Source organism: Wolbachia endosymbiont of Nasonia oneida (assembly GCF_009012935.1).
Classification (GTDB): Bacteria; Pseudomonadota; Alphaproteobacteria; order Rickettsiales; family Anaplasmataceae; genus Wolbachia; species Wolbachia pipientis.
Genome location: NZ_QESS01000004.1, coordinates 1 through 40418 on the forward strand (window position 1 = coordinate 1; position 40418 = coordinate 40418).

Below are 40418 nucleotides of genomic sequence, written 5' to 3' on the forward strand. Positions count from 1 at the left end.
CTTCTGGTTCGTTTTTTACCATTCCTTCCTTAACTTAATGGCAGTGGGTAAGTGATAGCCCACATGAACACTACGGTGGAAATACCGCTTTAGATTGTGTTACTGAATTATATGATGCAGAGAAGTCAATTGAATGCAAAGATTGCTGTAAGATTCTAATTAAGCATACATTGGAAAAAAAACCTCATGAAAAAATGCCAGATTCTGTAAAAAATAATAAGGAATTGGCTCAATATTGGAATGCTTGTGAAGCAAAGAATGAAGGATGGGAATTGATAACACCAAGCACTGAGACACAAGTAGTCGGTGCGCAAAAAGCAAATAAGAACTCCTGCTCAATTCAATAGATCTGTTGCATAATCATTATTTGAATAACAATGCACTCCTTCTATAGCTAACACGTCATACCGCCGCGGAGATCCCGCTAACAAGTAGCGGGATGACGAGGTTTACCTTATCGGATTACGTCATACCGCCGCGGTATCTCAAAGCATAGATCCCGCTAACGGGTAGCGGAATGACAGTTTTTCAAATTGTCGGTAAATCTAAGTCAGTTTAGCTATAGCTCACGCTGCTTGGGTGACAATAGGAAAAAGTTTATTACTTAAGCTTAAAAAACGTGTATGATAGTGTTATTTCGCTCAAATCTTTTGTATTACTATCAAGCATTATCTCAGGATCTATATAGAAAGATACGGGCATAGCTGCTTTTTGTTTTGGTAGCAACATTTGCTCTTCAAAACAAAAGCATGCAATTTTATTGAAATACTTACCTGCTTTGAAAGGCGTAACATTATACACCGCCATTCCAAATGAAGGCTGATCAGATAGATTTTTTGCGTAATAAAAAGCTAAACTTTGTTCTCCTATGTTTACATCAACATAGTTAGTTTCTGATTTAAATTCCCAAGGTAGATCGGACATTATATCAGCATTGAAATGGATCCTGATCTTTTGGTTAGTTATATTTGTTGTTGTGTTAGTTACTTTTCTTATTGTGCCACCATACCCAGTAGCTTTACAAAAAATGCTATATAGAGGCACCGATGCATATGCAAGACATAACATCAATACAACTAGAGATATTAGAAAGAAAACTATAGAATTCTTACTGCCTTTCCTTAAAAAGGAAAACATCTAATCCCTATTGTTGAACAAGTTAAGTAACCTGAGTAGATTGAGAAATATATTAATAAAGTCAAAATAAAGATTAGTTGCACCGAGTATTGCCAATTTAGTAGTAGCAACTTCTGATCCGTCATTATGTTTATAATAAACGTCCTTGATTCTTTGAGCATCATACGCAGTCATTAAGGTAAATACTATTACTGATATAAACGATATTGCAAAGTAGAGAGGACTACTTCCAAGGAATAAATTTACTATAGACGCAATGATTAACCCCCAGATTCCCATAATCAAGAAAGAGCCCATACTTGTAAGATCTCTTTTTGTAGTATTACCATATAAAGCCATAGAGCCAAACATGATTGATGTAATGAAAAACGCCCTTGCTATATTTTCTGCAGTATAAACTATAAAAATATAAGATAAGGAAAGCCCCATTAACACTGAGAACGAGAAAAATATAGTAACGGCAGACTGAGCACTTAGGTGTTGAATTCTATAAGACATGTAGAACACCAATGCAACTGGAGATAACATTACCACAAGCGATAGGACGGGATTAGAATAAATCACCTGAAAAAGACCAGAAAACACCGTTAAAAATGCAACAAGTCCTGTGACGCCCAAAGCTAAAGCCATGTAATTGTATACTTTAGTTAAGTAACTTCTAAGCCCAGCACTATAATAAACGCCTTGAGAGCGAATATCCTGTTCATTTCTCATATAAGACATAATATAACTCCTTTTGTCCATTACTTAACACATTATAATATAAAACCACATTTTTATCAAGTGTTTTTATTATAAACAGCTATGCGCTGGCATTTGTTTTAATATAAATAGAATATAGGCCTATTGCCGCTGCATTTGAAACATTTAAACTGTTAATTGCATTTGACATTGGTATTTTTAAAAGATAATCACAGTTTTCTTTAACTAGTCTTCGTACCCCTTTCTCTTCAGAACCAAAAATAATTACTCTTTTTTTCTCAAAACTCTTTATTTCATCTATATTTTCTTTAGTATTGCAATCAAACCCATAACACCAGTAACCGACCTTTTTTAAATACTGCATAGTTTTTACTATATTTGTAACGTATATTAGCGGGACAATATCTAAAGCTCCACTTGCTGCTTTTGCAATAGATGCATTTTCACTCGGTGAATGGTTATGTGGTAAAACCAATGCGTTGACATTAAAACAAGCTGAAGTTCTTAAAATCGACCCAATATTGTGCGTGTCAGTGACTTGATCTAAAATGACTATAGTAGAGCTATCGTTCGAGCTTTCAGCTATTTCTTCGATGCTTAAGTTATAAAGAATAGGGGCAACATTTAAAGCAATTCCCTGATGGTTAGCACCTTTGGGTAAAACGTCATTAAGTATTTTGCTTTCTACTAATCGAACTTTAATGCCCTTACTGTCTACACATTGCCTAATTTCTTTTTTGTGCTCTCTATAGAAATTTTCTGTTGCTAACAGTTCTATACACCGCCTATTTTTATTCTTCAGTGCTGACATGCAGGTGTGCTTTCCATACAGCCAAAAATTCTCATTAGTTTTTGACGATTTCATCGTATTATCGAAAATCTGGTTTTTATAGAATAAGCAACATTTTACTATGTTTGAATATTGTTGTAAAATTATACAATTCGATTAATGCGTTTATGTCGGACGATGAGTTGGATTGGCAAAAAAATGTTAAGCCAATAAAATGTGGAAAAGTTACTTTGAAAGTTGATCATAAAGTAAATATAAAGTCTATGGTTGATAAAGGTACCTCCGACTTACAAGGGAATTTTCTTAATACCAATAATGGTAACTCATCATTTTGTCTTGACTACAACACAAAATCAAAGATTGATAGGGGTAAATATTTTATAAGCGACAAGCTTGATTTGCATGGCTATAATATAGAGGATGCTTACTGTAAATTGATAGATTTTATTATCAAAAATTATCGAGCAGGGAATAGATGTTTATTGGTAATTACGGGATACGGCAGTGCAACAAATAAAACAGACACTATAAAGAATAACTTAAATAAGTGGTTAAATGATACTAAAATCCAGTATATGGTTCTATACTACCAGCAAGCTACGAAAAAACATGGTGGTAAAGGAGCTTTTTATGTTTTATTAAGAAGGCTTAGGCCCTATTAGCTGCTTAAGTTTCCTTTTAAGCCTTAATTTTTCTTGTATAACCATACAGTGTTCGGCAGCGCGTGACGCGCAACTGTGCGAACATTGTGATTTGGGTCTACCAGGAAGGATGTCTCCCAGTACCTCTTTTCCCGTCATCCCGCTACGTGTTAGCGGGATCTCATTTCACTTTATGAGGGTGCCATCCGAGTAGCCCCTTTCTCGTCATCCCGCTACGTGTTAGCGGGATCTCATTTCACTTTATGAGGGTGTCATCCGAATAGCTTGACTACTTGGATCCAGATTGGATACTGAGTTGGTGAGTATAAAAGTATAGCTTCTACGTCATACCGCCGCGGTATCTCAGCCGCTAACAAGTAGCGGGGTGACGAGTTACTATACCGCTGCGAACCGTCATACCGCGATTTATTCCATAGCTGTACGAACATTCATTTTTGAAGGTAAACTGCACAGCAAATGGTGTCATTCCAGTGCTTGACACTGGAATCCAGCCGGCTTTGTTGCATCGCTAGCTATGATGGATTAAAGATAAAAAAGGTGGAGAATATCAGTAGCTTATTATTCTGGTATTTATAACAAGAACGGTCAGTGAATACCTAAATTTGAGTAAAAGAAATTTCACTACCACTCACTAATCCGGCTAAAATTCAAGAATTTCAATGCTTTAGCTATTTTCAATAGAATTAAATTTATTAATATAAATAACAAGTTATAGCTCTTTTTACAATAATCCGAACAGACCGTAATATGCTACTGGCCTGCTATAGCCATAAACACATATCTTATCGCATTCGGACTATTATAAGAAAGGCTATACTATTCTTAAATTTGATCAGATTGATTGCAAAAAAAACAAGATTTTCAATAAGTTGCTTATAATCCTAATTATAGTTAGCCTTTCATAAGTAGCGATGCAACAAAGCCATTCCAGCGTCACGCGCTGCCATGTGATATACAATTTCCTTCGAATTACAACGTACGTGCGCTCTATATGCACTTGATTGACAAATGCTCTCTTATCAAAATCTCAAGAATCTGCACTATATTTAATGCTGCGCCTTTGCGCAGGTTGTCAGCCACTATCCACATATTTAATCCGTGCTCAACAGTATTGTCTCTTCTAATACGCGATACATATACAGCATTCTCCTGTACAACATCAATTTGAGTTATGTATTCACTATCTTCACGCCTGTTGTACACTAAAACTCCACTATCTTCGGCTTCACTTAGCACTTCACGAGCTTGTTCTTCAGTGATATGTTGATCAAATTCCACATTTACTGCCATAGCGTGACCGATAAAGACGGGTACCCTTACACAAGTTGCAGTAACTTTTATATCTTCCTCTAAAATTTTTTTTGTCTCCTCTTGCATTTTCCATTCCTCTTCTGTAGAGCCATTTTCCATGAATTCTCCTACATGGGGAATGCAATTGAATGCTATTTGCTTAGAGAATATCTTGGGTTTTTTAGCTTCGTTCATAAAGATTTTTTTTGTCTGGTCATAGAGCTCATCCATTGCTGCTTTGCCTGCACCAGAAGTTGATTGATAAGTTGAAGCAACGATTCTCTTTATTTTTGCTTTTTGGTGTAATAGATGTAGTACTAGCAGCATCTGTATTGTAGTACAGTTTGGATTGGATATTATGTTGTGGTTTTTATATTCCATAATTTTTTCTTTATTAATCTCTGGAATAATGAGTGGCACACCCTCTTTCATTCTAAAATGGGAACTGTTATCTATCACGATGCATCCAGCCTGTGTTGCAATTGGTACATACTCTTCAGAAACATGAGATCCAGCACAGAAAATGGCTACATTAGTTCCAACGAAGTCATAATCCTCAAGGCATAAAACTGTTAACTCTTTGTCACCAAAGCTCACCTTCTTCCCTTCTGATTTTTTCGATGCAAGTGCAATAACGCAATCTATCGCCTCATCTTGAAATTCAGCAAGCGTGCTTAATACCTCACGCCCTACTCTTCCGGTTGCTCCAATAACAGCAATTTTGTATCTCATATAGATGAACCTCTAATTTTAAAGTTCTATTATATTTTTACTGACAAAATTTACAATTGTTTTAATATTTTTACCTTGCAATTAATTGTAATTTAGCTATTATTATGCAATATTAGTAATATTACATAATGAAATGAAAGATGAGTAAGGAATACGATGAAACTAAGGTTAAACCTGCAATGTCTACACCTCAAGGGCCTGAAGGAACCAATGGATCAAAGGCCCAAAGTGTTCTTTCGAATAAAAGAAAGCCTACAATAAATTTTGATGATAAAAAGTATGGTGTAAAAACCTCTAAAATAGACCAACAGTCTCTAAACAAAAGACAAGAATCTTCAAAGCTAAGAGATCTCTTAAGGTCAATACCAATAATAAGGAGATTTTTAGCAAGGATTTTCACACCTGAAAAAATAGAAATCATCAGTAACCCTATATATGACAACATGGAAGCATATAAAAAATCGCAGGAAGATTACCCTAGTAAGATAAAAGATGAAACTAGTATAGATGATGAACACACAAAAGAAGTAGATAGTAAACTTGAGAAGGGTAATGTTGAACAAGTGGACAACAAGAAAAGTCGTAGTTCATAAATATCAATCATTTAAAAATTATCTCTAGTTATAACATTGTATCTGTTCAGATGCATGGCTCATGTACAAATATTGAAACAAAAATTCCAGTGCTCCTTTCTCGTCATCCCAGTGCGTGACACTTGTATCTTTATGATGTGAGGCATTAGAGCTAAAATACCTCACAGGGAGGGTGAAGCTGATGCGACACTAATGCCATTAAGCCAGATTTTGCTTCCCTCCCATAGAGTTAAAGACTGAACAGTATCTTTTGGAATTATATCCCGTATTACAAGGTTAGTCTAAACTCTCAGTTTATTTATAGTCTTGGAGGCAATTTTATGCAAGTAAATGCTATTTTGGGTGTGGATATTTCAAAAAAGAAATTTGATGTTTGTTTGTTAGTGGACAGTAAAAAACGACACAAAGTCTTTCAAAATAATCAAGATGGTTTTGCAAAACTTGTAGTTTGGTGCAATGGCCATGGAGCAAATCTTACTCATTTATGTCTTGAAGCAACTAGTTGGTATGGAGAAGATTTAGCTACTTTTATGCACGATTTAGGACATAATGTCAGTATAGTAAACCCAGCCCAAATCAAAGCTTTTGGCAAAAGTGAGCTGCTCAGAAATAAGACAGATAAATCAGATGCAGCTATGATAGCTAGATTTTGTATCGCCAACAAACCTGCTCTTTGGAAGCCCATTGCACCTGAAATGAGGCATTTGAGGGAGCTTTACCGTTGCATGCAATCGCTAAAAGATGATAAGGTGCAACAGACAAATCGCTTGGAAAACAAAAATATGCATTCCAGTTGCAAAGAAGCTATATCTAAAGTAATTTTGGCAATAGAGGAGCAAATTATTGTTCTCGAAAAAGAAATTAATGAGCATATAAATAACTATCCACATCTAAAAAATATGGTGGAAAACCTTAAGACTATAAAAGGTATAGGATATCTTACTGCTGTTGCTGTTGTCGCAGAAATGCCATCAGTTGATAACTTTGACAATGCTAAACAATTTACAGCTTTTGCTGCCAGGACATTATCAATCGGGATCGTCAGTAAGTAAGAGAAGTTGCATATGCAAAATAGGATCTGAGCGTATTCGAAAAGCTCTTTATATGCCAGCTATAGTAGTCAAAAACCATAATAATCATTTTCAAAAGTTTTGTCAGCGTCTAGCAAGTAAAGGCAAATGTCCAAAAGTCATAGTTCTTGCGTTAATGCGAAAATTAATGCATGTCTTTTTTGGTATTCTTAAAAATAATCAACCATTTAATTGTAATTTTGTTGGATAATTTGTTTGACAGCAGAGACAGTATCTGGGATCCAGATTGGGCACTAAGTTGGTAAACACGAAAGCGATTAATCCTTTACAACGTTTTTGATGGAACTGCGCGAAAGAACTGGATGCCAGTGTCACGCACTGGCATGACACCCATTTCTTCCTATAGTTGTCTTTTCTCGTCTACCTTATTTTGCCACTCTGCTGAACAGATACATAACATTTGCTATACAGAAACTCTGCGATACCAAAATAAATAAAGAGGTACGCCACTTGCAGTGAATAAGCTTGCGATCAGCAAGGTATTCACAGAAGTTTCAAATATTACCCAGCAGCAAAAGGTTGTTGCTATACTGCCAATTAAAAATTTGTAACAACTCTTTTCTTGCACAATAACTTTGAGAAAAGCAAGACTGCATGCAAGGTAAACAAATAAAAATGAAACTACAGAAAAGTCGATAATTGATGTGATCTGCTTAGCAAAATTGTTGCTTGAAGTGAGGATTAGTAAAGTTGCAGTTCCAACTGAGCTAGTTGTTATGCCCCAGAAAGGAGAACCGTGCTTGTTTCTTTGAGCAAAAAACTGTGGCATCAGTTTATCTTTTGCAAGGCCAAGGGCCACTTGTCCACTAGCTAGTACCCAAGCGTTTAAAGTACCAACACAAAAAATGAACGCAGTTATAGAAATAATCAAGTGCCAATTGCCAGAGGCCATAATTTTTATTGCGTCAACATATGGTGCTCTTGAACTTGCTAAATCATTGCCATTTATTAATCCCATAATTGCAAGATTGTTGATAAAATACACAACAGCAACAGAGATTGTTCCAAGTACCACAGCTCTTGGTATTGTTCTAGCTGGATTATCAACTGACCCTGCAGGTGCTGTTGCCAATTCAACTCCAATAAAACCCCATAGAGTAATAAGTGTAGAACGGGCAAGAATCTGCGATGTTGTAAGATTTGATATTTCTTCACTTATGATGAAGTTATTTCTATCAAAAAAAAACAATGCTGCTATAGGTATTACAAGCAATACAGAAATTTTTATCACCGTCAATAAAAACTCAACACGTCCAGCAGTAGCTACTCCTCTAAAATTTATTAGTGTAATAATTGTAAGTAATAACATCTCTAAAAACAGATGTACGTTTTGAATATCTTCATGGAAAAATGGTGTAAGATAACCAACACCCACAACTATTACGGCTGTTGTGCTAACCCATGAGATCACCCAATACGTCCAACCAACAAAAAAAGCTGCAGCAGGGCCAAAAGCATGCTTTACATAGACGTGAGGGCCACCCGTTTCCGGAAATTTTGCGCAGAGTGAGGCAAAAACTAAAGCAAGAGATATAGCACCAAGCCCTGATATTATCCAGCTTATAAGGCTATACATGCCATATGGAGCAAGGCTAATTGGAAGCATAAAAATTCCAGAGCCAATTTGGCTGCTAATCACTAAGGCAAAAATAGCCCAAAAACCTATTTTATTTGACACAATAATTCTTATCTAAATAGATTAACAATATACCCTAAACTCAGAAATTTCAATTGATCTTTTAACATAAAAACTTGCATTTTTTTCAATTTATTCCTAAAATAGATTATATTAACAGATTATTAAGAGGGGGTTATGAATCCGAGATTAAAAGCATTTTTGGTTGTTTGTAGTATTATTGCATTTTTGATTGCACTTTTGTTTCTCGTGTATTATTTAAATCTTCTTGTTAACTATATCCTTGACCCGATTCTAGTTCGTCCCTTTGAAAGATTATACAAAAACTTAATTGTTGATGGTCTTTATGCCTATTTATCTACAAGCACTTCTAGCCCTGCACTAGCATTTTTGGCTACAGGTTTTATTGTTATTGCTGCGTTTATTTGCCTGAATAAAATGCTTCTTCCCTTGCAAGAGAAGATCATAAACAACTATACCTCCTTTAAAAACAACAATATTGATAGCAATAGCATGTTGTTTGAGGTTTATAAAGATCCAACAATAAAATTAAAGGACAAAATCTTATTCTTCAGTATACACTTGATATATTACCTACAGCTTCCATTTTTGTATATTGCATCAAAGGTATCAGCTCTACGTGGGTTTCTTATATTTAATTTTGGTTTATTATTGTTAAATTATGCACTGCTAATTCCAGTAGCACTTCTTGAGTTAATAAAATATCCATCAGTAAAACTCTTTTCACCTTTGGGTTTGAATGTAAAGCAGCTAAGCTTTTTGTTTAATGTAAGTGATGTGGGCACTAGTAGTCAGAACGTTCACACGAGTAGTTTTCAGCAAAGCGTTATTGAATGTGCCAAAAAATTAAAGGAAGAACATGGTACGCCGTTAAATGAGTTGGATGAAGAGTTTAAAAGTTATATAAGCGGTTTAACAAGTCAGCAAAAACGAATGATAGAACCTTATCTAAGATTGGATGGTTATGAAACTGGGGAGTGGGTAAATTGGGTAGATTCACAAACCGGATTGACATTGACACAGGCTATAAATTTAGTTTTAATTGCGGCAAGAGAGCAAAATGCAGACGTAGAACTATTGAAATCTATATTACTGGTTCGCTTTGAAGAAAGTAACCGCCAATGTGGTCCTGGAATGCTTCTCCGTATTATTTATGCATTAAGTGGCCTTGAAGCAGAAAACAACTTTGCAGCTCAACTGGAGCCTCAGCTAATGGGGAAGTTGGCTGGTAATGCTACTAAAAGATTTCTTGAGAAATATGTGGATAAGCACTACCATAAAATAAAAGTTTTGAAAGAAAATTTTGATAATTTGTATTCACCAAGTTCTGGGGTGGATTTGAGCAACATGAGTGATGAAGTAAAGGATGGCATTTCCTATACAAGAGATGCTATAAAAGAATTTGTGTTTAAGGAATTATATGTAAAGTTTTATAACGACTATGGAGAACATATTCGGAGAGGGCAGATAAAACAAAGGTTAAGGGAGTTAATAACGGATGAAGTCGTAGACGCGGCAATATATTCTAAAATAGATGAAATAGAAATCCCTGCAGAACCACCTACTTATCTTGAAAGAGTAAAAGCATTTTTTGGAGGTCATGCAAGGTCTTCTGCTGCTTAGTGGTTTAGTTCGTGCTATATAGCTAAACTAACTTAGATTTACTGACAATTTTAAAACAACACATTCGTCATTCCGCTACTAGTTAGCGCCGCGGCGGTATGACGTGTTCTATAGCTTTGTCTTCCCTTTTCTGAATGGCTTGCAAGCTGCTATCTCTACAAAAACTATATTTTTCTTCAGAAGAGAGTTATATTGTAACTATGGACAAAATAATCATAAAAAAATTTGGTGGGACTTCGCTAACTGATTTAAACCGAGTTGCAAATTTGATAAAAAACGATATTGAGAAAGGTTGTAATGTAATCGTTGTTGTATCTGCTGTTGCAGGATTTACTGACCAAATGGTTTTTCAGGCTAGGCAAATCTCAAATTTAAGTTATAGACAAGAGTTATCAGAGTATGACGTTATGCTTTCAGCAGGAGAACAAATCTCTTGCGGTCTATTAGCTATCACTCTCCAATCGATCGGAGTTAATGCTAAATCGTGGCTTGCCTGGCAGTTACCAATTGTAACTGATGATTTTTATTCTGAGTCTAAAATAAAAACAATAAAGATTGAACGTGTGAAAAGATCTTTTGCTGAGGGTTATACTGCTGCGATCATTGCTGGTTTTCAGGGTATAAATGATGATAGAATCACTACTTTTGGAAGAGGAGGCTCTGATATATCAGCAGTTGCCTTCGCGGTAGCCTTTGGTGTTAGAACTTGCGAAATTTTTACTGATATTGATGGAATATATACAGCAGACCCGAGAATTGTTCCAAAGGCACGCAAGCTCAAATTTATCTCTTACGATGAAATGTTGGAAATGTCGTCATCTGGTGCTAAAATATTGCATAATCGTTCAGTACAACTTGCAATGAAACATGACATTAAAGTGCAAGTGCTATCCACTTTTAAGGAAGTAGAAGGCACCACAGTGCTACACAAAAGGGATGTACTAGAGAGATACTTAATTACTGGAATAACTTATAGCACTAATGAAGCTCTTGTAACTTTCACTAACCTTGCAAATAACTTGCGTACTTTAAGAGATATAGCAGGAGCAAACGTTAAAATTGATATGATACATGGGTCAAGTTTTGTTATCTCCAAATTTGATATTGATTTAATGGAAAAGTTACTGAATAAGAATGAAAATTATGCTATAAACGATAATGTAGCTAAAATTTCAATAATTGGTATTGGTGTTATGTCTAACACTGAAGTGATGCACCGCACACTCAAGGTTTTAAGCGAAAAAAAGATAGAAATACTTGCTATCACAACATCTGAAATCAAAATCAGTATAATTGTTCAAAAAGAATGCGCTGTAGCTTTAGTCAAAGATCTACATACTGAGTATGAGCTTGATATGCAGCACTAGGATAGGCTTGACGTCCAGTTGTCTAAGAGTATGTCTTGAAAAGGAATGAGGAAAAAAATATGATAGTGTAAGTAAAAAATAGGAGGGAAAATTGTATCCAAGTGATATAAGTGATAAGGAATGGGAAATTTTGGAGCCACATGTTGCACAAGGAAAGATAGGGAGGCCAAGAAAGCACAATATCAGAACAATTATTAATGCAATAAGGTATATAATGAGAGGTGGTTGTCAATGGAGAATGCTGCCGAAAGATTTTCCTCCATGGAAGACAGTGTATGACTATTTTCTCAGGTGACGTAGTAATGGCAAATTGGAAAAAATACATAATATGCTAGTAAAAGAGGTAAGAAAAATGTTTGGTAAAAATGAAACACCTTCAGTAGGAATAATTGACAGTCAATCAGTAAAAACCACTCAAAAAGGGGATCCAGAGGATATGATGCTGAAAAAAAATAAAGGGTAGAAAACGTCATATTGTTGTAGATACAGTGGGCTTAATTATTGCGGCTGATGTTCATAGTGCAAGTGTTCAAGATCGTGATGGTGCTCTAAATCTTTTCACTCAAGCTAAATACAAGGCTCCAACTTTACGTAAGTTTTTTGCTGATCAAGGATACATAGCAAAACCGCTGTTTATTGGAGACAGGATACGATTACCAAGAAAGCTGTTGATGTTACAGGATTTTTCGACAATCTGGACCACAATTTAGCACTGCAGGCTATCAAGAAGCACACAGACTGCAAATGGGTCATACTGTATGTTGAAAGGTGGATGAAATCCCCTATTCAGCAAGCAGATGGCAGTAAGGTAGTTAGGGAAAAAAGGAGTTCCGCAAGGAGGTTCAATAAGCCCAATCATTTCAAACATATTTATACACCATGCATTTGATATATGGATGAAACAAAATCACCCAACAGTACCATTTGAAAGATATGTGGATGATGCGATAGTGCACTGCAGAACTAAAAGACAGGCAGAATTTATGCGAGCAGCAATCGAAGAAAGATTGGCACAATGTAAGCTAAAATTGCAACCTGATACCAATGCCATTCCAAAACTCCATCATTATACTGCCTTAGTATAACCTTCTCACTTCTATTGTCTATTTGTTTGTTATGTAATAGAAATTGGTATGAGATTGAAGAATTAAGTGTGAACGGTTACAGAATTTTTGCCAGGAGAAACATATAGTTGAAGTAATTCAGATTTGTAAGATATGTTTATCTGCAATTATAGCTTCAACAGTAGGCAATGTTGCTTTTAATTACCTCAACATTTTCTCTTGGCAATTCTTTAATGAACCGAGAAGTGCGCATCGGTTGCCACTGGTTGTTAATTTCCCTCCTATCTGCACATGAAATGATTAACCTTTCCTTTGCCCTGGTTATGCCAACATATGCAAGTCTTCTTTCTTCTTCTAAAGCTTTACCACTTTTGTCATCAAAAGATCTTTGATGAGGAAATAATCCCTCTTCCCAACCAGGTAGAAACACGCACGGGAATTCAAGTCCTTTGGCTGCATGAAGAGTCATAACATATACGGTGTCATCGTTATTCATATTATCCACTTCCATCACCAGACTTATATGCTCCAAGAAAGTTGTGGCATTATCGAAATTTTTTAAAGATGAGATGAGCTCTTTAACATTTTCTATTCGTGCTAAGCCTGTTACCTCCTCATTTTCAAGCATTTCAATATATCCTGATTGGTTTGCTACGATTTTAACGAATTCATGCAGTGGTTTTACGCTTACTATTTCTTCCCAAGCTTTAATTTTATTTAAAAAATCGTTGAGTGAGAGTTTAATTCTTTCGGTTACCTGATTACTATTAACTAATATTTTTGCTGCCTCAAAAAAAGAAATTTTGTTATCCTGAGCAGTCGTGTATATTTTCTTTAGAGTTGTAGCTCCTATGCTTCTTTTTGGCCGATTTACTATCCTTTCGAAAGCTAAGTCATCGTTATTGTTTGTAACAAGTCTTAAATATGCAATTATATCCCTGACTTCCTGACGTTCGTAGAATTTTACGCCACTTATAATCTTGTAGGGAATTGAATATTTTATAAAATACTCTTCGAGAACTCTAGTTTGAAAAGTGGCCCTTACCAGCACTGCAATGTCACTAAATCTGTATTTATTGAGTTTCAATATCTGTTCGCTTATGAACCTTGCTTCAGCTTTCCCATCCCATAATTTTATTAGATTTACCTTTTCCCCTTCAATGTTTGTTGTCCACAATTTTTTTTCTAAGCGAGTCTTATTGTGATTGATAACATATGACGCAGTTGCAAGTATGTGGGATGTTGACCTGTAGTTACACTCTAGTTTAACGGTTTTTGCATTTTTAAAATCATCAGAAAACTTCAAAATATTTTCAACTTCTGCACCACGCCAACTATATATCGACTGGTCATCATCTCCTACACAGCAAATATTTGAGTGCTCTTTTGCAAGGTATTTTAGCCAAAGATATTGTATCGCATTTGTATCTTGATATTCATCTACCATGACATATTTAAACTTGTTTTGGTAGTAGGACAGAACTTCGGTCTTTTGATTAAAGAGCTGTATGTTATATAGCAATAAGTCACCAAAATCGACAGAATTAAGGAATTTCAACCTTTCCTGATACTGGTGATAGACCTTGAGTGCAGTTACATATACTGGCCTAAATGATTGAATATCTTCCACTTCAGATGGCAATAAGCACTTCTCTTTCCATTGCTGAATAATATTCATAATGGTCTTACATTTTTCTGATAGGTAATCAGGGCTTATTTCATTGATAATATTTTTTATTACCTGTAATTGGTCATCCACACCAATGATTGTAAAATTGGGGTTTAAGCCCACAATTTCTGCGTGCAGGCGCAAAATTTTTGCTGCAATTGCATGGAAAGTGCCAAGCCATGGTATGTTTGTGCCCGTTAGCTCAAGTACCCTTGATACCATCTCATTTGCTGCTTTATTTGTGAATGTAACAGCTAATATTTCATCAGAATAAGCGTGACCATTTCTAATTATGTGTGCTATTCTTGAAGTAATCGTTCTTGTTTTTCCGGTTCCGGCTCCTGCCAATATTAAAACCGGTCCATCTATGTTAGTTACAGCTGATTGTTGTTCTGGATTTAGCAGTGAGAGATAATCGTTCATCGTAGCCCTATAGATTATAACTTCGTAAAGTTAAACCTATGATTGAAATATTGTAAAGGTTTTATTGAATAGAACAGTTAAAGAATGCTTCACTCAAGTACTATATATTTAAACGTAGGTTTTACATCTATTTTGTTTTAGTAGTTTCAGGTGTATGTCGAGTAACAACAACTTGATTTGAGGTATTGGCACCAGTTGTTGGGTGAATAGGTGGAGTTTGGAATGGCTTATATGTACGGTTTAGTTCCTTCATTTCTATTTCTTCAACTTCAACAAGGGGTTTTTCTTTTGGGGTATAGCGATTATGCGTTGCAGGTCGTTCAGTGAGATTTTCATATGTTTCTTTCAACCAAGTTCCGATATCATACATAAATCCATACGCTTTTTCTTTAAATTCTCTCAATGATCTACTGAAACTTGCTAGTGTGTTATTAAAGTAAATTGTCATATAGTCTCTTGTGGTGTATTGATAACTTTCTCCATCTAGTCTGCTACTTTGTGCGTTAGAACTATTGTTGCTTTTAAAATAACCAAATATGTTGTACATTTTGAGCCGCCATTAATTACTAACATACACATATTATATATTGATAAATTAAGGATTTAGTGTATTGATTAAGCACTTAGAAAGCGCTCTGTATAATAATTTAAAATGGAGCTGGAGCTTTGTAGTACAATGTTTTCAAACGTTTAATATAATATTGACTTTACAACGATAGTCACTTTAAATTAGTAACTATTGTTGCAGTTAAAGTATCAATGCCTTTTTTCTTTTATTTTTTTGCAATTCTTAGCATTTTATCTGCTGTATGCGTAATTAGTGTAAGAAATCCTGTGCATGCAGTATTATTTTTAATTTTCACCTTCGTTAACTCTGCAGTGCTTTTCATTCTCCTTGGAGCTGAATTCATCGCTATGATGGTACTGATAGTATACATCGGTGCAGTTGCAGTGTTGTTCCTCTTTGTAGTTATGATGCTCGATATTGACTACATAAGATTGCGCCAGGGTTTTGCGAAGCATTTCACTCTTGGTGCTATATTGTGTGGTGTGTTTTTTTTGATTATCAGTTTTGTAATCCGCAGCTCAACGCTGAATATAAGTAATGTTATAAACTATAATGCCAATAACGTGAAAGCTATCGGTAATTTGCTCTACACTGACTACATGTACGCTTTTCATCTTTCTGGAATTTTGCTACTTGTTGCAATTGTCGGTGCAATTGCTCTTACTTTGCAGGACAAGAAAAAAGGAGTTAAAAAACAGAATGTATTAAAGCAATTGACGCAATCTTCATCTGTAAAATTGGTTAAGGCTAAATTTGGAAAAGGAGTGGAATGGAAATAGGATTAAATCATTTTTTGATAGTTGCTGCTATTTTGTTCACTGTTGGGGTGTGCGGTATTTTCATCAACCGTAAGAGCATAATCAATATATTGTTATCAATAGAAATATTATTGTTGGCGATTAACATCAATCTAGTTGCTTTTTCTGCCTTTATGAATGATATAGTTGGGCAAATTTTTGTGATGTTTGTGTTGACTGTTGCGGCAGCAGAGTCAGGAGTTGGGCTTGCAATATTGGTTGTATATTATAGAAGCCGTGGCAATATAGATGTTGAACAAGCAAATTTAATGAAAGAATGAAAGTATGATGGATATACTGAAATTAATAGTATTTTTGCCACTTTTTGGTTCGCTATTTGCAGCACTTTTTAGAAAAAGTCAGTTAGTTACAACGGCAGGGATTGGAATATCTGCAGTTTTATCTTGGTATGTTTTTCTCACCTTCTCTGAAAATTATCACTTGAGTTTATTTCCTTTGTTTTCATTGAGCATCTTAAAAGTAAATTGGGCAATTAGTGTGGATGCTCTCTCATCCTTAATGCTTATTGTTATTACCACCGTTTCACTGGTAGTACATCTCTACTCTATCGGTTATATGGAGCATGATAAGGGGAAGTCGAGGTTTTTTTCTTACCTATCGCTATTTACGTTTTGCATGATTGTGCTGGTTGTAAGCGATAATTTCGTGCAGCTTTTTTTTGGCTGGGAAGGGGTTGGCCTATGTTCTTATTTACTCATAGGATTTTGGTTCCAAAAATATTCTGCAAATAATGCAGCAATTAAAGCATTTGTTGTGAATAGGGTAGGAGACTTTGCACTATTGATTGGAATCTTTCTTATTTATTATACATTTCACTCTTTGAATTTTACTGAAGTTTTTGACACAACTGATCTTCTTGGCACGCAGAACATTAGGGCATTCTGCTGTGAATTCAAAGTAACTCATATAATATGCATATTACTTTTTATTGGCTGTATGGGTAAATCTGCACAGCTTGGTTTACATGTTTGGTTGCCAGATGCAATGGAAGGGCCAACTCCTGTTTCTGCACTTATTCACGCAGCAACGATGGTAACAGCAGGTATATTTTTAGTAGCAAAGTGTTCTCCATTGTTTGAGTTATCAAATGTGACACGAGAATTAATAATTATTGTTGGTGCACTTACTGCTTTTTTTGCAGCCACCGTTGCGATTACTCAGAATGATATAAAAAAAATAATTGCTTATTCAACCTGCAGTCAACTTGGTTATATGTTCATGGCATGTGGGCTTTCTGCTTACAATGTTGCTATTTTTCATTTAATGACACACGCTTTTTTTAAAGCTCTACTATTTCTTGGTGCTGGCAATGTAATTCATGCAATGCATCATGAGCAAAACATTCAGAAAATGGGAAATTGCTGGAAGAAAATCCCTTGCACTTACACTCTCATGTGGATTGGATCTCTTGCACTTTCTGGAATATTTCCATTTGCAGGTTGTTACTCAAAGGATTTGATAATTGAACATGCTTATAGCACGGATAGCTTTGCTTTTGTAATAAGCTTAGTTGTTGCATTCTTCACAGCGTTTTACTCTTGGAGGTTATTGCTTCTTGTGTTCCACAGCCAAAAACAAAGTAAAATTAATATACATGAGGCACCAAAGATTATGCTTATACCATTACTGATACTTGCTTTTGGTTCGGTATTTTCTGGAGTGTGGGGAGCAAATATTTTGAACATAACTAGTAATGCGTTTTGGAAATCAAGTTTAGTAGTTATTGATGAGCATGGAGTTCATAATTTCTTTATAAAACTACTGCCAACCTTAGCAAGCCTAAGTGGAATAGCACTTGCGTACCTAATTTATCAATATCAAGTAATTAGGCAAATTAAGAGTAAATTTTTACTTAAGTTTTTGCAGAATAAATGGTACTTTGATGAGGTGTATGAGTTTGTTATCATTGCACCGATAAGGTTTATGTCTAGGCTTCTATGGAAGTTTGATGTTAAGGCTATTGATTCATTTGGGCCAAATGGTATTGTAAGGTTGGTTAATGAATGTTCAAAAAGTTCTATAAAGTTGCAAACTGGTTATATATTTGATTATGCATTTATTATGTTTGTTACTTTAATAATCGGTGCTTTATATATTATTGGAATTAAATAGAAGGTGTTGTTACTTAGTATATTCTTGCTTCCACTGATAGGAGCGTTGATTTTATCTTTAATCAGGATTAATCATCAATCTATACACCTAAGATTCCTTGCCCTATTTTTTGCTGTACTTCCATTTTTGTTTAGCATTGTAGCTTGTATAGAATTTGATTATAACAATGCGGACTTTCAGTTTGTCAGCTACCCAATTAGAAATGTTGGAATAGGGATAGATGGTATATCGTTGCTTTTCCTTCTGCTTACAACTTTCTTGTTTGTAATTTGTATACTCTACAACTGCAAAATGAGTTATACGACCCTCAGTCCATATATGGCATTGTTTCTACTGCTTGAGAGTTTTGTAGTCGGTTTTTTCGTTTCACTGAATGCTATAAGCTTTTATGTGTTTTTTGAAGCTGTTTTAATACCAATGTTCTTTATTATTGGCATTTGGGGAGGAAAACACAGGGTATATGCAACGTTTAAGTTGTTTCTTTATACATTAACTGGCTCATTATTATTTCTACTTGGATTGGTTTACATCTATAACATTTTTGGAACGTTTAATATACAAAAATTAGCTACATTAGTGCCAAGCCTTGATCTTGAAGTGCAGTCATTGCTGTGGATTGCATTTTTTATTTCTTTTGCAATAAAAGTACCGATGTTTCCATTTCACACTTGGCTTCCTGATGCGCATGTGCAATCACCAACTTCTGGATCTGTGATTTTAGCTGGCTTGCTTATTAAAATGGGGGGATATGGATTTTTAAGGTTTTCTATTCCAATGCTTCCTCAGGCAAGTTTGTATTTTTCAAATTTCATTGTTGTGCTGAGCATTATTGCGGTGATATATGCTTCTCTAGTTGCGTTTGCTCAAGATGATATAAAGAAGTTAATAGCTTATTCTTCAATAGCACATATGGGGATCGTTACTGCTGGCCTCTTTTCATTTTGTGAGGAAGGAGTACTGGGTAGCATATTTCAAATGATTAGTCATGGCCTTATTTCTGCTGCTTTATTTTTGTGTGTTGGAATGCTATATACTCGAACTGGAACTTTGGAGATTGCAAAATATTTTGGCATAGTAAACACAATGCCAAAATTTGGTTTTATGTTCATTTTATTTTCAATGGCTTCAATAGGGCTACCTGGAACATCTGGATTCATAGGTGAGTTTTTGGCTATGGTTGGAATGTTTAAGAGCATAGGGTTTTTTACAGGATTTATCGCACTTGGCACTATTTTAAGCGCAGTTTATATGCTGAATTTATGTAAGCAAATAATATGGGGGGTTAGCTATTCTAAATTATTAAATAACCGCTTGGATAGCATAGAATTTTCTGTCTTAATTCTGCTTGCAGTGTTTGTTATTTTGCTTGGATTCTACCCAACCCTTGCACTGAATTATTTGAAGCCATGTATGGCAAATTTGTTAGTCAAATATGATGCGCTATGAATTATATACAGATATTGCCGGAAACGTTCTCTATTATCTCCTCGTTCGTGTTGCTGCTGCTTGGGATTATATTTAACCGCCGAACTATCAACTTATTAGCACTTGGCTGCACAGTGGTAACTTTGATTATTTTAATTCTTTCGGCAGAAAACAATGAAATTTTTCTCTTTAATTCGTTGTTAAAACTCAATTTATACATCAGGTCAGCCCAAGGGTTAATTCTCAGCACAGGAATTTTAATACTTTTGATGCTGAATTTATCAAAATATGACTATAAATATGAATTTTCAATACTGATTCTTTTTGCGCTATTTGGCATGATAACTTTGGTTTCAGCAAATAGTCTGATTTCTTTTTATTTAGCTTTTGAGTTGATGAGTATATCTTTGTATGTTCTTGCGAGCTTTAATAAAGATTCAGCTTATTCATGTGAAGCAGGAGTGAAATATTTTACACTTAGTGCACTATCTTCCTGCATTATGCTATATGGAATGTCGCTGCTTTATGGATATACAGGACAAGTCAATTTCTCTGAGCTCGGTTCATTCTTGCAAAGCCATCAGATAACTTATGGAATAGTCTTTATCCTAATTGGTTTGTGTTTCAAGCTTGCTATTGCTCCTTTTCATATGTGGGCTCCAGATGTCTATCAAGGTGCACCTACCATAGTAACTGCGTTTTTTTCTACAGCTCCAAAAGCTGCACTTGTAACATTTTTAATTCGATTGATGAATGAAGAGTTAGTAAATGTAAAAAGTTATGTTCAGCCTATTTTCTTATACGTTTCAGCATTGTCTGTGCTTATCTCAGCTTTTGGGGCCTTGCGTCAGCAAAACTTAAAAAGGCTGCTTGCTTACAGTTCAATTGGTCACATTGGTTTTATATTTGCTTCACTTTCTATTTTTACACAAGCAGGAACAGATAGTGCCTTAATGTATCTGGTGATATATATCATCACAAGCATAGGGCTATTCTCATATCTCGTACAAATTGACGATGACGATTGTGATATTGCAAACTTGTCTGGTATAGGGAAGAAACGCCCAATTGTAGCATTTCATCTTTCTGTGCTGTTACTCTCGATGTCGGGAATACCTCCACTTGCAGGTTTTGTCGCTAAATTTTTTATATTCAAAAGTTTAATAAATTCTGGCTTTATCAGCCTGTCTTTGATCCTTGTAATAGCGAGTGTGATATCATGCTACTATTATTTAAATATCATGAAAGTTATGTATTTTGATAAAGCTAGTGGTAATAAGGTTGCTTATTCTAAGGGTCTATTCATTATTACTTCAGTTGCTTCACTGATCAACCTCGTTCTTTTCTTGTACGTTTTACTCACTCATTGAACTAAAGGACTGACAAGGTGATCCCTGAGGGTTTTCATATTCATCATTACAAAGAAGTTTCAAGCACTAATAAAGAAGCGTTGGATTTAATTGATAAAGGAATATCAAATGAAACCGTTATTATTGCCGACAAACAAACAGAGGGTAGAGGGCGTACCGGAAAAAGTTGGATTTCTCCCGAGGGTAATTTTTATGCAAGTTTGGTAATAAACCTCTTTAACGATTATCTGAATGAAAGCCAGCTTTCGGTGTCATTCCAGCGCGTGACGCTGGAATCTAGAAAAAAAGAAGAATGGATCCCAGTGTCAAGCACTGGGATGACATCAGAGGGCATTGGGATGACAGAGAAGGGTTTGGTGAATAAAATTGCGGATGTTAGCAAATTAACAGAATTGACTTTTGTTACTGCTCTTGCTGTTGGAAATACTATACTGTCATTTATAAATGGTCTAAATCTCCAGTATAAGTGGCCAAATGATGTCCTTATTGATGGCAAGAAAATAAGTGGAATATTGCTTGAAAAAAGATCCAATTCGAATTGGCTCATTATAGGAATTGGAATTAATGTCAATCATGCACCACTTCCAGGAACAACGTGCATTAGCAATTACGGTGAGTCTGTATCTAACATAGATCTATTAAAGAAATTAATAATAAATTTTAATAAGCTAAGAAAGCAATGGCTGTTTGATGGGTTTTATGCTATAAGAAAAATGTGGCTCACAAGAGCATTCAAGATGAACGAGCAAATCAGTGTAAAGTTAGCTGACAAATTGCATGAAGGAATTTTTGCTGATATAGATAAAAGTGGTAAATTGGTGTTGCAGCAAAAGGATGGAAGCTTAATTTATTTTGATGCAGGTGAGTTATTTATTGGCAGTGCATTATGAATACGTATGTAATTTTTGCTTACCTTATTAGTTTTACGTTGATTACCGGAGAACTGATTTTTACCATTTCTTGCTATATTAAAAGTAAAAAAATTCTAGAAAGCCTGAAAGATAATAATGAAGAAGAAACATAAGCGATTACTTATAACTTCAGGAATTTTCTGCTTTTTAAGCTGCATAGCCTTTTTTATTTTAACAACGCTCAAAGAAAATATCTCATTTTTCTATACAGTAAGTGAGGCAATAGTTTTACCAAATAGTCAAAAGCCAATCCGTGTTGGTGGAATGGTTGTTGAAGATAGTGTGATACGGAGCGAAAGTGAAGTAGTTTTTCAAATGACAGATTTTAACAAAAGCGTTGTGGTAAAATACCAGGGAATACTTCCACCGATGTTTTCAGAAAAAAGTGGTGTTGTTGTGCAAGGTAAAATGTCTGATAATAATACCTTTCTTGCAGATACGGTGTTTGCAAAACATGATGAGAACTATATGCCGAAAGTTTTAAAATAGATTCCTTAATCTGGCTATATTGAAATAGTATGTAGAGAGAGTAACAGCCTGCTAGCAAGCTGTTACTTTCTTAACTACCACAATATATCAGGATGGGTTGGTGCTGTCCATTCATCTTGATCTATGTCTATGTCCTCACCACCAGATTTTTCTGATTTTAGTTGTTTTATCTCTTCTTGCAAATCATTAAGCTTTTTTATTAAATCTTTATTATTGTTACCAACCTCTTCAATTAGGTTGCCAAGTTTACCTTTCTCTGTTTCTAGATTAACGTTTAATGCGCCAAGAGACTCTTTATTAGAGTGCAGCACATCGTCCAAATTAGGAACAAATGTTTCATTTAATTCTGTGATTAGTTTGTCTAGAACTTTGTGAACATAACCAACCGACGCATTCTTTTCTTTATTGCTCTCAAAAGATTTAGGCTTAATTTTGACTTCTATGTCATCTATTATTCTATATTCGTCTTCGACTATTCTTCCTATTGATTCATAGTCTTCTCCGCTTTCTTTTATACCGTAATTACTCATATTATCTCCTATAAAAAATTATACTTTTAAAATCAACTCAGCTATATTGAAACGATATGTAGAGAGAGTAACAGCCTGCTAGCAAGCTATTACCTTTTTTATTAAAGCAACCCGTTCTCTTCGCCAGTAGCATGAGGGAATATGGAAGCTTCTGCAATGCCTGGCTGATCATCACGAAATTCCTGAAGCTCATCTCGAAGAGTTTGAAGTTGACTTTTTATTTCAGTTGTATTGTTCCCTATATTTGATATAGTTGTTGACAGTGGCTCCACTATGCCAGTTGTAATGTTACTGCTTAAACTTGTGTTATACTTATTAATACTGTCTATCAAGCCATCATAAACCTTTTTAAGGTATGTTATACCTACGTTTGTTGGCTTCATTTGCTCTACAGGTATTTTGTCCAGTGGCTGATTTATATCAAAATCTAACTTCTTAATATCAGCATTTTTGTCTTTATTATCAATTTTTATTGAATTTATATTTGGTTTTACAAAATCTGGTTTTGTAAAACTCGGGTCCTTAAGTTCTATTAATTTCTCTTGGTCTGAAATCTTTTCATTAAAATATAATTCTACATTGTTTTTACTCATAATAAGTTACCTCCTATAAAAAAATTGATTTTCATAAATTGCTACCATACAAGTAGCATTGAATCGTTATTGTTTTCTACTATTGTAAAATCTGGAGCTTCTGCAATGCCTGGCATATCGTCCTTGATTTGCTTGAGCATCTCAATCATTTTCTCGTTCTGTTTACTCTGCTTTTCAAGTTCCCCTTTTAATGCATCAATAATAGCTTTAGACTGATCCTTACTGCCGAGATCACCAATCACAGCTGTCACTTTCTCATAAGGCAGTTTGTGAATGATGTCTTTAAGCTCTTCTGCACCTACGTTATCCAAAAGTTCTTTAAACTGCTCATTAGACATATTGCGAGCAAAAGCTTGAAGTTTTTCTGGGTTGTCAGCTAAAGACTTAATGATAACCTGAATCCTATTAGAATCAGTTAAATCTTGAGCAATTAATTCGAGTTTCTCATGATCAAGCTTATTAACTAAGTCTTTCAGTTGGTCTTCTTGCAGACTATTTACTAAAGCTTTCAACTGATCACCTTCTAATTCTTTGGAGAGTATTGTCAAGTGGTGCTCAGCCAAGTCTTTTGCAAGCACTGTAAATTGCTCGTCATTTAAAGTTTTAATAAGTGCTTTGAACTGATCCACTTTTAAGTGAGGTAAAATTTCTTTTACTTGCTCTGGATTTAAGTCTCTAATTAGAGCTTCAAGCTGAGCATCATTTAAAATAGGAACAATTATTTGTAACTTTTCTGGATTTAGTTCCTGAGCAAGAGTTTGTAATTGGTGATTGGTTAGATGATCCACCAAAGCTTTAAGTTGTTCATCTGTTAAGTTCTCTGCTAAAGCCTGCAACTGGTTTGAACTCAGTTCAGGAATTATTTTTTGTAGCTGTCCATCCGTTAAATTCTGTGCAAGAACCTGCAGTTGATTTGAATTCAGTTCAGGAATTATTTTTTGTAGTTGCTCGTTACTAAGAGTATTGGCAAGAGTTTTTAGTTGGTCGTCTGTTAGGCCCTGAATAAAAACTTTGGTAAACGTGCTTGATAGCAACAGTAGCACATCTCTTATATGTCTCTCACCGTAGTATAACATAATGTCTTGTAATACCTTATTGTCAGGTGAATCGATTATATTTCCTGCCTCGTCTGAAAAATAATATTTATTGTTGCCAGTATCTGAATCTTCCCATGTTACATATTTGTATTCCAATTTTTTTGATTTAATAGAACTGCTACACATAGTTTTGAAAGGCTGCACAAGCTCTCTTGTATATGATAACTTAGCCAACTCATTACCGTAATATACAAATGTATGGTTACTTTTTACATAATCTAAGTTAGAATCACTTTTATAATCTTTGGCTACCAGATTTCCTTCATTTTCTTCCTCCAGACATATGTAACTGTCTAGGCAAGAACTGCTGCAAAGTTTTATAGGCAATAAGCCTAGTACTACATCGTTTTTATCATCCAGCGATACAAGCTCAACTTTTTTAATAGGCATTGTAGGATCATTACCTTCAGGCCACTTTATCCTTGTAGTCGGGGTTTTTCTAAACACCTCTTTTCCAGGTATCATCTTAAAAACATGCTTTTTTCCACTCATAGGCGTTACCAATAAATTAATTGTTAGTATTCTAACATTTATTGATTAATTTATTGTTAAGTTAGTATATATTACAATTGTAATAACCAACATTACTTGTGTAGAGAAAAGTTACGAAAAGAAATAGAGATTTTCAGGGAAATAGTATAAAATCCTCATAGATTAAAATAAGCTGCTTTGACAGGTTTTGTGGCGGCTAGAGCTGTATAGACTGGTGGAGGCAAGCGGGATCGAACCGCTGACCTTCTGCGTGCAAAACAGATGCTCTACCAGCTGAGCTATACCCCCAGGTAATTCTTGCTTAAAGCATAAATCACTCAGGCTGAAATGCAAGAAATATTTATCTATTAGGCTATTGCTAAATAGTGTACAAATTCTGCAGGGTGTACACACTTCTCTATTTTTTTGTCTCCTTAGCGTTATACGTCACACCATCCAAATAAATCTGTGAACTGAAAATTAACAAGAAGTTTTCCTTTGGAAATTTTTTTAAATTATTCATAGATTTTTTAACTAAATTATCACTAACGCAGTATATTATATAATTTATTTAACCACACATGAAAATTTTAGTTTGATTAAAACGGATAAAAACTGTATTGATGTTTAGTATAGCTGAAAAATGAAATGATCCCGTAGCTCAGCCGGTAGAGCAACTGACTTTTAATCAGTGGGTCACGCGTTCGAATCGCGTCGGGATCACTCACAAATTTTGAAAAACATGCTAAAAGAACAAGACAAAATATTCACCAACCTAAATGGTAAAGGAACTCCACTACTTGAGGGTGCAAAAAAACGTGGTAGCTGGCAAAAAACAAAGGAATTACTGGATTTAGGATCAGAAAAGATCATTGATGAAGTAAAGAAATCTGGTTTGAGAGGTCGAGGGGGTGCAGGATTTTCCACCGGCCTTAAGTGGAGCTTTATGCCCAAAAATCTCCCAAAAGCATATTTAGTAGTCAATGCAGATGAGTCAGAACCTGGTACATGTAAAGATAGAGATATATTGCGATATGAGCCACATAAGTTACTTGAGGGAATTCTCCTGGCCGGCAAAGCGATCAGCGCATCAGTTGCGTATATTTATATCAGGGGTGAATTTTATAATGAATATTTAGTTCTAAAAAAAGCACTTGAGGAAGCCTATAAAGAAGGTTTAATTGGAAAAAATGCCTGCAAATCAGGTTATGATCTTGATGTGTTTATCCATAGGGGCGCAGGAGCTTACATATGTGGGGAAGAAACAGCTCAACTCGAATCAATTGAAGGAAAAAAGGGCTTTCCTCGCATGAAACCTCCATTTCCCGCAGGTGTTGGACTTTTTGGCTGCCCGACTACAATAAACAACGTTGAAACTATAGCCATGGTTCCAGATATTCTGAACCGCGGAGGAGAATGGTTTGCATCTCTTGGTAAACCAAATAATACTGGTACCAAGGTCTTTTGTATTTCAGGGCACGTAAACAACCCGTGTAATGTTGAAGAAGAGCTCGGAATTCCATTACGTGAATTAATTAAAAAATACGCAGGTGGAGTGCGAGGGGGTTGGGATAATTTACTTGCTGTAATACCTGGTGGGTCTTCAGTGCCATTAATTCCAAAATCTATATGCGATACTATTGAAATGGATTTTGATTCATTAAGAACTGCACAATCAGGGCTTGGTACTGCTGCTGTAATAGTGATGGATAAATCAACTGATATAATAGCTGCAATAGAGAGGTTATCACACTTTTACATGCATGAGTCCTGTGGACAATGCACACCATGCCGTGAAGGTACTGGATGGATGTGGAGGATTATGAGGAGGATGGTAGCAGGAGATATCAAGCCTGATGAAATAGATAAGCTGCTTGACCTTACAACTCAAATAGAAGGACATACAATTTGCGCACTTGGCGATGCTGCAGCTTGGCCGATTCAAGGATTAATAAGACATTTTCGCCATGTTATCAAAGAGAGAGCGATAGTTTAACTCTACTTATACTTCTTAAGCCGTCTTGCTACTTAGCAACCAGAGCTAAAAAATATTGATTTCCTTCTCTTTTAGGTGCCAATTCTACCTTTGCGATATCTTCAGTGTCTCGAATTAGCCGTTCTAATTTTTCCAGTCCAACTTCAGTGTTTATAAGCTCTCTCCCTCTAAATCTCATTGTGACTTTAATTTTATGTCCGTGGGCAAGTAAGTCTCTTGCTTGACGCAATTTTGTTCCGTAATCGTGATCACCAATATTGGGACCCAGTTTAATTTCTTTTATAGTTAATGTTTTTTGTTTCTTTTTTGCTTCACTTGCTTTCTTTTTTATATCATACTTTTGTTTGCTATAATCCAGTATTTTACATACTGGAGGGGTTGAATCAGGTGCAATTTCTACCAAGTCTAAACCAACACCCTGTGCAAGCTCCAAAGCTCGTTCTATTAGCACGATTCCGATCATTTCACCACTGTGATCAACTAAGCGTACCTCCTTAGCTGTGATGAATCCATTAATTCTGTTTTTATTGTTCTTTTTAACTTGCAAACTTTAACTCCCTTAATTCAAATTAATACTTTTTAACAACAATTCAATAGCCTTCTCCAAAGAAAAAGACTCCTGTCTTTCCGATCCTAAATTTCTCACTGACACAGTTTTACTTGTAACTTCATTTTTGCCTACAATCCACAATATAGGAACCTTGTTTAGACTATGCAAACGTATCTTATAACTAATTTTTTCATTGGTCAAATCAGTCTTGACTCTCACACCTTGTTCTTTTAAGACATTGCTGATTTCTGTGGCGTAACCGTCAGCCTCATTTGTAATGGTCAGAATAGCAAGTTGCGTTGGAGCAAGCCAAACTGGAAATTTTCCTGCGTAATTTTCTATCAAAATTCCAATAAAACGCTCAAAAGTCCCAAGAATTGCCCTATGTAACATGACAGGGTGATGCTTGTGTCCATCTGCCCCTATATAAAAAGCTCCCAGACGTTCTGGTAAAATGAAATCAACTTGTAATGTTCCACATTGCCAGCTTCTGCCTATTGCATCTTTTAAAACAAACTCTAACTTTGGACCATAAAACGCACCTTCACCAGGGCTCAGTTCATAACTTAAGCCCGCTTCTTGAACGGCTTCAAGCAGCGCTTTTTCAGCTCTATCCCACACTTCATCATCTCCTGCCCTAACATCTGGACGGTCTGAAAATTTCACAGAAATTTCATTAAATCCAAGCTCTGAATATACTTCTTTTAAAAGGTCACAAAACTTTATAGTCTCAGAATTCACTTGTTCTTCCATACAAAAAATGTGTGCATCGTCTTGCGTAAAACCACGCACTCGCATCAGTCCGTGCAATGAGCCTGAGCTTTCATTCCTATGACACGTACCAAATTCTGCCATACGTATTGGTAAATCACGGTAGCTCCTGGTGTGAGAATTAAAAATCTGCACATGACAAGGACAATTCATGGGTTTTATTGCTAACTTTTTATTCTCAGATTCGTCAACAATAAACATATTTTCACGAAACTTATCCCAATGTCCAGATCTTTCCCACAGCTCTTTACTTACTAAAATAGGAGTTTTTACCTCAAAATAGCCATTATTTATTAGCTTCTTTCTGATGTAAGACTCAAGAACATTATATAGAATATATCCTTGTTCATGCCAAAAAACCTGCCCAACAGCTTCCTCTTGAATGTGAAATAAATCCATATCCTTAGCAATTTTGCGGTGATCACGTTTTTCTGCTTCTTTGAGGCACTCAAGATAAGCGTTTAATTCATCCTTATTTCTCCATGCTGTGCCATATATTCGCTGCAACATTGGGCCCTTTGCATCACCTCGCCAGTATGCACCCGCTACTTTCATAAGTTTAAACGCTTTAACTCTACCGGTTGATGGTGAGTGCGGACCACGGCATAGGTCAACAAAATCACCTTGCCTATAAACAGTTAGGTTTTCACCCTCTGGTATGGATGAGATAATATCAACCTTATATTTTTCGCCTATACCACTAAAGAAATCAATTGCCTGCTTGCGAGTCCAAACTTCTCGAACAAATCTGTGGTTACTTTTTACAATCTCTTTCATTTTCTTTTCTATTGCGGTAAGATCGTCCGTAGTGAAGGTACGACCTGTAGCAAAATCATAGTAAAAACCGTCCTGAATTGTTGGGCCGATAGTAATCTGAGTATTAGGAAATAGCTCTTTCACTGCCTGTGCCATTATGTGAGCAGCATCATGCCTTATTATATCTAAACCCGCTTCGTCACTCAGTTGTATCACCTCTATCTCTGCATCAGCTTCAATTTCACGTGAGAGATCATGCAACTCACCATTTACCTTAAAGGCAATTGCTTCTTTCAAAACATCCGGTTGTAATATATCAAAGCCAGTAACTTTACCACTGTATTCTTTTACTTTTTGTTCGGCTGAAAAAGTAATCCTAATCATTTATCGACCCTTTTGTCTAACCCTCTCTTTGTCATCCCAGTGCGTGACACTGGGATCCATCTTATTTTTATAATGGAAATTAGTTTAACGTATGCTCCTAAAATCTGTTGTCCATTGCACAATTTGCAAATATTTTTATACCTGGACCCCAGTGTCAAGCACTGGGATGACACCTTTGTGTTTGAGGCAAAACAGGTTATAACATTTAACATACTGCCCTCGCAAACAAATGTTCGTACAGTTGTGTATCAGCTACTGGGATGACACCACCCCTAGTGGGCACTGCCCTTAAATCATAATGGATAACAGGGTTATAAGCTCTGAACATTAATAATAAGGCCTATTCTTTTTTAACCTGAGTGCAATTGCATCTTCCCAAACTTCACCATTACGCAATAACTTTTCTTTATTGTACATTAGCTCCTCTCTTGTTTCAGTAGCAAATTCAAAGTTAGGACCTTCAACAATTGCATCAACTGGACATGCCTCTTGGCAAAGTCCGCAGTATATGCATTTTGTCATATCAATATCATAGCGTGTGGTGCGACGACTACCGTCTTCTCTTTCCTCTGCTTCAATAACTATTGCTTGAGCAGGGCAGATAACTTCGCATAATTTACAAGCTATGCATCGTTCTTCACCGTTTGGATACCTACGCAACGCATGCTCACCACGAAACCTTGGACTTAAAGGGCCCTTCTCCATAGGATACCTCAAAGTAACCTTTGGCTTAAACATATATTTTAATGTAATAACAAACCCTTTAATTAACTCTACAAAAGACCAATACCAAGCTAATTTCTTGAGCATAAAATATTTAAAACTTGTGTCAGTCATTATAAATCATATTATCAGTTTTCAAAATAAATATTTTCACCTGGGTGACTTTTACAGCTTTTCTATATAATACATTCACTAGTATGATAGTACTGCATTAATATAAACTAGCAAGATAGATAAAAATTTTGAATATTTTCAAATTAGGTATTTTGGTTTCTTAAGTGTAATATTGCTAAGTAGTTTATATAAATAATGACAAACACAAATGAAACTATTTTCGCTTTATCGACCGTATTTGGTAAGTCAGGAGTTGCAGTAATCAGAATTTCAGGCAATTACGCGCTTAAAGCTTTAAATCATTTTCATATTAAGAAAGAAATTAAACCAAGATTTGCTACTTTAGTTGATCTATATGATGATTCCAGTCAATTGATAGATAATGGAATAATCATCTATTTCCCTGCTCCAAACAGTTTCACTGGCGAGGATGTTATAGAGTTACAAGTGCATGGAAGCAAGGCAGTTATAAAAATCATCTTGGAGGAATTATCAAAAGTTTTCGTTATGGCCAAGCCTGGAGAATTCTCACTTAGGGCTTTTCTAAATGGTAAATTTGACTTAACGCAAATAGAAGGGATTGCAGACTTAATTGATGCTGAGACGAAAATGCAAGCTAAACAAGCGATTAAGCAGATATCAGGAGAATTGGAGAGACTATACAGCAATTGGAGGCAAAGATTGATAACGATACAATCCAAAATCGAAGCATATATAGACTTTCCAGAGGACATTTGGGCAGAAAAAAGTGAGTTGGAAAAAATTAATAATGAAGTGCAATCTCTCGTGCGATTGATACAAGAGCATTTAAATGATAATAGACGGGGCGAAAGGTTGCGTGAGGGTTTACATATTGTAATAACTGGTGAACCAAATGTCGGTAAATCAACTCTGTTTAATTTCTTAGCCAAGCGTGATATTGCTATTGTTTCTGAATATGCAGGCACAACAAGAGATATACTTGAAGCTCATATTGACATTGGCGGATACCCAATCATTCTCTCTGATACTGCTGGAATTCGTGAGAGTTCAGATCCAATAGAATCAGAAGGTATAAGTCGAGCGAAAAAGAGGTCTTTTGAAGCTGATTTAAGAATAGAACTATTTCCTTTTGAACAGCGTCATAATATCAATTGCAACGTTGTAAATAGCGATACTATTTATGTATTGAGCAAAGCTGACGATGTTATCAATAATCACAATATAAAAATTAATGGCATAGATTTTCTACCTATTTCTATTTTAAAGGGAATAGGTACAAACAAATTGATCTCTCTCATAAAAGAGAAGGCAGAGGAAAAATTTGGGCATGATAGAGACACTCCTGTGATTACTCGGCAAAGACATAGGAATCACATGCAGAAAGCACTGGAACATTTACAACGTTTTAATATCGATAATCCAATTGAGTTGATATCTGAAGATTTGAGGCTTGCTGCATTTGAACTTAGTGCGGTGATTGGAATTATTGATGTTGAGGAAATATTGAGTAGTGTGTTTAGCAACTTTTGCGTGGGCAAGTAAAGCTTTTATAGATTGCTTAAAATCAAATGTTGTGATAGAAAAGAAATGGACGGATGGCCGAGCGGTTTAAGGCACCAGTCTTGAAAACTGACGTACGTGATGAGCGTACCATGGGTTCGAATCCCATTCCGTCCGCACAGCATCTCGCTATGCTAGCTGATTTTTAGAGCTTATTTGGACTATGTGGTTCATAACGCTGGAAATCTTATCTAATCTAGCCACATCTTTTAAAAATACGTCCCTTTGTAAATTGACCTTATTAGCGAAGAAAGCTAATATCTATAAATAGATTACCATCTGAATATGAAAACCGATATAGTAATAATAGGTGCAGGGCCTGTTGGAATATTCACTGCTTTTCAAGCGGGAATGCTTGATATGAAATGTCATATAATAGATGTTTTGGATCAAGCAGGAGGACAATGCACAGCTCTTTACCCAGAAAAGCCAATATACGATATACCTGGTTATCCTGTAATTACTGCCCAAAAATTAATTGAGCAGCTAATAGAGCAAGCTTCGCCATTTAAGCCTATTTACCATTTAAGTCAAAAAGTAGAAAAGATTTCAAATAACGAAGGTGAAAACTTTACTATCATAACGAGCATAGGTACAGAGGTAAAATGTAAGGCTGTTATTGTTGCTGCAGGTAATGGAATGTTTGAACCTAACCGTCCACCCTTAAGTGGTATATTAGAATATGAAAATAAATCTGTATTTTATAGTGTAAATAAAATTTCCGATTTTCAGGATAAAACTATAGTCATTGCAGGGGGGGGTGATTCTGCGGCTGATTGGACTGTAGAACTTTCTAAAGTTGCGAAGAAAATTTATGTGATACATAGGAGAAAGGAATTTCGCTGCACTCCTGAAACTAGAAATAAATTAGAATCACTTGAAAGTGATGGAAAGATAGAACTGGTAGTGCCATATCAATTACACGAACTAGCAGGAGGTAATGGGCAATTGAGCACAGTGATAGTAAAAAACATTGCCTCTAAGGAAGAAAAAGAAATATCCGCTGATTTTTTGCTGCCATTTTTTGGATTGTCAATGAATCTTGGTCCAATAAACAATTGGGGTATAGAGTTAGAACATAGCCGCATAGCTGTTGATCCGACTACCTTAAAAACCAGTAGAGATAGAATATATGCAATCGGAGATATAGCTACTTATTCAGGCAAACTAAAGTTAATATTAAGTGGTTTTGCTGAGAGTGCCATGGCTTGTTATGACATATACAAAGTAATCCACAATTCTCCGGTTAACTTTCAATATTCAACCTCAAAGGGAATTCACGGGAAAGAAAAACTTACTTGACAAACTCCGCCAGCGCCCTTATCATGAAACTGAAGCTATTGTATTTGCTTTCGCCAATCTGCAGATTAAAAGGTAAGGATTACTTAATGTATCGGCGTCTTATGTTCAATTTTTTGCAGTATATAGATACTGTATGTCTTTACAAAACTTCATCTACATCTAGATTTTTATCTAAATAAGCTGAACGCGCTTACAAAGCGTTACAAGACATCAAAAAATGCCAATACTCGACAGAGATAGTAAAAGACTAGCTAACTCGGGGATTCTTTGTCTTTTTTTCTGCTTAGTAAATTTCTTAAACGTTTGCAGCGTAAGTTAGTTGCAATTAAAAGCAGCTTAATCTCGCTTGTCAAGCGTTTAAAACATAAAAAACGCCAATATTTTAAAGCGGATAATAACCCCAGGGCTTCTTTTGCCTTTTTTTTCATTTGGTAAATTTCTTAAATATTTATGGCTAAACGACAACCGTCATCCCGCTGCTTGTTAGCGGGATCTAGAGATACCGCGAATGAATCGCGGTATGACGTAGGACTGCTGTCATCCCAGTGCTCCTTTTTTTGTCATCCCAGTGCTTGACACTGGGATCTAGTTTTCCATATAATCTCATCGAAAATGTTGTAACCACTTTCTGTGCTAGTTTGCTTGCTTACAAGCAAACTTTCCTGGATCCAAGTAGTCAGGGCACTGAGATGACACCCTCTTGGATGAAAACCAGTATCAGCTACTTTCATGACACCATTCTTTTTTCTGGATCCAAGTAGTCAGGGCACTGGGATGACAGGAGAAAGAGGCACTGGGATGACAGGAGAAAGAGGCACTGGAATGACAAAGAGGGTACTTGGATGACAGGAGGTAATGCAGGAAGTCTAATAGTGCAGCAACACGGAACCCCAGGTCAGGCCTGCACCTATTGAAATCAGCAGTACCAGATTTCCTGATTTTATTTTTGATTCTTGTATTGCATAGTCTAAGGCCAGTGGAATTGATGCCGCTGAGGTGTTTGCATGCTTATCAACGGTATTAATCACTTTCTCTATAGGAAAATCTAATTTCTTTACTACTGCTTCAATAATACGAATGTTTGCTTGATGGGGAATTAACCAGTCAATATCAGTGATTTTCAAATTATTGCATTTCAGAGTTTCCTCTACTGAGGCTGTTAACTTATCCACTGCATGTTTAAACACTTCTCTTCCATTCATGCATATTTTTCCAGAATCACCAGTAGAGGATACCCCTCCGTTCGTACATAGTATGTCCACATTGCCGTCAGAGTATAAGTTTGTTGATATGATGCCGCTTCTACCCATTTCTGATTTCATCACCACTGCACCAGCACCATCACCAAAGAGTACACAAGTTGACCTATCTTCCCAATCAACAATCCTAGACATTATTTCAGCACCTATAACCAATGCATATTTAATTCTATTGTTAGATTTTATGAGCGAATCAGCAACTGTAACTGCATATATAAAACCAGAGCATGCTGCTTGTACATCAAAAGCAAATGCGTTTTTACATTTTAACTTACTTTGTACAATCGTTGCACAGCTAGGAAAAGTTTTATCAGGAGTTGTTGTAGCAACTATAATCAAGTCAATTTCATCTACTGAAATTTTAGCTTTTTCTATAGCACTTTTTGCTGCATTTACAGCTAGATCTGACGTTAGTTCTCCTTCATCTGCTATATGCCTTTGAACTATTCCTGTTCTCTGCCTTATCCATTCATCGCTCGTCTCAACTATCGATGCAATTTCGTTGTTACTCAACATTTTTCTTGGTAGGTAAGATCCAGTGCTTAATATGAAACTTTTATTCAATATGACTTACCCCGTTAATTATCTTTTGATTTAAATTTTCACTAATTGCATTTACTGCAAATTTTATGGCATGGGCAAAAGAAATAGCATCAGAATTTCCATGACTTTTAATGATGATACCATTCAGCCCTAAAAACATAGCTCCACTTCTAATTTTGGGATTAAAACGCGTTAAAGCTTTATTTAGTTTGGATTTTAACAATATACCAACAAGCATTTTCGCTATCCACGAATTGAATACTTCCTGCTTTATTAGATTGATAAAGGTACTAGCGGTTGCCTCAGCCGTTTTGAGCATTACATTGCCAACAAAACCATCAGCAACAATCACATCTATATTACCCTCTAAAAATTCACTTGCCTCTATATACCCTTTGAAATTAATGCCTGGAGCGTTTTTAAGCAACTCAAAAGCGCCGCGCACTGAGTCATTACCTTTAACTTCTTCTGTGCCGATATTTAGCAAAGCAACTTCAGGATTGTCAATTTTTAATGCTATTTTTGCAAATATACTACCCATTAACGCAAATTGAAATAATGAGTCGGCATTACAATCAACATTTGCACCAAGGTCAAGCAAAGCGAAGCTTTTTGTCTTAGTTGGACAGATAGAGGCAATAGCAGGACGATAAATGTTTGGTAATGTTCCTAAAATAAATCTGGAAATTGCCATCAATGCTCCGGTGTTGCCTGAAGACACCACTCCGAAAGCTTTACCTTTTTTTACTGCCTCAATGGCAGCTTTCATACTTGAGTCTTTACGATGCCTCAGTGCAAAAGATGGCTTATCATTTGCAAGAACATTGTCAGAACAATGAGTAAACTCAGAATTGTTACTTACTTTTTTGTATTTTGAAAGCAAAGGAGATACTTCTTCCTTATCTCCATAAATATGAAAAAAAACTTTAATGCCTGGGTCAACAAGGTTGTCTAAAAAAAAACCAGCACCATGAATTACGGAAAGAGGCGCAAAATCGCCCCCCATAGCGTCAAGTGCAATAACTATATTATTATTGACCGTAGGTAACATATCATAATAGTCACTCTGCCTGTTGCTTGATGAAAACCCGTTTTCCTTTGTAACTGCCATCAACTGCTACGTTATGAGGCAACATGAATTCCCCAGTTGTTGAACATACCACAACATTCTTAGGCTCAATAGCATGATGAGAACGATGCATATTACGCCTTGACTTTGACTTTTTTCTTTTTGGAACTGCCAAAACTTCCTCCATTCTACTACAAAATTCAATTCATTAGTAACATGTTTTTTACAGGAAGTAAACAGGGATAGTAAAATAAGTAAGGTTTGCTTATGTAATTGAGTTCTATAGCTAAAGTGGCTCTACAATTTGAAAAACCGTCATTCCGCTACTCGTTAGCGGAATCTATACCGCGAATGAATTGCGGTATGACGTAGGGAAACCTTTCTTGGGTTAAGCTTTAAATTAAAACATCAAGTATATTGAACTTAAAACATATCTCAGCTATACTTTGCGATAAAGTTAATAAAAATTTTAATAAAATCAGTAAGACTAACCTCTAGCTAAAATGAATACAAAGTGAGCTTTTTTGATATAAATAGTGTTAGAATAATTGGTAGGTACTTTATCAATTTTTTGTTAAGGCTTGGTAGTGCATTCATATTTTTTATTCAATCTCTATACCACTGCCTTGTGCCACCATATTATTTTAGCAACATAGCAAGACAAATTATAGAGATAGGCTTTTTCTCTCTGCCAATTGTTGGGCTCACTGGAGTTTCTATAGGAGCGGCAATAGTTTTACAAAGTAGCTTGAGTGACCCATTAATTAACCAAGAACAGATAATACCCAAACTTGTTACGATCACTATCATTAAAGAGTTAGGACCAGTTTTGATCAGCTTAATAATGGTAGGAAAGGTTGGATCATCAGTTGCAGCAGAAATTGGTACAATACGCATCACCGAGCAAATAGATGCACTTACAACCTTGAACATCAACCCTTTTAAATATTTAATTGCACCAAGGATTTTAGCGTCAATCATAGTATTTCCCATACTTACAGTATGTGCAGATTTAATAGGAATATTTGGAGGATGTATCACTGCAGTCTTCGAATTTAACCACAATTTAAATATATACATTAAACACACAGCTCAGTTCTTTAATACGTATGATTTTATAACTGGGCTAATAAAAGCAACTGTATTTGGCGCCATAATTTCTGTCTCAAGCTGCTATTACGGTTACCATTGCAAAGAAGGTGCACGAGGAGTAGGTGTTGCTACAACATCAACTGTTGTTTTATCGTCCATACTGATCATTTTAGCAAACTACATGATTACTTTGATACATGCGTAACCCCATAATATCAATATTGAACTTAAGCTTATCTTTTGATGATAGGACAGTACTAAAAGATCTAAATTTTGATATATTAAAAGGGGAATCATTAGTCATACTTGGTGGCTCAGGAAGCGGCAAATCTGTATTAACAAAAACAATTATCGGCTTGCTTGCTCCAGACTCAGGGTCTGTTAAAATAAATAGTAAAAGCAAAAATAAATTTGGGGTTTTATTTCAAAATTCCGCTTTATTTGACTACGTTACAGTGTGGGAAAATATATCTTTTAATTATAAAAAGCGCTTTAATATCAGCAAAAAAGAGGCAAAACAGCTAGCAATCGAGAAGTTAAATGATGTTGGACTGGAGGAAAGCATAGCAGATATGTTTCCAATAGAGCTATCAGGTGGAATGAAAAAAAGAGTGGCACTTGCAAGGGCGATTGCACACAATCCAGAAATCATTATTTTGGATGAACCAACTTCAGGATTGGACCCAATTATGTCAGATATAGTAAACGAGATAATAATAAAATTATCTAAAGACTTTAACCCTACAATTATCACGATTACACATGATATTCATAGCGCATTTAAAATAGCTGATAAAATAGCAGTATTATATGAAGGGGAGATCATTTCCCATGGAACTGTTCAGGAAATACAAAATACTAATAACGAATATATAAAAAAATTCATTCATTATATATAGCTAAAGATATATACACTATTGCTAACAGTCATATTTTTAAGTTTTAACTTTGTAAAAGGTAGTGGACATTGGAATTCAGATTTTTTTCAAACTGGATCCTATAGCTAACACGTCATACCGCGATTCATTCGCGGTATCTCGGCATAGATTCCGCTAACTAGTAGCGGAATGACGAATTTGTCGTTTTTCAAATTGTCGTAAGTCAGTTTAGCTATATATAGGATGACAGAAATTGTTTGTATTAGCTATATTCAAAAGCTCTATTGATATTTTGCAATATTTGTGATAAAATAATAGCTTAAGGTTGAGAGTAAAAATTTATGAGTGAAGCTCAAGGTCCAAACATTGCAGAATGGCAAGCGCAGCAGCAACACCAAGAGGCTGCTGGTGAGAAAAGTGGTTTTGGTCTTGGTCATAGTGACTCTGTTTCAACAGTTGTCGATGGAATGAAATGGTTGTTCAACTTTCATGAAGGAGCAATTGCTGCTTATAGTAACGTGTTTGAAGGTTTGGTGAGTGGCAGTAGTTTAGTAACATTGTTTGGAAAGTCAGGTAATATGTTTGGCATAAAATTTCTTGAAGGCCTTGCAGAATATTTTTCAGGTGGAGGTGGGGAAGATATGCCATCAGAAGGAATGGATATGGCTCATGGTGATGATGGACATCACTCAGATGATTACCCTCATGCCAATAACGAAATAGCTCATAATGCTGATGGTTTGCAAGACATGCATGATGCAGGTGATCACCATGGTCAATCTTTTTCACCTGGTCCTTCACCATCTGTTGGCGATGACCACGGGCATGAACTTGGTTAAACGCTTAAAAACTATTGAATAGTTGGGTTCGCAAGAAAAGTTGCTATTGTTATGAGTTTGTCTTAGTGAAAAAGGTTTCAGTTTTAGGGTCAACAGGAAGTGTTGGAAAAAAGACTGTAGATTTGCTCTCAAAGAGAAAAGAAGAATACCAAGTGGAAGCACTAAGTGCCCATTCGAACTTTGCTCTACTGGCACACCAAGCAAAACTGCTGAATGCAAAATACGTTGCTATCTCCGATGAAAGGTTTTACAAAGATTTAAAAGAAAATCTACTTGGTACAGATGTAAAAATAGCAATTGGTGCTACAAATATTGCTACCATACCTGTTGATCTCTCAGTTGTTGCAATAGTTGGCATTGCAGGCCTTGAGCCAGTTATGGAGGTTATAGAAAGCGGTACCAAAGTCATTGCATTGGCAAACAAAGAAAGCATTGTTTGCGGTGGAAAGTTATTACTCAAAAAAGCTAAAGAAAAAAATGTACAAATAATCCCTATTGACTCTGAGCACAATGCAATTTTTCAAATTTTGCAAAATGACGACAAATGCGTAGAAAAGATCATACTTACTGCTTCTGGTGGACCATTCTTAAATTATAGCCTTGAGCAATTAAAAAATGTTATGGTAGATAAGGCGCTTAGTCACCCCACTTGGAATATGGGAAAGAAAATCTCGGTTGATAGCGCAACAATGATGAATAAGGCACTAGAGATAATAGAAGCACATAACTTGTTTAACATCAGCCCGGATAAAATTGAAGCAGTAGTGCATCCTGAGTCAATAGTACATGGAATTGTAACTTATAAGGATGGGTTCAACTTTGCTGTGCTTGCAGAAACTGACATGGCAATTCCTATTTCATATGCTCTATCTTGGCCGGAAAGATCAGCTTTAAATCGTAAATTAGATTTAACAAAGCAAGGAAAATTGACCTTTCAAGAACCAGACCATAAGCGTTTTCCTGCGTTAAAGCTTAGCATGGAAGTGTTAAACTCTTCTACTCCACAAACAAACAGTATTGTGCTCAATGCTGCAAATGAAATAGCTGTTAATGAATTTTTGAAGTCACGAATCGGCTTTTTAAAAATAGTAGAGGTAGTGGAATCAACAATGGAAAGTTTTGGTAGTTATACTGATATTAATTCACTATCTGATATAATAAATATTGATTATGAAAGTCGTATTATTGCTAATAAAGTTGTTGAAAGTAAAGTTGTTGCGTATAGCTAGAGTAATGTAACCAGACTGTATTCTGTGATTTTTTTTTAGCAAAGCACGATGCACAATCGTCATTCCGCTACTAGTTAGCGGAATCTATGCCGAGATACCGCGGCGGTATGACGGTTCGCGGCGGTTATGACGTGTTATCTATAGCTATCTTCAAAAATATGGTTGAATAATTGTTAATAATAGTGTA

The 40418-nt window shown here is 35.7% G+C and carries 45 protein-coding genes, 3 tRNA genes and 1 pseudogene; 27 read left to right on the forward strand and 22 right to left on the reverse strand.

Going from position 1 to position 40418, the window contains the following annotated elements:
• Window positions 1–194 precede the first annotated feature (194 nt).
• Window positions 195–347 (forward strand): hypothetical protein, encoded by a 153-nt coding sequence (locus DEF52_RS06530; protein WP_237357333.1) that lies wholly within the window; start codon window positions 195–197, stop codon window positions 345–347.
• Between the two features lie 253 nt (window positions 348–600).
• Here the strand turns inward: DEF52_RS06530 and DEF52_RS02700 are convergent, their stop codons facing one another.
• The 3 genes from DEF52_RS02700 to rlmB all read right to left on the reverse strand — a co-directional run bounded on the left by DEF52_RS02700 (window position 601) and on the right by rlmB (window position 2704).
• Window positions 601–1137, reverse strand: coding sequence for a cytochrome c oxidase assembly protein (locus tag DEF52_RS02700; protein WP_151807786.1), 537 nt, complete (start codon window positions 1135–1137; stop codon window positions 601–603).
• On the reverse strand, window positions 1138–1860 hold the full coding sequence (locus DEF52_RS02705; protein ID WP_151807787.1) for a Bax inhibitor-1/YccA family protein: 723 nt from the start codon (window positions 1858–1860) through the stop codon (window positions 1138–1140).
• A 79-nt stretch (window positions 1861–1939) separates the two neighbouring features.
• A complete protein-coding gene (gene rlmB, locus DEF52_RS02710) occupies window positions 1940–2704 on the reverse strand; it encodes a 23S rRNA (guanosine(2251)-2'-O)-methyltransferase RlmB (RefSeq protein ID WP_151807788.1) in 765 nt (254 codons plus the stop codon).
• Between the two features lie 92 nt (window positions 2705–2796).
• Here rlmB and DEF52_RS02715 point away from each other — a divergent pair, with 92 nt between their 5' ends.
• Window positions 2797–3291 (forward strand): Smr/MutS family protein, encoded by a 495-nt coding sequence (locus tag DEF52_RS02715; protein ID WP_151807849.1) that lies wholly within the window; start codon window positions 2797–2799, stop codon window positions 3289–3291.
• A gap of 349 nt (window positions 3292–3640) precedes the next feature.
• On the opposite strand, the gene DEF52_RS06745 is transcribed toward DEF52_RS02715, so the two are convergent.
• A complete protein-coding gene (locus tag DEF52_RS06745; RefSeq protein WP_255356250.1) occupies window positions 3641–3772 on the reverse strand; it encodes a hypothetical protein in 132 nt (43 codons plus the stop codon).
• A 506-nt stretch (window positions 3773–4278) separates the two neighbouring features.
• Window positions 4279–5313 carry an aspartate-semialdehyde dehydrogenase gene (locus DEF52_RS02720; protein ID WP_010962945.1) on the reverse strand — a complete coding sequence of 345 codons (1035 nt, stop codon included), beginning with the start codon at window positions 5311–5313 and terminating at the stop codon, window positions 4279–4281.
• Window positions 5314–5453: 140 nt separating this feature from the next.
• On the opposite strand from DEF52_RS02720, the gene DEF52_RS02725 reads away from it, so the two are divergent.
• Entirely contained in the window at window positions 5454–5906 is a 453-nt protein-coding gene (locus DEF52_RS02725) for a hypothetical protein (protein WP_015589289.1), read from the forward strand.
• A 320-nt stretch (window positions 5907–6226) separates the two neighbouring features.
• A pseudogene (locus tag DEF52_RS02730) lies at window positions 6227–7187 on the forward strand (IS110 family RNA-guided transposase).
• A 213-nt stretch (window positions 7188–7400) separates the two neighbouring features.
• On the opposite strand, the gene DEF52_RS02740 reads toward DEF52_RS02730, so the two are convergent.
• Window positions 7401–8675 carry an APC family permease gene (locus tag DEF52_RS02740; RefSeq protein WP_010082345.1) on the reverse strand — a complete coding sequence of 425 codons (1275 nt, stop codon included), beginning with the start codon at window positions 8673–8675 and terminating at the stop codon, window positions 7401–7403.
• Between the two features lie 135 nt (window positions 8676–8810).
• Between DEF52_RS02740 and DEF52_RS02745 the strand changes: the two genes are divergently transcribed.
• The 5 genes from DEF52_RS02745 (at window position 8811) to DEF52_RS02760 (ending at window position 12354) form a co-directional block, all read left to right on the forward strand.
• Window positions 8811–10277 carry a hypothetical protein gene (locus tag DEF52_RS02745; protein ID WP_151807791.1) on the forward strand — a complete coding sequence of 489 codons (1467 nt, stop codon included), beginning with the start codon at window positions 8811–8813 and terminating at the stop codon, window positions 10275–10277.
• 200 nt (window positions 10278–10477) lie between these two features.
• On the forward strand, window positions 10478–11644 hold the full coding sequence (locus DEF52_RS02750; protein ID WP_151807792.1) for an aspartate kinase: 1167 nt from the start codon (window positions 10478–10480) through the stop codon (window positions 11642–11644).
• A 91-nt stretch (window positions 11645–11735) separates the two neighbouring features.
• Window positions 11736–11939, forward strand: coding sequence for an IS5 family transposase (locus DEF52_RS02755; protein WP_007549940.1), 204 nt, complete (start codon window positions 11736–11738; stop codon window positions 11937–11939).
• A gap of 33 nt (window positions 11940–11972) precedes the next feature.
• Window positions 11973–12107 carry a hypothetical protein gene (locus DEF52_RS06750; protein ID WP_255324781.1) on the forward strand — a complete coding sequence of 45 codons (135 nt, stop codon included), beginning with the start codon at window positions 11973–11975 and terminating at the stop codon, window positions 12105–12107.
• A gap of 25 nt (window positions 12108–12132) precedes the next feature.
• Window positions 12133–12354, forward strand: a complete 222-nt coding sequence (locus DEF52_RS02760; RefSeq protein WP_022626388.1) for a hypothetical protein — start codon at window positions 12133–12135, stop codon at window positions 12352–12354.
• Here the strand turns inward: DEF52_RS02760 and DEF52_RS06535 are convergent.
• Window positions 12351–12512, reverse strand: coding sequence for a hypothetical protein (locus DEF52_RS06535; protein ID WP_237357334.1), 162 nt, complete (start codon window positions 12510–12512; stop codon window positions 12351–12353). The two genes, DEF52_RS02760 and DEF52_RS06535, sit on opposite strands and share 4 nt — an antisense overlap.
• Window positions 12513–12516: 4 nt before the next feature.
• On the opposite strand from DEF52_RS06535, the gene DEF52_RS06540 reads away from it, so the two are divergent.
• Window positions 12517–12729, forward strand: coding sequence for a hypothetical protein (locus DEF52_RS06540; RefSeq protein WP_065094389.1), 213 nt, complete (start codon window positions 12517–12519; stop codon window positions 12727–12729).
• A 154-nt stretch (window positions 12730–12883) separates the two neighbouring features.
• On the opposite strand, the gene DEF52_RS02770 is transcribed toward DEF52_RS06540, so the two are convergent.
• Window positions 12884–14800, reverse strand: coding sequence for an ATP-dependent helicase (locus tag DEF52_RS02770; protein ID WP_151807793.1), 1917 nt, complete (start codon window positions 14798–14800; stop codon window positions 12884–12886).
• Between the two features lie 127 nt (window positions 14801–14927).
• Window positions 14928–15347, reverse strand: coding sequence for a WD_0964 family protein (locus tag DEF52_RS02775; RefSeq protein WP_151807794.1), 420 nt, complete (start codon window positions 15345–15347; stop codon window positions 14928–14930).
• Window positions 15348–15559: 212 nt separating this feature from the next.
• Between DEF52_RS02775 and DEF52_RS02780 the strand changes: the two genes are divergently transcribed.
• Genes DEF52_RS02780 through ccmE form a run of 8 tightly spaced genes read left to right on the forward strand, consistent with a single transcriptional unit; the run spans window position 15560 to window position 22493 of the window.
• Window positions 15560–16147, forward strand: a complete 588-nt coding sequence (locus DEF52_RS02780) for an NADH-quinone oxidoreductase subunit J (RefSeq protein WP_010962952.1) — start codon at window positions 15560–15562, stop codon at window positions 16145–16147.
• Window positions 16138–16446: an NADH-quinone oxidoreductase subunit NuoK gene (gene nuoK / locus DEF52_RS02785; protein ID WP_010962953.1), complete on the forward strand. Its 309-nt coding sequence runs from the start codon at window positions 16138–16140 to the stop codon at window positions 16444–16446. Before DEF52_RS02780 ends, nuoK begins: the two co-directional genes overlap by 10 nt.
• A 4-nt stretch (window positions 16447–16450) precedes the next feature.
• On the forward strand, window positions 16451–18298 hold the full coding sequence (gene nuoL / locus DEF52_RS02790) for an NADH-quinone oxidoreductase subunit L (protein WP_151807795.1): 1848 nt from the start codon (window positions 16451–16453) through the stop codon (window positions 18296–18298).
• A gap of 3 nt (window positions 18299–18301) precedes the next feature.
• On the forward strand, window positions 18302–19744 hold the full coding sequence (locus DEF52_RS02795; RefSeq protein ID WP_151807796.1) for a complex I subunit 4 family protein: 1443 nt from the start codon (window positions 18302–18304) through the stop codon (window positions 19742–19744).
• Complete coding sequence (locus tag DEF52_RS02800; RefSeq protein WP_151807797.1) at window positions 19741–21093, forward strand: NADH-quinone oxidoreductase subunit N; 1353 nt, start codon at window positions 19741–19743, stop codon at window positions 21091–21093. The genes DEF52_RS02795 and DEF52_RS02800 overlap by 4 nt, the downstream gene beginning before the upstream one ends.
• Window positions 21094–21110: 17 nt before the next feature.
• On the forward strand, window positions 21111–21983 hold the full coding sequence (locus DEF52_RS02805) for a biotin--[acetyl-CoA-carboxylase] ligase (protein WP_151807798.1): 873 nt from the start codon (window positions 21111–21113) through the stop codon (window positions 21981–21983).
• On the forward strand, window positions 21980–22117 hold the full coding sequence (locus DEF52_RS07015; RefSeq protein ID WP_167482792.1) for a CcmD-like small membrane protein: 138 nt from the start codon (window positions 21980–21982) through the stop codon (window positions 22115–22117). Before DEF52_RS02805 ends, DEF52_RS07015 begins: the two co-directional genes overlap by 4 nt.
• Window positions 22101–22493, forward strand: coding sequence for a cytochrome c maturation protein CcmE (gene ccmE, locus DEF52_RS02810; protein WP_151807799.1), 393 nt, complete (start codon window positions 22101–22103; stop codon window positions 22491–22493). The genes DEF52_RS07015 and ccmE overlap by 17 nt, the downstream gene beginning before the upstream one ends.
• A gap of 74 nt (window positions 22494–22567) precedes the next feature.
• Here the strand turns inward: ccmE and DEF52_RS02815 are convergent, their stop codons facing one another.
• The 4 genes from DEF52_RS02815 to DEF52_RS02830 form a co-directional block, all read right to left on the reverse strand.
• The gene (locus tag DEF52_RS02815) at window positions 22568–23023 is read right to left on the reverse strand and encodes a hypothetical protein (RefSeq protein ID WP_179951359.1); all 456 of its coding nucleotides are present in this window, start codon (window positions 23021–23023) and stop codon (window positions 22568–22570) included.
• Between the two features lie 101 nt (window positions 23024–23124).
• The gene (locus DEF52_RS02820; protein ID WP_151807800.1) at window positions 23125–23616 is read right to left on the reverse strand and encodes a hypothetical protein; all 492 of its coding nucleotides are present in this window, start codon (window positions 23614–23616) and stop codon (window positions 23125–23127) included.
• A gap of 41 nt (window positions 23617–23657) precedes the next feature.
• On the reverse strand, window positions 23658–25205 hold the full coding sequence (locus tag DEF52_RS02825) for a magnesium transporter MgtE N-terminal domain-containing protein (protein ID WP_151807801.1): 1548 nt from the start codon (window positions 25203–25205) through the stop codon (window positions 23658–23660).
• Between the two features lie 212 nt (window positions 25206–25417).
• Window positions 25418–25493 (reverse strand) — tRNA-Ala (locus tag DEF52_RS02830).
• A 341-nt stretch (window positions 25494–25834) separates the two neighbouring features.
• Between DEF52_RS02830 and DEF52_RS02835 the strand changes: the two genes are divergently transcribed.
• Window positions 25835–25907: transfer RNA gene (locus DEF52_RS02835), tRNA-Lys, on the forward strand.
• 19 nt (window positions 25908–25926) lie between these two features.
• Window positions 25927–27180, forward strand: coding sequence for an NADH-quinone oxidoreductase subunit NuoF (gene nuoF, locus DEF52_RS02840; RefSeq protein ID WP_151807802.1), 1254 nt, complete (start codon window positions 25927–25929; stop codon window positions 27178–27180).
• A 28-nt stretch (window positions 27181–27208) separates the two neighbouring features.
• On the opposite strand, the gene infC is transcribed toward nuoF, so the two are convergent.
• The 5 genes from infC to nuoI are packed head-to-tail and all read right to left on the reverse strand — an operon-like array spanning window position 27209 to window position 30451.
• Entirely contained in the window at window positions 27209–27727 is a 519-nt protein-coding gene (gene infC / locus DEF52_RS02845) for a translation initiation factor IF-3 (RefSeq protein ID WP_151807803.1), read from the reverse strand.
• Between the two features lie 12 nt (window positions 27728–27739).
• Window positions 27740–29641, reverse strand: coding sequence for a threonine--tRNA ligase (gene thrS, locus DEF52_RS02850; RefSeq protein WP_151807804.1), 1902 nt, complete (start codon window positions 29639–29641; stop codon window positions 27740–27742).
• Complete coding sequence (locus DEF52_RS06075) at window positions 29638–29853, reverse strand: hypothetical protein (protein WP_153296797.1); 216 nt, start codon at window positions 29851–29853, stop codon at window positions 29638–29640. Before DEF52_RS06075 ends, thrS begins: the two co-directional genes overlap by 4 nt.
• Window positions 29847–29969 (reverse strand): hypothetical protein, encoded by a 123-nt coding sequence (locus DEF52_RS06755; protein ID WP_264718976.1) that lies wholly within the window; start codon window positions 29967–29969, stop codon window positions 29847–29849. Before DEF52_RS06755 ends, DEF52_RS06075 begins: the two co-directional genes overlap by 7 nt.
• The gene (gene nuoI / locus DEF52_RS02860; RefSeq protein ID WP_038199316.1) at window positions 29969–30451 is read right to left on the reverse strand and encodes an NADH-quinone oxidoreductase subunit NuoI; all 483 of its coding nucleotides are present in this window, start codon (window positions 30449–30451) and stop codon (window positions 29969–29971) included. Before nuoI ends, DEF52_RS06755 begins: the two co-directional genes overlap by 1 nt.
• 222 nt (window positions 30452–30673) lie before the next feature.
• On the opposite strand from nuoI, the gene mnmE reads away from it, so the two are divergent.
• From mnmE to DEF52_RS02875, 3 genes are all read left to right on the forward strand, one after another.
• On the forward strand, window positions 30674–32002 hold the full coding sequence (mnmE, locus tag DEF52_RS02865; RefSeq protein ID WP_151807805.1) for a tRNA uridine-5-carboxymethylaminomethyl(34) synthesis GTPase MnmE: 1329 nt from the start codon (window positions 30674–30676) through the stop codon (window positions 32000–32002).
• Window positions 32003–32049: 47 nt separating this feature from the next.
• Window positions 32050–32137, forward strand: a tRNA-Ser gene (locus DEF52_RS02870).
• Between the two features lie 168 nt (window positions 32138–32305).
• Window positions 32306–33322, forward strand: a complete 1017-nt coding sequence (locus tag DEF52_RS02875) for an NAD(P)/FAD-dependent oxidoreductase (protein ID WP_151807806.1) — start codon at window positions 32306–32308, stop codon at window positions 33320–33322.
• 560 nt (window positions 33323–33882) lie between these two features.
• On the opposite strand, the gene DEF52_RS06245 is transcribed toward DEF52_RS02875, so the two are convergent.
• The 4 genes from DEF52_RS06245 to rpmF all read right to left on the reverse strand — a co-directional run bounded on the left by DEF52_RS06245 (window position 33883) and on the right by rpmF (window position 36368).
• Window positions 33883–34053: a hypothetical protein gene (locus DEF52_RS06245; RefSeq protein ID WP_010082311.1), complete on the reverse strand. Its 171-nt coding sequence runs from the start codon at window positions 34051–34053 to the stop codon at window positions 33883–33885.
• Between the two features lie 135 nt (window positions 34054–34188).
• Window positions 34189–35145, reverse strand: a complete 957-nt coding sequence (locus DEF52_RS02885; protein WP_141456654.1) for a beta-ketoacyl-ACP synthase III — start codon at window positions 35143–35145, stop codon at window positions 34189–34191.
• On the reverse strand, window positions 35138–36175 hold the full coding sequence (plsX, locus tag DEF52_RS02890; RefSeq protein WP_151807807.1) for a phosphate acyltransferase PlsX: 1038 nt from the start codon (window positions 36173–36175) through the stop codon (window positions 35138–35140). The genes DEF52_RS02885 and plsX overlap by 8 nt, the downstream gene beginning before the upstream one ends.
• Before the next feature lie 10 nt (window positions 36176–36185).
• Window positions 36186–36368 carry a 50S ribosomal protein L32 gene (gene rpmF, locus DEF52_RS02895; RefSeq protein WP_010962967.1) on the reverse strand — a complete coding sequence of 61 codons (183 nt, stop codon included), beginning with the start codon at window positions 36366–36368 and terminating at the stop codon, window positions 36186–36188.
• A gap of 339 nt (window positions 36369–36707) precedes the next feature.
• Here rpmF and DEF52_RS02900 point away from each other — a divergent pair, with 339 nt between their 5' ends.
• From DEF52_RS02900 to dxr, 4 genes are all read left to right on the forward strand, one after another.
• Window positions 36708–37490, forward strand: a complete 783-nt coding sequence (locus DEF52_RS02900; RefSeq protein ID WP_151807808.1) for an MlaE family ABC transporter permease — start codon at window positions 36708–36710, stop codon at window positions 37488–37490.
• Window positions 37483–38184 carry an ABC transporter ATP-binding protein gene (locus tag DEF52_RS02905; RefSeq protein WP_151807809.1) on the forward strand — a complete coding sequence of 234 codons (702 nt, stop codon included), beginning with the start codon at window positions 37483–37485 and terminating at the stop codon, window positions 38182–38184. The genes DEF52_RS02900 and DEF52_RS02905 overlap by 8 nt, the downstream gene beginning before the upstream one ends.
• Window positions 38185–38504: 320 nt before the next feature.
• Window positions 38505–39002, forward strand: a complete 498-nt coding sequence (locus DEF52_RS02910; RefSeq protein ID WP_007548965.1) for a hypothetical protein — start codon at window positions 38505–38507, stop codon at window positions 39000–39002.
• A gap of 65 nt (window positions 39003–39067) precedes the next feature.
• Window positions 39068–40231 carry a 1-deoxy-D-xylulose-5-phosphate reductoisomerase gene (gene dxr, locus DEF52_RS02915; RefSeq protein ID WP_151807810.1) on the forward strand — a complete coding sequence of 388 codons (1164 nt, stop codon included), beginning with the start codon at window positions 39068–39070 and terminating at the stop codon, window positions 40229–40231.
• Window positions 40232–40418: the final 187 nt, after the last annotated feature.

What these genes read in the sequence shown, in the direction of transcription:
- DEF52_RS06530 (WP_237357333.1), top strand. Translation starts at nt 195, where the DNA reads ATGCCAGATTCTGTAAAAAATAATAAGGAATTGGCTCAATATTGGAAT.
- DEF52_RS02800 (WP_151807797.1), top strand. Translation starts at nt 19,741, where the DNA reads ATGAATTATATACAGATATTGCCGGAAACGTTCTCTATTATCTCCTCG.
- DEF52_RS02705 (WP_151807787.1), bottom strand. Translation starts at nt 1,860, where the DNA reads ATGTCTTATATGAGAAATGAACAGGATATTCGCTCTCAAGGCGTTTAT.
- DEF52_RS02725 (WP_015589289.1), top strand. Translation starts at nt 5,454, where the DNA reads ATGAGTAAGGAATACGATGAAACTAAGGTTAAACCTGCAATGTCTACA.
- DEF52_RS02815 (WP_179951359.1), bottom strand. Translation starts at nt 23,023, where the DNA reads ATGAGTAATTACGGTATAAAAGAAAGCGGAGAAGACTATGAATCAATA.
- DEF52_RS02820 (WP_151807800.1), bottom strand. Translation starts at nt 23,616, where the DNA reads ATGAGTAAAAACAATGTAGAATTATATTTTAATGAAAAGATTTCAGAC.
- DEF52_RS06535 (WP_237357334.1), bottom strand. Translation starts at nt 12,512, where the DNA reads ATGTTTGAAATGATTGGGCTTATTGAACCTCCTTGCGGAACTCCTTTT.
- DEF52_RS02875 (WP_151807806.1), top strand. Translation starts at nt 32,306, where the DNA reads ATGAAAACCGATATAGTAATAATAGGTGCAGGGCCTGTTGGAATATTC.
- DEF52_RS02770 (WP_151807793.1), bottom strand. Translation starts at nt 14,800, where the DNA reads ATGAACGATTATCTCTCACTGCTAAATCCAGAACAACAATCAGCTGTA.
- mnmE (WP_151807805.1), top strand. Translation starts at nt 30,674, where the DNA reads ATGACAAACACAAATGAAACTATTTTCGCTTTATCGACCGTATTTGGT.
- DEF52_RS07015 (WP_167482792.1), top strand. Translation starts at nt 21,980, where the DNA reads ATGAATACGTATGTAATTTTTGCTTACCTTATTAGTTTTACGTTGATT.
- DEF52_RS02825 (WP_151807801.1), bottom strand. Translation starts at nt 25,205, where the DNA reads ATGAGTGGAAAAAAGCATGTTTTTAAGATGATACCTGGAAAAGAGGTG.
- DEF52_RS02720 (WP_010962945.1), bottom strand. Translation starts at nt 5,313, where the DNA reads ATGAGATACAAAATTGCTGTTATTGGAGCAACCGGAAGAGTAGGGCGT.
- plsX (WP_151807807.1), bottom strand. Translation starts at nt 36,175, where the DNA reads ATGTTACCTACGGTCAATAATAATATAGTTATTGCACTTGACGCTATG.
- DEF52_RS02745 (WP_151807791.1), top strand. Translation starts at nt 8,811, where the DNA reads ATGAATCCGAGATTAAAAGCATTTTTGGTTGTTTGTAGTATTATTGCA.
- nuoI (WP_038199316.1), bottom strand. Translation starts at nt 30,451, where the DNA reads ATGCTCAAGAAATTAGCTTGGTATTGGTCTTTTGTAGAGTTAATTAAA.
- ccmE (WP_151807799.1), top strand. Translation starts at nt 22,101, where the DNA reads ATGAAGAAGAAACATAAGCGATTACTTATAACTTCAGGAATTTTCTGC.
- DEF52_RS02910 (WP_007548965.1), top strand. Translation starts at nt 38,505, where the DNA reads ATGAGTGAAGCTCAAGGTCCAAACATTGCAGAATGGCAAGCGCAGCAG.
- nuoF (WP_151807802.1), top strand. Translation starts at nt 25,927, where the DNA reads ATGCTAAAAGAACAAGACAAAATATTCACCAACCTAAATGGTAAAGGA.
- DEF52_RS02700 (WP_151807786.1), bottom strand. Translation starts at nt 1,137, where the DNA reads ATGTTTTCCTTTTTAAGGAAAGGCAGTAAGAATTCTATAGTTTTCTTT.
- DEF52_RS06750 (WP_255324781.1), top strand. Translation starts at nt 11,973, where the DNA reads ATGCTAGTAAAAGAGGTAAGAAAAATGTTTGGTAAAAATGAAACACCT.
- thrS (WP_151807804.1), bottom strand. Translation starts at nt 29,641, where the DNA reads ATGATTAGGATTACTTTTTCAGCCGAACAAAAAGTAAAAGAATACAGT.
- DEF52_RS02715 (WP_151807849.1), top strand. Translation starts at nt 2,797, where the DNA reads ATGTCGGACGATGAGTTGGATTGGCAAAAAAATGTTAAGCCAATAAAA.
- nuoK (WP_010962953.1), top strand. Translation starts at nt 16,138, where the DNA reads ATGGAAATAGGATTAAATCATTTTTTGATAGTTGCTGCTATTTTGTTC.
- DEF52_RS02905 (WP_151807809.1), top strand. Translation starts at nt 37,483, where the DNA reads ATGCGTAACCCCATAATATCAATATTGAACTTAAGCTTATCTTTTGAT.
- DEF52_RS02775 (WP_151807794.1), bottom strand. Translation starts at nt 15,347, where the DNA reads ATGTACAACATATTTGGTTATTTTAAAAGCAACAATAGTTCTAACGCA.
- rlmB (WP_151807788.1), bottom strand. Translation starts at nt 2,704, where the DNA reads ATGAAATCGTCAAAAACTAATGAGAATTTTTGGCTGTATGGAAAGCAC.
- DEF52_RS06245 (WP_010082311.1), bottom strand. Translation starts at nt 34,053, where the DNA reads ATGAAAGTAGCTGATACTGGTTTTCATCCAAGAGGGTGTCATCTCAGT.
- nuoL (WP_151807795.1), top strand. Translation starts at nt 16,451, where the DNA reads ATGATGGATATACTGAAATTAATAGTATTTTTGCCACTTTTTGGTTCG.
- DEF52_RS06755 (WP_264718976.1), bottom strand. Translation starts at nt 29,969, where the DNA reads ATGTTCAGAGCTTATAACCCTGTTATCCATTATGATTTAAGGGCAGTG.
- DEF52_RS06075 (WP_153296797.1), bottom strand. Translation starts at nt 29,853, where the DNA reads ATGTTAAATGTTATAACCTGTTTTGCCTCAAACACAAAGGTGTCATCC.
- DEF52_RS02780 (WP_010962952.1), top strand. Translation starts at nt 15,560, where the DNA reads ATGCCTTTTTTCTTTTATTTTTTTGCAATTCTTAGCATTTTATCTGCT.
- DEF52_RS02750 (WP_151807792.1), top strand. Translation starts at nt 10,478, where the DNA reads ATGGACAAAATAATCATAAAAAAATTTGGTGGGACTTCGCTAACTGAT.